Source organism: Pleionea sp. CnH1-48 (assembly GCF_024124665.1).
Taxonomy (GTDB): Bacteria; Pseudomonadota; Gammaproteobacteria; order Enterobacterales; family Kangiellaceae; genus JAMXSB01.
Window position 1 is genome coordinate 115,343 of record NZ_JAMXSB010000011.1, and the last position, 57,671, is coordinate 173,013.

The 57,671-nt window shown below is 44.2% G+C and carries 57 protein-coding genes (2 of these 57 running past the window's edge); 4 read left to right on the plus strand and 53 right to left on the minus strand.

Features of this window, described 5'->3' with window-relative positions; all coding sequences use genetic code 11:
* The 3 genes from NH399_RS17550 to NH399_RS25590 form a co-directional block, all read right to left on the minus strand.
* A protein-coding gene (locus tag NH399_RS17550; protein ID WP_253042408.1) for an ATP-binding protein crosses the window boundary here: on the minus strand, positions 1 to 1,021 show its beginning. Its footprint begins 1,838 nt before the window's first position; the window shows 1,021 of its 2,859 coding nt (coding positions 1–1,021); its start codon is at positions 1,019 to 1,021; its stop codon lies beyond the left edge, outside the window.
* Positions 1,011 to 2,261 (minus strand): P-loop NTPase fold protein, encoded by a 1,251-nt coding sequence (locus NH399_RS17555; RefSeq protein ID WP_253042410.1) that lies wholly within the window; start codon positions 2,259 to 2,261, stop codon positions 1,011 to 1,013. The genes NH399_RS17550 and NH399_RS17555 overlap by 11 nt, the downstream gene beginning before the upstream one ends.
* Positions 2,262 to 2,403: 142 nt before the next feature.
* The gene (locus tag NH399_RS25590) at positions 2,404 to 2,532 is read right to left on the minus strand and encodes a hypothetical protein (RefSeq protein ID WP_256489657.1); all 129 of its coding nucleotides are present in this window, start codon (positions 2,530 to 2,532) and stop codon (positions 2,404 to 2,406) included.
* A 12-nt stretch (positions 2,533 to 2,544) separates the two neighbouring features.
* Here NH399_RS25590 and NH399_RS25985 point away from each other — a divergent pair, with 12 nt between their 5' ends.
* Entirely contained in the window at positions 2,545 to 2,697 is a 153-nt protein-coding gene (locus NH399_RS25985) for a diguanylate cyclase domain-containing protein (protein ID WP_371876094.1), read from the plus strand.
* A gap of 8 nt (positions 2,698 to 2,705) precedes the next feature.
* Here the strand turns inward: NH399_RS25985 and NH399_RS17560 are convergent, their stop codons facing one another.
* From NH399_RS17560 to NH399_RS17805, 49 genes are all read right to left on the minus strand, one after another.
* Positions 2,706 to 3,110 carry a DUF1801 domain-containing protein gene (locus tag NH399_RS17560; protein WP_253042412.1) on the minus strand — a complete coding sequence of 135 codons (405 nt, stop codon included), beginning with the start codon at positions 3,108 to 3,110 and terminating at the stop codon, positions 2,706 to 2,708.
* Positions 3,111 to 3,176: 66 nt separating this feature from the next.
* Complete coding sequence (locus NH399_RS17565) at positions 3,177 to 4,325, minus strand: chemotaxis protein CheW (RefSeq protein WP_253042414.1); 1,149 nt, start codon at positions 4,323 to 4,325, stop codon at positions 3,177 to 3,179.
* A 9-nt stretch (positions 4,326 to 4,334) separates the two neighbouring features.
* Positions 4,335 to 5,123 carry a ParA family protein gene (locus tag NH399_RS17570; RefSeq protein ID WP_253042416.1) on the minus strand — a complete coding sequence of 263 codons (789 nt, stop codon included), beginning with the start codon at positions 5,121 to 5,123 and terminating at the stop codon, positions 4,335 to 4,337.
* Positions 5,124 to 5,344: 221 nt separating this feature from the next.
* Positions 5,345 to 6,301: a flagellar motor protein MotD gene (motD, locus tag NH399_RS17575; protein ID WP_253042418.1), complete on the minus strand. Its 957-nt coding sequence runs from the start codon at positions 6,299 to 6,301 to the stop codon at positions 5,345 to 5,347.
* A 24-nt stretch (positions 6,302 to 6,325) separates the two neighbouring features.
* Positions 6,326 to 7,081: a flagellar motor protein gene (locus tag NH399_RS17580; RefSeq protein ID WP_253042420.1), complete on the minus strand. Its 756-nt coding sequence runs from the start codon at positions 7,079 to 7,081 to the stop codon at positions 6,326 to 6,328.
* On the minus strand, positions 7,081 to 8,142 hold the full coding sequence (locus NH399_RS17585) for a chemotaxis-specific protein-glutamate methyltransferase CheB (protein WP_253042422.1): 1,062 nt from the start codon (positions 8,140 to 8,142) through the stop codon (positions 7,081 to 7,083). Before NH399_RS17585 ends, NH399_RS17580 begins: the two co-directional genes overlap by 1 nt.
* Before the next feature lie 154 nt (positions 8,143 to 8,296).
* Positions 8,297 to 10,429, minus strand: a complete 2,133-nt coding sequence (locus NH399_RS17590; protein ID WP_253042424.1) for a chemotaxis protein CheA — start codon at positions 10,427 to 10,429, stop codon at positions 8,297 to 8,299.
* A 12-nt stretch (positions 10,430 to 10,441) separates the two neighbouring features.
* Entirely contained in the window at positions 10,442 to 11,191 is a 750-nt protein-coding gene (locus NH399_RS17595; protein WP_253042426.1) for a protein phosphatase CheZ, read from the minus strand.
* Positions 11,192 to 11,207: 16 nt separating this feature from the next.
* Positions 11,208 to 11,600: a chemotaxis response regulator CheY gene (gene cheY, locus NH399_RS17600; protein WP_253042428.1), complete on the minus strand. Its 393-nt coding sequence runs from the start codon at positions 11,598 to 11,600 to the stop codon at positions 11,208 to 11,210.
* A 71-nt stretch (positions 11,601 to 11,671) separates the two neighbouring features.
* The gene (locus NH399_RS17605; RefSeq protein WP_305885101.1) at positions 11,672 to 12,397 is read right to left on the minus strand and encodes an RNA polymerase sigma factor FliA; all 726 of its coding nucleotides are present in this window, start codon (positions 12,395 to 12,397) and stop codon (positions 11,672 to 11,674) included.
* 362 nt (positions 12,398 to 12,759) lie between these two features.
* Entirely contained in the window at positions 12,760 to 13,572 is an 813-nt protein-coding gene (locus NH399_RS17610) for a MinD/ParA family protein (protein WP_253042583.1), read from the minus strand.
* A 50-nt stretch (positions 13,573 to 13,622) separates the two neighbouring features.
* The gene (gene flhF, locus NH399_RS17615; RefSeq protein WP_253042431.1) at positions 13,623 to 15,290 is read right to left on the minus strand and encodes a flagellar biosynthesis protein FlhF; all 1,668 of its coding nucleotides are present in this window, start codon (positions 15,288 to 15,290) and stop codon (positions 13,623 to 13,625) included.
* A 27-nt stretch (positions 15,291 to 15,317) separates the two neighbouring features.
* A complete protein-coding gene (flhA, locus tag NH399_RS17620; protein ID WP_253042433.1) occupies positions 15,318 to 17,408 on the minus strand; it encodes a flagellar biosynthesis protein FlhA in 2,091 nt (696 codons plus the stop codon).
* 11 nt (positions 17,409 to 17,419) lie between these two features.
* Positions 17,420 to 18,547: a flagellar biosynthesis protein FlhB gene (gene flhB, locus NH399_RS17625; protein ID WP_253042435.1), complete on the minus strand. Its 1,128-nt coding sequence runs from the start codon at positions 18,545 to 18,547 to the stop codon at positions 17,420 to 17,422.
* 1 nt (position 18,548) lies between these two features.
* Positions 18,549 to 19,334, minus strand: coding sequence for a flagellar biosynthetic protein FliR (gene fliR / locus NH399_RS17630; protein WP_253042437.1), 786 nt, complete (start codon positions 19,332 to 19,334; stop codon positions 18,549 to 18,551).
* Between the two features lies 1 nt (position 19,335).
* Positions 19,336 to 19,605 (minus strand): flagellar biosynthesis protein FliQ, encoded by a 270-nt coding sequence (gene fliQ, locus NH399_RS17635; protein ID WP_253042439.1) that lies wholly within the window; start codon positions 19,603 to 19,605, stop codon positions 19,336 to 19,338.
* Between the two features lie 39 nt (positions 19,606 to 19,644).
* Positions 19,645 to 20,397 (minus strand): flagellar type III secretion system pore protein FliP, encoded by a 753-nt coding sequence (gene fliP / locus NH399_RS17640; protein WP_253042441.1) that lies wholly within the window; start codon positions 20,395 to 20,397, stop codon positions 19,645 to 19,647.
* Between the two features lies 1 nt (position 20,398).
* Positions 20,399 to 20,809 carry a flagellar biosynthetic protein FliO gene (gene fliO / locus NH399_RS17645; protein WP_253042442.1) on the minus strand — a complete coding sequence of 137 codons (411 nt, stop codon included), beginning with the start codon at positions 20,807 to 20,809 and terminating at the stop codon, positions 20,399 to 20,401.
* Between the two features lie 6 nt (positions 20,810 to 20,815).
* Positions 20,816 to 21,220, minus strand: coding sequence for a flagellar motor switch protein FliN (gene fliN, locus NH399_RS17650; protein ID WP_253042444.1), 405 nt, complete (start codon positions 21,218 to 21,220; stop codon positions 20,816 to 20,818).
* Positions 21,213 to 22,220, minus strand: coding sequence for a flagellar motor switch protein FliM (gene fliM, locus NH399_RS17655; protein WP_253042446.1), 1,008 nt, complete (start codon positions 22,218 to 22,220; stop codon positions 21,213 to 21,215). Before fliM ends, fliN begins: the two co-directional genes overlap by 8 nt.
* Positions 22,221 to 22,227: 7 nt before the next feature.
* Complete coding sequence (locus NH399_RS17660) at positions 22,228 to 22,752, minus strand: flagellar basal body-associated FliL family protein (RefSeq protein ID WP_253042448.1); 525 nt, start codon at positions 22,750 to 22,752, stop codon at positions 22,228 to 22,230.
* A 229-nt stretch (positions 22,753 to 22,981) separates the two neighbouring features.
* Positions 22,982 to 24,187, minus strand: a complete 1,206-nt coding sequence (locus NH399_RS25990) for a flagellar hook-length control protein FliK (protein ID WP_253042450.1) — start codon at positions 24,185 to 24,187, stop codon at positions 22,982 to 22,984.
* A 70-nt stretch (positions 24,188 to 24,257) separates the two neighbouring features.
* A complete protein-coding gene (locus NH399_RS17670) occupies positions 24,258 to 24,575 on the minus strand; it encodes an Hpt domain-containing protein (protein ID WP_253042452.1) in 318 nt (105 codons plus the stop codon).
* Positions 24,576 to 24,602: 27 nt separating this feature from the next.
* Positions 24,603 to 26,291, minus strand: coding sequence for a fused response regulator/phosphatase (locus NH399_RS17675; RefSeq protein ID WP_253042453.1), 1,689 nt, complete (start codon positions 26,289 to 26,291; stop codon positions 24,603 to 24,605).
* 11 nt (positions 26,292 to 26,302) lie between these two features.
* Complete coding sequence (locus NH399_RS17680) at positions 26,303 to 26,602, minus strand: STAS domain-containing protein (RefSeq protein ID WP_253042455.1); 300 nt, start codon at positions 26,600 to 26,602, stop codon at positions 26,303 to 26,305.
* Between the two features lie 165 nt (positions 26,603 to 26,767).
* Entirely contained in the window at positions 26,768 to 27,802 is a 1,035-nt protein-coding gene (locus NH399_RS17685; RefSeq protein WP_253042457.1) for a chemotaxis response regulator protein-glutamate methylesterase, read from the minus strand.
* 24 nt (positions 27,803 to 27,826) lie between these two features.
* On the minus strand, positions 27,827 to 28,453 hold the full coding sequence (gene cheD / locus NH399_RS17690; protein ID WP_253042459.1) for a chemoreceptor glutamine deamidase CheD: 627 nt from the start codon (positions 28,451 to 28,453) through the stop codon (positions 27,827 to 27,829).
* Positions 28,454 to 28,456: 3 nt separating this feature from the next.
* On the minus strand, positions 28,457 to 29,281 hold the full coding sequence (locus tag NH399_RS17695) for a protein-glutamate O-methyltransferase CheR (RefSeq protein WP_253042461.1): 825 nt from the start codon (positions 29,279 to 29,281) through the stop codon (positions 28,457 to 28,459).
* Positions 29,282 to 32,599, minus strand: a complete 3,318-nt coding sequence (locus NH399_RS25760; RefSeq protein WP_305885099.1) for a methyl-accepting chemotaxis protein — start codon at positions 32,597 to 32,599, stop codon at positions 29,282 to 29,284.
* 53 nt (positions 32,600 to 32,652) lie between these two features.
* On the minus strand, positions 32,653 to 33,123 hold the full coding sequence (locus NH399_RS17710) for a chemotaxis protein CheW (protein ID WP_253042463.1): 471 nt from the start codon (positions 33,121 to 33,123) through the stop codon (positions 32,653 to 32,655).
* Positions 33,120 to 33,677, minus strand: a complete 558-nt coding sequence (locus NH399_RS17715) for a chemotaxis protein CheW (RefSeq protein ID WP_253042465.1) — start codon at positions 33,675 to 33,677, stop codon at positions 33,120 to 33,122. Before NH399_RS17715 ends, NH399_RS17710 begins: the two co-directional genes overlap by 4 nt.
* On the minus strand, positions 33,674 to 35,830 hold the full coding sequence (locus tag NH399_RS17720; protein WP_253042467.1) for a chemotaxis protein CheA: 2,157 nt from the start codon (positions 35,828 to 35,830) through the stop codon (positions 33,674 to 33,676). The genes NH399_RS17715 and NH399_RS17720 overlap by 4 nt, the downstream gene beginning before the upstream one ends.
* A 30-nt stretch (positions 35,831 to 35,860) precedes the next feature.
* Entirely contained in the window at positions 35,861 to 36,223 is a 363-nt protein-coding gene (locus NH399_RS17725; RefSeq protein WP_253042469.1) for a response regulator, read from the minus strand.
* Positions 36,220 to 36,522 carry an STAS domain-containing protein gene (locus tag NH399_RS17730; RefSeq protein WP_253042471.1) on the minus strand — a complete coding sequence of 101 codons (303 nt, stop codon included), beginning with the start codon at positions 36,520 to 36,522 and terminating at the stop codon, positions 36,220 to 36,222. The genes NH399_RS17725 and NH399_RS17730 overlap by 4 nt, the downstream gene beginning before the upstream one ends.
* Positions 36,523 to 36,798: 276 nt before the next feature.
* Positions 36,799 to 37,245, minus strand: coding sequence for a flagellar export protein FliJ (gene fliJ / locus NH399_RS17735; RefSeq protein WP_253042473.1), 447 nt, complete (start codon positions 37,243 to 37,245; stop codon positions 36,799 to 36,801).
* Positions 37,242 to 38,606, minus strand: coding sequence for a flagellar protein export ATPase FliI (gene fliI, locus NH399_RS17740; RefSeq protein WP_253042475.1), 1,365 nt, complete (start codon positions 38,604 to 38,606; stop codon positions 37,242 to 37,244). The genes fliJ and fliI overlap by 4 nt, the downstream gene beginning before the upstream one ends.
* Entirely contained in the window at positions 38,593 to 39,375 is a 783-nt protein-coding gene (locus tag NH399_RS17745) for a flagellar assembly protein FliH (protein WP_253042477.1), read from the minus strand. The genes fliI and NH399_RS17745 overlap by 14 nt, the downstream gene beginning before the upstream one ends.
* A gap of 22 nt (positions 39,376 to 39,397) precedes the next feature.
* Positions 39,398 to 40,429, minus strand: coding sequence for a flagellar motor switch protein FliG (gene fliG, locus NH399_RS17750; protein ID WP_253042479.1), 1,032 nt, complete (start codon positions 40,427 to 40,429; stop codon positions 39,398 to 39,400).
* Positions 40,422 to 42,098 (minus strand): flagellar basal-body MS-ring/collar protein FliF, encoded by a 1,677-nt coding sequence (gene fliF / locus NH399_RS17755; protein ID WP_253042481.1) that lies wholly within the window; start codon positions 42,096 to 42,098, stop codon positions 40,422 to 40,424. Before fliF ends, fliG begins: the two co-directional genes overlap by 8 nt.
* Positions 42,099 to 42,111: 13 nt before the next feature.
* Complete coding sequence (gene fliE, locus NH399_RS17760) at positions 42,112 to 42,435, minus strand: flagellar hook-basal body complex protein FliE (RefSeq protein WP_253042483.1); 324 nt, start codon at positions 42,433 to 42,435, stop codon at positions 42,112 to 42,114.
* 29 nt (positions 42,436 to 42,464) lie between these two features.
* Positions 42,465 to 43,799, minus strand: coding sequence for a sigma-54 dependent transcriptional regulator (locus tag NH399_RS17765; RefSeq protein WP_253042485.1), 1,335 nt, complete (start codon positions 43,797 to 43,799; stop codon positions 42,465 to 42,467).
* 20 nt (positions 43,800 to 43,819) lie between these two features.
* Positions 43,820 to 45,034, minus strand: coding sequence for a PAS domain-containing sensor histidine kinase (locus NH399_RS17770; protein WP_253042487.1), 1,215 nt, complete (start codon positions 45,032 to 45,034; stop codon positions 43,820 to 43,822).
* A gap of 286 nt (positions 45,035 to 45,320) precedes the next feature.
* Positions 45,321 to 46,772 (minus strand): sigma 54-interacting transcriptional regulator, encoded by a 1,452-nt coding sequence (locus NH399_RS17775; protein ID WP_253042488.1) that lies wholly within the window; start codon positions 46,770 to 46,772, stop codon positions 45,321 to 45,323.
* A gap of 563 nt (positions 46,773 to 47,335) precedes the next feature.
* Positions 47,336 to 48,217, minus strand: a complete 882-nt coding sequence (locus NH399_RS17780) for a GNAT family N-acetyltransferase (RefSeq protein WP_253042490.1) — start codon at positions 48,215 to 48,217, stop codon at positions 47,336 to 47,338.
* 15 nt (positions 48,218 to 48,232) lie between these two features.
* Positions 48,233 to 49,159 (minus strand): hypothetical protein, encoded by a 927-nt coding sequence (locus NH399_RS17785; RefSeq protein ID WP_253042492.1) that lies wholly within the window; start codon positions 49,157 to 49,159, stop codon positions 48,233 to 48,235.
* The gene (locus tag NH399_RS17790; protein ID WP_253042494.1) at positions 49,156 to 49,623 is read right to left on the minus strand and encodes a GNAT family N-acetyltransferase; all 468 of its coding nucleotides are present in this window, start codon (positions 49,621 to 49,623) and stop codon (positions 49,156 to 49,158) included. Before NH399_RS17790 ends, NH399_RS17785 begins: the two co-directional genes overlap by 4 nt.
* Entirely contained in the window at positions 49,616 to 50,248 is a 633-nt protein-coding gene (locus NH399_RS17795; protein ID WP_253042496.1) for a bifunctional 2-polyprenyl-6-hydroxyphenol methylase/3-demethylubiquinol 3-O-methyltransferase UbiG, read from the minus strand. Before NH399_RS17795 ends, NH399_RS17790 begins: the two co-directional genes overlap by 8 nt.
* The gene (locus tag NH399_RS17800; protein ID WP_253042498.1) at positions 50,248 to 51,225 is read right to left on the minus strand and encodes a GNAT family N-acetyltransferase; all 978 of its coding nucleotides are present in this window, start codon (positions 51,223 to 51,225) and stop codon (positions 50,248 to 50,250) included. Before NH399_RS17800 ends, NH399_RS17795 begins: the two co-directional genes overlap by 1 nt.
* Positions 51,195 to 52,646 carry an MBL fold metallo-hydrolase gene (locus tag NH399_RS17805; protein WP_253042500.1) on the minus strand — a complete coding sequence of 484 codons (1,452 nt, stop codon included), beginning with the start codon at positions 52,644 to 52,646 and terminating at the stop codon, positions 51,195 to 51,197. Before NH399_RS17805 ends, NH399_RS17800 begins: the two co-directional genes overlap by 31 nt.
* 951 nt (positions 52,647 to 53,597) lie before the next feature.
* On the opposite strand from NH399_RS17805, the gene pgi reads away from it, so the two are divergent.
* Genes pgi through rfbA form a run of 3 tightly spaced genes read left to right on the plus strand, consistent with a single transcriptional unit; the run spans position 53,598 to position 57,179 of the window.
* Positions 53,598 to 55,271 carry a glucose-6-phosphate isomerase gene (gene pgi / locus NH399_RS17810; protein WP_253042502.1) on the plus strand — a complete coding sequence of 558 codons (1,674 nt, stop codon included), beginning with the start codon at positions 53,598 to 53,600 and terminating at the stop codon, positions 55,269 to 55,271.
* Positions 55,249 to 56,310 carry a dTDP-glucose 4,6-dehydratase gene (gene rfbB, locus NH399_RS17815; RefSeq protein ID WP_253042504.1) on the plus strand — a complete coding sequence of 354 codons (1,062 nt, stop codon included), beginning with the start codon at positions 55,249 to 55,251 and terminating at the stop codon, positions 56,308 to 56,310. Before pgi ends, rfbB begins: the two co-directional genes overlap by 23 nt.
* On the plus strand, positions 56,307 to 57,179 hold the full coding sequence (gene rfbA, locus NH399_RS17820) for a glucose-1-phosphate thymidylyltransferase RfbA (RefSeq protein ID WP_253042506.1): 873 nt from the start codon (positions 56,307 to 56,309) through the stop codon (positions 57,177 to 57,179). The genes rfbB and rfbA overlap by 4 nt, the downstream gene beginning before the upstream one ends.
* A 28-nt stretch (positions 57,180 to 57,207) precedes the next feature.
* Here the strand turns inward: rfbA and NH399_RS17825 are convergent, their stop codons facing one another.
* Positions 57,208 to 57,671, minus strand: partial view of a class I SAM-dependent methyltransferase gene (locus NH399_RS17825; RefSeq protein ID WP_253042508.1) — the final stretch only. 700 nt of this gene lie beyond the right edge of the window; only the last 464 of its 1,164 coding nucleotides appear in the window; its start codon lies beyond the right edge, outside the window — the gene reads right to left on this strand; it ends in the stop codon at positions 57,208 to 57,210.

Here is a 57,671-nt window from a genome sequence, read left to right on the forward strand (position 1 = left end):
CAACATTTTGAATCACTATGTCTTGTGTTAGTCGCTGACCCGCCAAAACAGATTGCAGAGCTTGCTCCAACTCATTAGAAGATACAGCCCCGGTATGCTCAACCATCATACGAATATCACTAAGCATGGCCTGAAAATACTCAAGGGACTCGCCTTCTTCTTTGCGACTTTCAAAGTCTTCGGCATTAATATAAGAATTTGAGCAAAACCAGACTTGCTGCTCAACACTTTGATAAACCGCACGATCAAAACTCAATGCTATACAGGCCTTCTGCAACACACAGCTAGATTGCAAAATATGCTGATGTGCAAATGCGTGAGACGCTGTTACATTCACCTCGTCCATTAAATGTCTATGCAGCTCATATTCAAACTGTTTATCATAAACCGCAATCATATGATGGCAACATGCTGATATTGCACTCTGATAATGTTGGCAATCTTCGATATCTTCCTGTTTAAAACTTTCGCTCTCATCTCTTCGTAAGGCCAACACAGCATTAGGTAAGTGCTCCCCTGCGGCAGAAGCCGATTTATCTTTAATATAAAAAGGTAAAAAAAACGCACTTTTTTCGGTATCTCCGTTCGACCGGCATTTCCAATCAGTGGCCTTTGACGCTTTAATACGAATCTTGTCTCCCTGCTGTGAAAGAAACTCAAAGCATCCGCTTTTGTCACTAAAGTCGTCACCCATCAGCCACTGGTTATTTCTTAATACCCACTCACAAATACCTTTGTCTTTAAAAATGGGTCGATATTGCTTATTCCAGCAAGGAGGAAAAGGTTGCTTGGCTACAGCCTTACTCTCAGGAACACAAATACCTTCACAACGATTATTGCTGCAATAGAGCTCCATGAGAGACTCGGTTCCCTCAATCACCGTGGCCATATAAACCGCCAAATCACTCAACCCTAACTTTCGACATATATCTTGAGCCAGAGTATCTAATGATTCTTCTGGCTCATGAATCGCTAAAACTTTGGTAAGCAACTCTTCAAAACTAAGTTCGCTATAGTCCATATCGAGCAATTTCCTTTTCGGCTTCGCTTAAGCGTTTAATAGCTGCTTTAATATCGTTAGCCATGTGTTGACGGAAGAATTCCTTAAATCCTTTTTGTGCCATCAAATCATTCACTTCATCATCATCGCTCACTTCGCCTTTTTCTATATTGTCACTCATCTTGCTCCAGAAAGAGAATGGCTTTCTTAACAACAGACGGCGCAATGTTGGCCAGCGTTCTGTAGCAGCCATCCATAAATAAATTGAAGATTGAACTGGCGGTGCCAGCTCCTGTCCATTAAAAAAACGATTAAACAAACATATTTTATTCAAACAGCGCTTTATCAAACGGGGATTACGGAACGATTTATCCAATAATTGCTCAATGACAGCTTCTTTCATCTCATATAAATGATCAGTGTCATCAAGCTTCATATCTCCCATTTTTTTGTGAACAAACTGACTCAAGCTTTCGTCGCTCATTGTCGGTATCTTGAAAACGAAGGGAAACAGCTTCTCCATATATCGGTTCGCTTCATAGCTGTTTAAACTGGAGAATTTATTCGCCACCATTTCGGTGACCGTAATTTGATCCATAGCCACCACAAATCGAACTCTATTAGGCTTTATCTGCGACAAACCGTTGACCAAAATACGAATACTATCCAGCAACACCAATGAAGACTCGGGACTGCATCGGTCCAAATCATCAATAAGAATAATAATATCTCTATCTGGAAAAATACCTGTAATCAGTTCAATGAACGAAGACACCAACTTATCAGTGATACTGGCAGTTGGCTCGAAGTCAGTAATCTCCTTTGCTGTCTCATACTCTTTCACCAATTTATCAAGTGTTAATCCTTTACATAGAGTTTGAGCCCCTTCGCCTAAAAAAACAGGCAAGGCTCTCATACCAATGGCCGTGGTAGCAGCCAGAGTCACTCGAAAAAGATTTCGAAGTTTACTCTCCTGCTTTTTTTCAATCTGTCGACTTTCCCATAAACAGCGAATCAAACAAGATAGTAAGCTGTCCTCCTGTTCATACTTCCAAGCATGAAACTGAAGAACATGATGACTGGGAGTTAATCGAGTCTGAAAATGATGCAGTACTGAGGATTTACCACTACCCCAGTCTCCACTTAACAATACTGGGCTTGAGGGAGGAATCAAAGGAATAGTTTGCACCATTTTGCCAACAAAGTTCTCTAGTTCAGACTCTAGAGAGTCTTCGGCAATGGCTTCGGATAATAATTGCATATACGATTCCTTATGTAGATACAACACTCCATATTCATATTTTATACAGCAGTTTACCTCCATTCTCAACTCTCATAACGAGATGAAGCAATGATAACTTCTTCATACTAAAAAGAAATCTAAAAACGAGTTTTTTAATTTCCTAATTCCACTCACCTCTCTTAACAATTGCCACCACTTCGAAAAATCCATCGTCCAGATGGTGTACATTGCCGAATGACAACAAGCACCGCTGAAACTCGTATTCATTGACTTCAATAACTTTAAACATGTTAATGATAGTATCGGCCACGATGCAGGTAATCTGGTATTGGTAGATTGCGGCAAAGCACTGAAAAAATGTTTGAGGACATCGGACTTGAGTTGTCGCTTAGGCGGTGGCGAATGTGTGAAAGTCCACCTCTTCTATGAAAATAAGCTAATTATCATGAACTGAAGTTTTGGCTAGTTGCCCAACAAAGGCAAATGCTTAATGCGATGATATCGCAACGCCATCGAGATACAGTGTTTCAACTCTGAATCCGGTAAAGGCTCATCCAGACGTAGCAAAATAGCTCGATTTCCTTCAAAGCGAAAGGTATCGGGATAAAGCTGACGAAAAGTTTCGACGAGTAATGATTTGCAATTAAAATATACGCCACAATACTCTGGCCTTTTCTCTTTCCAGTCCATTCTTATGGGGCTGCCACTCTTAACAACAAAGCTGGGTTCGCCCCATTTCAAGGAAACGTCAACGTTACCTAGCTCCTCTTCTTTCGCAACGTCATAAATGAGGTCTTTAACTCGACTCAGTCGAATATAGGCAGGCTCGGGATAACCAGAAATTTTACGCTCGACTTCCTGTTGCATAAGCACTTCCATCTAAATAATTATTTTCGACACAAATAGAAAAGTATACCTAAAAAGACTAAACAGTTATTTTATCTTACGACTCACACCACTACGGTATAATAAATTAATCAAAGAGTCGACCTCAAGTAATGCACACATAAACTGCACTACCATACCAGCAAACCATTCTTTCTGTGTCCCTTTTTGCGCCCAACGGATGTCATCATGAGTCAAGGTTTTTGCATCACGAACCTGAGTGCAAGCCAGAGCCCAGCGGGTATCATCAAGCAAGATGGCATAGTCGTAGTTTAATTGATCTTCAATCTGAGCATATTTCTCGGGCATAATTAAACGCGCGGTATCCACCAGCATGATGTTACCTTGCTCTGATGGAATCAACCCCATAAACCAATCAGGCGAGCCAAACAATGGTGTGATGTCTTCATCAGAATAGGCATGTATACCACCTAGTTTTTGCAAAGGCACGGCGAGAGGTAATTTACCCACTTCAAACACTAAGGTTTGGAAGCGGTCTCCCAGAATGTTGCGACTCAATTGCACAATACGATGCTCAGAATCATGCTCAGTCGCGACATCGACTTTAGCATCTTCCTCTTTCGCTTCTTCGACGGTGGGTTCTGCAATATCAGGCTTGGGTTGAACTTCTACAGGAGTTTCAACAGGCGCTTCTGTTTTTTCAACCACTTTAGCTTGTGGTTTTAACGGGATACGAGCCAACAATTGCTCAACATCTTTAAGCTTGTCGGCCAACTCAACCGATTCGTTGTTAGCTTCTGGAGGAGTGGCTTCTTTTTCTTTAGCGCAAAGTCCATGATCATAAGCATCCACCAGACGTTCCATTGTTTTTCGCGCTTTTTCTTTCTCTGCTAAAGAGTGCTCCGGCTTCATATTTCGTTGAAGTAAAACACCCTCACTAGATACTGGCTCTTTTGCCGAACTGGTTTTGATTTCTGGTATCGAAGGCTTAACGACTTCTTCAACTGTAGGCTTGTTTTCTACCAGGCTTAGTGGTGGCGGCATATGTTCTTTTTGCTCTTTTACATCAGGTTCAGGCAGTGGTGTCTTAGGCTCAACCATAGCAGCAGGACTTGCCGTCTCTGTTGTCGATGTCTCTAATGATTCGCTGGCAGAGGTTGCATCTTCAACAAACATATCGCTGATAAAATCTTGCAAGATATCACTTTGCGGCTTGGGATCTTTAATAGAGCGCATTACAATGTCCTAAGCCACTTTTTCGGCAACAGAATGGTTCATTAAGTCTTTCAACAATTTTCGGTAGGCTTCAACACCATGTGATTCCGAAAATAAAATATGGGGTGGCGTATGAGCCTGACTCGCATCACGAAACTTAGTATCCACAGGAATCACCCGAGGCCACAGCTGGCCTTCATAATCGTCACGTAGCTTGCGTAAACTTTTTACAGAGGCTTTGGTACGACGATCAAACATGGTCGGAACAATAACGTGATGTAAATTATGATGTTGAGCCTTAATCACCATATTCAGTGTTTGCATCATACGATCGAGTCCCTTGATAGCAAGAAACTCTGTTTGAACGGGAATCACCAGCTGCTCACAAGCCGCCAGAGCATTAATCAACAACACACCCAAAATAGGTGGGCAATCCAGCAAAACATAATCATATTCGTCTGCTAAAGCTTGAGTCAGTTGTTTAATAATAAGCCCCATGCCTGGGCGTTGAGAAAAACGCTTGTCGAGCGTTGCTAATGCCAGTGAAGAAGAAATCAAGGATAGGTTTTCGAACTCAGTCGGCTGAATTAACTTACTAGGAATGTCTGCACGCGTTTTTGGCGCTTCTTCAAACACGTTATACAAAGTGTAATCAAAGGCGTCGCAATCGTAGCCCAGATAACTGGTAAGGGAAGCATGAGGATCACAGTCGATTAACAGAACCCGTTGCTTTTTTTCAGCTAATAATCCGCCCAAGGTGACAACGGACGTTGTCTTACCTACACCACCTTTTTGATTTGCAACTGTCCAGATCTTCAATACAACACCTTCAACTAACTATAACGATTATGATGCTATCACTCTAACGGACTCAATGGTTATAAAAGATAGCAATATTAAAACTGAGTTTTAAAACGAAAATACGCTGGTCGCTTTGCTTTGATCATCGGCGCGAGAGATGACAACTTTAGTATTTATAACAACTTTAATAACGTCAGAACTTTGACACTTACTTCAACTAAGCCCTGGCGAGGGCTGTTTTATGGCTTTTTATCTTTATCGTCAGGCTTCGATTTACCACGAATTAATAAACCGCCACTGGGCAACCGTGTGATTTCATACTCTTGATCAGTCGCTTCTTCACTCTTAGTGGGTGCCGGTTTATTGTCACTTTTTGTTGTCGATGATTTTTGCTGCACCTGCGGTGCAGTATCAGAAGCTTTTTCGGTCTCTTTAAGTTTATACCGTGAGATAGCAACCGTCACGCGACGATTTTTGGCCCTACCCTTTGCCGATCCGTTCGTGGCAATGGGGTTGTGCTCGCCATAAGCCTCGACTGACATACGGGATGGTCCTACACCACTTTTTTGCAATTTGCGTACCACGGCAGCGGCTCTGGCGGCCGACAACTCCCAGTTAGACTGAAACCTTTGCGTATCGATAGGAATATTATCTGTATGCCCACGAACACTGATTCGTTGTTGATGCTTGGTGAGTTGAGTGGCAATTTCTTTTAACAAGACATTGGCTGATGGCCCTAAGGTTTCACTGCCGCTATTAAAGAGAAGTGCACTGCGCAAATCGATCTCTAACCAGTCTCGAGTTTTTCGAATAGTCACCAAATCTTTTGCGATCAAATCCTCCAGGCTGCCCTGTAAATTGCGCTCAATGGCCTCAAATTTTTTTGCGCTGATGTAGTTTTCGTCATTCGATACTTTTTCGACATCTTCAGCAGCGCCAGGTGGATCAAGACTGTCGCCGCTCACTGGCTGTTCAGTACGATTAATTTCGCCTTCCTGAATTGGTTGCAGACTACTTTCGGGAACATCAAAAGCTGACAACATAGATTGAGAGAGAATACGATACTTACCTTCATTAACCTGAGAAATAGAATACATCACAACAAAAAAGGCAAACAGCAGCGTCATAAAGTCGGCATAAGACACCAACCAGCGGTCGAGATTTTCTTCTTGCTCTGTAGAACGTTTTCGTAACATAAGTCAGGACCTCGCCTAACCGGGTCAAACCTTCCCTTTATCGGGTACAAAGCCTCGTAACCGGGATTCTATGACTTTAGGGTTTTCGCCCTCTGATATTAAGACAATACCTTCGATCATCATTTCTCGATGCAGGCTTTGTGTCTGTACAATAGATTTGAGTTTGTTGGCAATAGGCAGAAATAATAAGTTGGCCGATGCGACGCCATAAATGGTTGCCACAAAAGCGGTTGCGATCCCCGTTCCCAATAACGCAGGCTCAGACAAATTGCCCATCACTTGAATTAAGCCTAACACTGCACCAACAATACCTAAGGTTGGCGCATAACCGCCAAGTGCTTCAAATACTTTTGCCGCTTTCACGCCCTCTCTTTCGCGTACATCAAGTTCAATCATTAACGTTTCACGAATACGCTCTGGCTCGCCACCATCGACTAGAAGAGAGAGACCTTTGTTATCAAAAATATTGCGTTCAGAGTCGAGAATATTTTCTAAACCTAATAGCCCCTGCTTGCGTGCAATCAAACTCCATTGAGTGATTTTTTCGATGGCACTGATGGGATTGCTTTGGGGAGGAAAGATCATCCAGGGCATCATACGAATAGCTAACATTAAGGTCGATAAAGGTGTTTGAACAAAAACGGCTCCTAAGGTACCGCCAATAACAATGACAAACGCAGGTCCATTGGCTAACGACTCTATCGATCCTCCTTCCAGTACCTGCCCGCCCAGTATGGCAAATACTGCAAATAAAAGTCCGATCAGCGTTAAGGCATCCATTAAGTCACTCTTATGATCTTGTCAGCCATATCACCGAGGCGTACTTCTTCTGTTGCATGACCGGCTCGCATCACCGACATCGGCATACCATACACCACGCAACTTTCCTCATCCTGAGTCCATACGGTTGCGCCTTGCTGGCGCAGTATGCGCGAGCCTTCTCGTCCATCGGCTCCCATTCCGGTTAACACAATAGCCAAAACATTTTTGGCAAACACCTTGGAAGCCGAAACATAAGTGACATCGACACAGGGGGCATACTGCAAACGCCCATCGGTCTCACGCACACGAATACGAGCACTGGCCGCCGAGCCTTCGATGTACATCTGTTTACCACCGGGGGCAATATAAACGGTCCCGGCTTTCAGTGGCATCGAGTCTTCTGCTTCCACAACTGATAGCTGACACAATCCGTCCATGCGTTGAGCAAATGCGCCAGTAAAAGTACCGGGCATGTGTTGAGTGATGGTAACTGGCACGGGCAAAGAGCCCGGCAAACGAGTTAATATCTTTTGCAGAGCCACCGGTCCTCCGGTAGAAGCACCAATAGCAATCAATTTTACGTTAAGTTTTTGTCCAGCAATCGAGGGTTTGGGGCTGGGCGTTCCAGGCCGAATGGGTGCAACTGAAGGCGCAGCACGAGGTGCCGAAGCAGGCTTAACTGGCGAACGAACAATGGCGCGAATTTTATCTTTTAAAGCCCCTACCAATTGGCCATTGCCTTGCGACACGGCTTCGTAACTTTTTAGCATAAAATCGGCAGCGCCAGCGTCTAAAGCATCCAGCGTCAACTTTGCACCTTCAAAAGTTAACGACGACAGCATAAGAGTGGGTGTGGGACGAACCTTCATTATCTCTTTTAATGCCGTGATTCCATCCATAACAGGCATCTCGACATCCATAGTGATCACATCAGGTTGTAAACTTTGAACTTTCTGAATTGCATCGCGGCCGTTGTGAGCCACTCCAATGATTTTTATTTCTGGATCGGCACTCAGTATCTGTGCCACTCGTCGACAGAAGAAGTTTGAATCGTCAACTATCAGAACTCTTATTGTCACGCAATTACCTCAATCCCTGAACAGGACACCAACACAATGCTCAGCATCACTGACACTGACTTTTGCACACTAAGAGCAACCCATAGCTTGCTCAGCCATAATACTTGGAGAGTAGGATAATCGAGCTTCCAGGCAATGCCGAAATTAAGTGTTATTAGGTTCTTCGCGCATAACACTTAAGCAAACTGGGAATATCGAGTATTAATGCAATACCGCCATCACTGGTGATGGTAGCACCTGCCATTCCGGGTGTTCCCTGCAAGGACTCACCCAAAGGTTTAATCACTACTTCTTCTTGCCCTATCAAGGCATCCACCACAAAACCTACTTTTTGTGTACCCACTTGCACAATCACCACATGACCTTCGTCTTTTTTCTCGTGGGATTGCTTATCATGAGACAAGAGCCATTTTTCTAAATAAAACAGTGGTAATGCTTTTTCTCGTACGATCACAGTCTCTTGCCCATCAACAACACGAGTGCTGGTAAGATCGAGGTGGAAAATTTCGTTCACACTGGCTAATGGCAAAGCAAAAACCTGCTCTCCAACCGTCACCATTAAGGTAGGCAGTATCGCCAGAGTTAACGGCACTTTAATAAGAATCGTGGTGCCCACACCTAGCTGAGAATCAATGGTCAAAGTTCCATTAAGCTGAGTAATTTTGGTTTTCACTACGTCCATTCCGACGCCTCGGCCAGAGACATCAGAGATTTCTTCTTTAGTAGAGAAACCTGCCATAAAGATCAGATTAAAGCATTCGGTATCACTGAGTCGGTCGGCCTGATCTCTATCCATCAGACCTTTCTCAATTGCTTTTTCGCGCAGCGCATCGGGATTCATTCCCTTACCATCATCTTCAATAGACAATAGAATATGATCGCCTTCTTGCGCTGCCGATAGAATAACTTTACCAGTACGAGCCTTTCCTGCAGCAACGCGATCTTCTGGGCTTTCTACACCATGGTCCACAGAGTTACGTACCAAGTGAACCAGAGGATCTGCCAATGCTTCTACCAGGTTTTTATCCAGGTCGGTTTCTTCACCCACCAGTTGCAGAGAAATTTCTTTCTTCAAACTTCGAGCCAAATCTCTAACCACTCGAGGAAAACGACCAAAGACTTTTTTGATCGGCTGCATGCGAGTTTTCATTACTGCGCCTTGCAAATCTGATGTCACAACATCAAGAGTGGCAACGGCTTTATTTAAGCTTTCGTCCTGATAACTTTGCCCTAACATCTTAAGACGGTTACGAGCCAGAACCAGCTCTCCAACCATGTTCATAATGTCATCCAGTCGCGACGTATCCACGCGCACCGTAGACTCAGTTTGAGCCGGAGCTGCTTTGGGTGCCGCTTTAGGCGCTGCTGGTTTTGCCGCTGGTTTGGGTTCGGGCTTGGGTTCGGGCTTGGGCTCTGGTTTGGGTGGTGGTGGCGGTTCGGCTGCCTTTTCTGGTTCTGGTGGCGGTGGTGCTGCTGGCGTAGGGGCAGGAGTTTCTGCCGCTCCGCCACCACCACTATGAATTTGATCCAGTAACGCTTCAAACTCATCATCAGTAATCTCGTCACCGGGCTTTTTGCTCTCTCCGGCCGCTGCTGCAGGAGCAGCATCATCCGTTTTCTTGCTGTGCAACTCATCTAACAAAGCTTCAAATTCATCATCGGTAATTTCATTGTCGCCTCCTCCTGCCGCAGCAGCGGGGGCTGGCTCGGGAGGTGGCGCAGCTGCTGCACCACCTCCACCACCATGAATTTCATCGAGTAGTGCTTCAAATTCATCGTCAGAAATATCGTCTCCGCCACCACTGGCTGCGGGTTCTGCAGCGGGAGGTGGTGCGGGTGCAGGAGTCGGTTCTGGCGCAGGAGCAGGTGCAGCTTCAACGGGCGCAGGGGCCGCGCCTTCGGCAGCAGCAAAAACTTCCAGTCGTTGCAGAAAATCGGCCGGAGCAGGTGTGGGCATTTCGCCCGATTTCACTTCATCGAACATGGCATTAACATAGTCCAGTGCTTGCAATACCGCGTCCATCAGTTCGGGATCTGCCGAACGATTACCATTACGCAAGTTATCAAAAATATTTTCGGTTACATGACATACTTCAACAAGCGCAGTTAAGTTCAGGAAACCCGCTCCCCCTTTAACGGTATGGAAGCCACGAAAAATGGCGTTCAATAGATCCATATCGTCGGGATCATTTTCCAGAGAAATTAATTGTTCGGACAGCTGTTCTAATAGCTCATTTGCTTCGATTAAGAAGTCCTGCAATATTTCTTCATCGGCATCGATTGCCATTCAAGAGCTCCTCTAAAAGCCTAAACTGGAAAGCAAATCATCCACATCGTCCTGACTGGCCAGAACGTCGTTTCTTTTTTCTAGATTAACAATAGGACCTTCTGCGCCATGGTGTTCTTGTTCTTCAACTTGCGCTTGCTTGAAGTTTTCCATATTGCCAAACATCTTTATCAACGTTATTAGATTCTCTTCAACGTCATGTACCATGGTGATCACTTTTTGAATCACTTGCCCGGTTAAATCCTGATAACCCTGGGCCATGAGTACATCCGTCAGAGAGGCATGGAGCTGCCCAGCATCTGCATCGACACTTTTTAAGAATTCCTCTACACGACCAGCTAATTCTCTAAACTCGCCGGGTTTTAATTCGCGACGATGCAAACGACTCCAATCACTTAATAGTTCAGATGCATTTTGCTTAATCCCATCAGCCAACGGAATGCACTGCTCAACGGAGTCCATGGTTTTGTCTGCAGCGTTTTTGGTAGTATCAATAACGTATTGCAAACGATCTTTTGCATCAGGTATATCTTGTGCTGCAATATCTGTAATGCGGTTGTCCATCTGAAAGCTACTGATCGCTTCATGTAGCTGGCGAGTCAATTTACCGACTTCAGTAAACAAACTAGCGTCATGACTCCCACCCGACAGCTTGTCTATGGAGGTGCGCGCATTTTGCATGTCCCCCGACTCTAGCTGCTCTAATAACTGGCGTGCCTGTTGAAGGATTTCTTCATTGACGCTTTCTTCATTATTTGTCATAGCGGGTCCCAGTTGTTTATGCACCACCTTCAAGACGTTCAAAAATCTTATCGATTTTCTCTTTCAGGGTTCCAGCGGTGAAAGGCTTAACAATATACCCATTAACGCCAGCCTGAGCGGCCTCTACGATTTGTTCTCGCTTAGCTTCAGCGGTCACCATCAACACAGGTAAATCCTTAAGGTTTGGATCTGCCCGCACGTTCTTCAGCAAATCAATTCCCTGCATTCCAGGCATATTCCAGTCGGTTACCAGAAAATCAAAGTCACCAGCCTGCAACATTGGTAATGCGGTGTTGCCATCGTCCGCTTCGGCGGTATTAGTAAATCCCAGATCACGCAGTAGATTCTTAACAATTCGACGCATGGTCGAAAAATCATCAACTACCAAGATCTTCATATTTTTGTCCAACTCGAACCTCCCCTAATTAGAGCTTAATTATCTTTGCCTGTTCGGTTATACATAAAGTTAGTCAAAATTATCTATTTACGCCAATCTGTTAAACGAGATTGTAAACGTAGCATAGCCTGACTGTTGATCTGACTAACACGAGACTCACTTACCCCTAAAACTTCACCAATTTCTTTAAGATTCAGCTCATCGTTATAGTACAAAGCCAGTACTAATCGCTCACGTTCTGGCAAGCTGGCAATGGATGAAGCCAGGCAATCGCGAAAGTTCTCAGTTTGCAATCCATCATAAGGTGAAGCAGCGGCAGCACTGAGTCCTTCGGCAAAATAATCTTCTGTGACTCCTAATTCTTCAAAATCGAGCATGTGGCCACTGTTCGCTTCCATCAACATGGTGCGATAGGACTCAAGATCGACTTCGAGCTCTGCGGCGACTTCACTATCTCGAGCATCGCGCCCGGTGTCTTGTTCTATCTTTGCAATCGCCTGAGCGATACTCCTTGCATTACGATGGACCGAACGTGGAACCCAATCGCCACGACGAATTTCATCGATCATCGAGCCACGGATGCGAATACCCGCAAAGGTTTCGAAACTGGCCCCTTTTGAAGCATCAAAACTGGAACTGGCTTCTAGTAGCCCGAGCATGCCAGCTTGCATTAAGTCTTCTAACTGAACGCTCGAGGGAAGGCGAGAAAGCAAATGGTGGGCGATACGCTTAACAAGAGAAGCGTAACGAACGGTGATGTCTTCTTGAGATCCAATTTTTTTATAAGTGTCTATCCCACTCACGGACAGCAACTCCTAGTGTTTTGAACCCATTAACGCATACCTTGCGAGCTGATTGGTTAAAGAAAGTGGCTGCTGTTCATATTGATAAACAGACCACCTGAAAACCAACTCTACTACGCGGGGTATGATCCTCAACAAACGATTTGATGGCTTAAATTATTACTTTGATTCTATCCCAAGCGCAATTGGGTATAAACCACCACAAGGCCTCTTTGTCTTTGCTATGCACAAGTGGCATCAAAACAAACAGTCCTTCAATTATTATCATGTATTCATGTTGTTTTTTATCGCTACCTTTCTTTACTATTAATATTAGCAAACAGATTGCCAACTGGCGTACCGATTGATACGAATTAACAGGCAATCACTTAACCAGACACCAAACGCTCCATAAAAAACTCGATATTACCGTTCGGTGTTGAAGGTACTGGCCATTGCTCCACCCGTTTTGCGACGGATTTAATGGCAATGGATGCAGGCGAGCGAGGAAAAAGCTCGACCAGCGCTTTTTGTTTTTTCACCGCTTTGCGCACATTTTCATCGAATGGAACAGAGCCTATATAATTAAGCCCAACGTCAAGAAAACGATCCGTCACTTTTAGCAACTTAGCAAAAATATCCCGCCCTTCTTGAGGAGATCGGACCATATTCGCCACAATATTAAATCGATTCATGCCATGATCCTGATTCATGACTTTCATCAGCGCATAGGCATCGGTTATCGATGTCGGCTCATCACACACCACCACCAAAACATCCTGTGAAGCCCGTGTAAAAGAAACCACGTTGTCAGTGATTCCAGCAGAGGTATCAATAATTAGGTAATCCAGTTGATGACCTATCTGGCTAAACGCACGAATAATCCCGGCATGCTCAACGGTACTTAGCTCAGACATCTGTTGCATACCCGATGATGCTGGAATAATTTGTAAACCATGAGGCCCCTCAACGACGATGTCTTCTAAATCACACTCACCTGCGAGCACATGAGACAGGTTACGAGTCACTTTAAGCCCAAGCATGATGTCAATATTGGCCAAACCGAGATCGGCATCGAGCATCATCGTTTTGTAGCCCTGTTGCGCCAGCGCCACTGCCATGTTGACCGATATATTGCTCTTTCCTACCCCTCCTTTACCTCCTGTCACTGCAATCACTTTTACCGGTTTTGTATTTACCATTGCTCTTAGTCCAGCTGCCTGATCGTCTATTTGAATACTTTGCCCATACATCAATGTGTTCCTGTTGCCAGAAGATCGATTGATCGAGTCTCGTCTTGTTTTTGTTGTTTTGCTAACCACATCATTTTTGACACTAGATGACGGCTGCGTGCAACGCGAATATCTTCAGGTACTCTTTGTCCATCGGTGGTATAAGCCAATGGCAAATCATGTTGTATTAAGGTAGAAATGGGTTCACCCAAACTCGTCGCTTCATCCAGCTTAGTCAACAAACAACCACTGATATGAAACTTAGAAAATAATTTGATCGATTCTTGTAAAACCCCAGTTTGGGCAGTCGCCGACAACACCAGATAATTACGAATAGGAAACTCTTCATGATTAAAACATGACATCTGTTGAGCCATTCGTTCGTCGTGATGGCTCATGCCTGCCGTATCAATGAGCACCAGACGTTTATCACGAAACGCATTCAGAGCTTCCTTCAGGGTGTCAGCATCTCGAGCCACTCGCACTGGCAAACGCAAAATACGGCCATAGGTTTTTAACTGTTCGTGAGCGGCGATACGATAACTGTCGGTAGAAATTAAACCAACAGACTGACTACCATTTTGTAACACATAACGGGCAGCTAACTTCGCTACCGATGTGGTTTTGCCTACACCAGAAGGCCCTACTAATGCCACCATACCTCCATGAGTTAAAATGTCATCGTCGGTAACAGTGAGCGTTTTGGATAACCAGTGCATGGCTTTTTTACAGGCGCGTTCAAAATCCGGTTCTTTGCCACACACTTCAGTAAGTTGCTTTATAAGCATAGCGCTTAAACCATGGGCTTTCATTTCGTTTGCCAATCGCGTTGTTAACGAAGATGACGTAGCCAGATGACTCTGATTCGGTTCACTTAATTGCTGCTCTAATAACTGACGCAACATAGCCAGTTCCTCACGCATGGCAGCAATAGCAGGCTCTTGATGTTGCGCGGGTTCTTGTTGCTGCGCAGGTTCTACTTTTGGCTCACTGTGGGCAGATTGCCTGGGGCGTGACACTTTCTTCTGCTGCTGGTTAAGCACTTTTTTAACGGCGGGGTGAGAGTCAGAAATATCTTCTATCACCGCCTGGCTCGTATCCGGCTTCATCATAGATTGGATAGAACGTCTTAAAGCAGGTTCAGGAGGTTTGGCCGCTGCACTCTCCTGTTGTTCCATTTGCAGGATCTCCTGCTGCAACGCAGACAGGCCAGCAGTCGCCAATGAATTAGGATTAAGAGCGTCATTAATAGAAGGCGCTTTAAAGCGTTCTTTTCTTGCCTTTGGCATTTCGGTAACGTCAGTAAAAGGATTTTGCTGGACAGCGATACGCGCGTGAGCACGAGATAAAATCGAGCGTTCTGTTTGTGCCAGTTCATCAGCGGATAAGCTCTCTAGCTGCTGGCGAAAACTAGGAGGCTCTGGATTGTTGGCTGGTTGTTGAGCCGGCATTGTTTTAGCTACGGCAGCAGGTTCTGCTACTTCCGGAGCCAGTTCTGGTGACCCTTCTTCTTCAGCAGGCTGTTCACGTTTGTGCAATAGGGTTTCATCATAATCCATTGCAGCAACCAGCTCGACACCACCTTTTACTTTGGTAGTCGATAAAATAGCAGCATCAGCACCCAGTTCTTCACTCACCAGGGTTAACGCAGTACGCATATCTTTGGCAACAACGCGTTTTATCTTCATAATTTATTGCTCGTCTCAGTAATGATGTTACTGTCCGACGGTTGCCACTACACGGATTTGCTTATTGTCAGGTATTTCCTGATAACTCAACACATGCAACCCTTGAACGCCAAAACGCGCAAACTTTGACAAACTGCTTCTGAGCCCTGGCGCCGTCAGCAAAATAGCAGGCTTACCAATTGACTCTTGTTTGTCAGCGGCTTCTTTTAACGACTGTTGCAGTTTCTCCGCCAGACCGGGCTCAATGTTCACGCCCTCATCGGCGCTGCCCTGTAATGACTGGTGCAATAACTGTTCCAAAGATGGATCTAAAGTAATAACGGGAAGCTCGGGCTCTAAGCCATTGATATGCTGAACAATTAATCGACTTAGCGCGATTCTTACTGCAGCCGTCAAAGCGGCGGGATCTTGACTCCTGGTAGAATACTCCGCCAAAGTTTCGGCGATGGTTCGCATATCTTTAATTGGCACCTGCTCTAACAACAGGTTTTGTAATACTTTAACCACAGCGCCCAGAGGCAATGCACCCGGTACCAGATTTTCGACTAGCTTAGGCGCTCCTTTGCTCAAACTCTTTAATAATTGTTCGACCTCTTCATGGCCTAACAATTCGTTCGCATGAGTTTGAATGAGTTGACTCAAATGAGTTGCCACTACGGTGCTCGCATCCACTACCGTGTATCCCATCGACTGCGCATTTTCTTTTTGCATTGACTCAATCCATAAGGCTTCCAGACCAAACGCAGGATCTTGAGTCTCCAGCCCTTCCACCTTGCCAAATACCTGGCCTGGATTAATCGCCATTTCTCGGTCGGGATAAATTTCTGCATCGCCAACCGCCACGCCCATCAAAGTGATTCGATAGGCATTAGGCGCTAACTCAAGATTGTCTCGAATATGAACGGCAGGAATTAAAAAGCCTAACTCTTGTGATAGTTTTTTTCGAACTCCCTTAATTCGCCCCATCAATTTTCCATCCTGAGAAGGATCCACAAGAGGGATCAAACGATACCCAACTTCTAAGCCAATAGGGTCCACTGGTGGCACATCTTCCCAGGTGAGCTCTTTAAGTTCAGGCTCTTTTGGCGCGGCAACTTCTTTCTGTTTTTGCGTCTCGACTTCTTCGGCCTGTTTCTTGCGATGATAAGTGATAGCAAACGCAGTTCCAGCAGATAACAGAGCCAGCGTTAAAAACGCAAAGTGAGGCATACCTGGAATCAATCCCATCACACCGAGAACCGCTGCCGCAATCCACAGTGTTTTGATGCGAGTGAATAACTCCATAACCATCTGCTCGCCCATATCGCGCGATGCATTTTGTCGCGTAACCATAATGGCAGCCGCAGTTGACAGTAATAACGAAGGAATTTGAGCAACGAGTCCATCACCAATGGTGAGTAACGCGTAGTACTGCATCGCAGTGCCAAAATCCAGATCGTGTTGCCCCATGCCGATTGCGATGCCACCCAGAATATTAATAAATAGAATCAGTAAACCAGCAACAGCATCACCACGCACAAATTTAGACGCACCATCCATTGCCCCATAAAAGTCGGCTTCCTGTGCCACTTCTGATCGACGTTCACGAGCTTCTTCTTGCGTTAATAGCCCAGCATTAAGATCGGCATCGATGGCCATTTGTTTGCCCGGCATTGCATCCAAAGTAAAACGCGCGCTGACTTCAGAAATACGTCCTGCACCCTTGGTAACCACTACAAAGTTGATAATAACCAGAATGGCAAACACAACCAGCCCCACCGCATAGTTACCGCCAACCACAACCGAACCAAATGACTCAATCACTTGTCCTGCTGCACCAGGGCCATTATGTCCATTAATTAATACGACACGAGTGGATGCCACGTTTAACGCCAGTCGCGTTAGAGTTGCCATCAATAAAACCGTTGGAAAAGCCGCAAATTCCAGAGGCCTCATGGTGTAAATCGAAGCCAGTAACACGACCAACGCTAAAGTAATATTAAAAGTAAATAATATATCCAGTAGAACGGGAGGCAATGGCAGCGTCATCATGGCGAGCAGCATGAGCAAAATAAAGGGCGTACCAAGCCCAGAAAAGCTCATTGACTTTAATCGTTCTTTAGAAAAAAACTCAACCATGGATCATTACCTTAATACTTCATCGATTCGGGGATGGGATACTCTCTAGCCTGAGTTGGCATGGGTCCCTGCCCCTTTTTATAGGCTTGCAACTGGAATACGTAAGCCAACACCTGAGCGACCGCTAAATACAACTCCGATGGAATTTCTTGATCCAGTTTGGTGGTATAAAACAGAGCACGGGCCAAAGGCGGTGCTTCTAAAATAGTGACATCGTGCGCTGAGGCCACTTTACGAATATTAAAGGCAACTTCATCGACACCACGCGCGACCACTATAGGAGCGGTTTGTCCTTGTTGATCGTACTTTAATGCCACCGAAAAGTGCTCTGGGTTCGTCACTACAACATCCGCTTCTGGAATCGCTTCCATCATGCGTCTATGTGTTAACTCACGCTGCATTTGTCGAATACGGCTTTTAACTTCGGGCTTACCTTCAGTTTCTTTATACTCGTCTTTCACTTCTTGTTTGGTCATTCGAAGTTGCTTGGCATGGTTCCAGATTTGAAACGGCACATCGATAAGCGCAATTAACACCAGTGATACCGAAACCATTAAAAAAGCAAAAAGAATGAGCTTTGTGGCCTCCATGGCTTCGGCTTCAATATTGGACTGCCCTAACTTTAAATAATCGTCAAAACTCGTATGCATCACCAACAAAGCGACTGTACCCACAATCAGCACTTTTCCAATCGCTTTTAATAGCTCCATCAAAGCATTCATACCAAACATTCTTTTAAAACCTGCCATGGGGGACAAGCGACTGCCTTTAGGCATTACAGCTTGCGCACTCAACGAAACCCCACCCATTAAAACCGAACCCATCACCCCTGTGAAAAACAACAATAGAAAGAAAGGGGCAAAGGTTGTCATGGCCATGCGCAAACTTTCAGCAAAGGTGGCTAACATATAACGTTCGTCAAAAATTTGTTCGCGCTCTAACTCAAATGACATATCAGTGATAACAGTAAATGCTTTGCTATCAGTAAAGGTCGTTAACATCAAGGCGAGCGCCGCTGCCATCAAAATCAGAGCTGTATTGAGTTCTTTTGATCGGGGAACCTGACCTTTCTCTTTGGCCTTCTCCCGTTTTCGGGGTGTGGCCTCTTCGGAACGTTCACCTGCGTCATTCTCGGCCATCTCAACACTCCACTAATAGAAGTTGGCAGATCAGGCTTTGGCCACTCTCTATCTGAGCGATAAAGTGTGGAATAAAACTGCGCAGTATCAACCACACAATCATCAAACCAGCGATCATGGTGACAGGAAAACCAATAACAAACAGATTGATTTGCGGTGCTGCTCGAGTCATAACACCAAAAGAAAGATTAACGACCAGCAGGGCTACAACAGCAGATAGCACCATCATAAATGCGGTTGTAAAAATACTTTGAGCCCAGTAAATCATCTTATCAATTCCGGCAAAAAATACGACCGACTCAGAAATAGGCAAAGACTCAAAACTGAGTACGATCACTTGAATCATCTGCAAGTGACCATCCAGAGAGAGAAAGATCAAAGTCGCCATCATTACCAACAATTGTCCAAGAGCAGGCACACTCACACCACTCGAAGGATCAACCAAGGAGGCAAAACCTAAACCGGTTTGCATGGCAATCACCTGTCCGGCAACGACAAAGGTTTCAAAAACAAGACGCGTCACAAAACCAATGGCCAAGCCAATCACTGTTTGCATCATCACCTGAATCGACATGGCCAACGAAAATACTTCATCGACAGCCACATCTGGAACCGACACTACTGGCACCGTAATAATAGTGAGAGCAATGGCAGTAAATAATCGAATGCGGATAGGTACGTTACGAGTTCCCAAAATCACCATGGATGATGTCATGCCAGCAATACGCGCAAACACTAGCGCGTGCTCAGCTATCCATTGGTTGATGATGGCAAGTTCGATGGTCATATTAACCAATCAACTCCGGTATCTGATGAATCAACTCAATGGTGAACTCTGTCAACATGCTGATAAACCAGTGACCCAATATGGCAATGGTTAACAAGGTAACTAACAATCTGGGTAAAAATGATAAGGTTTGCTCGTTGATACTGGTAGCCGCCTGAAACACAGCAACCAGAAGCCCTACCAGAAGGCCAGGTAATACTATGGTTCCTACCAAAGAGATGATAAGAAACAAAGCACTTCTAAAGACGTCAACGACAACTTCTGGAGTCATGACATTCTCCTACTCGATGTCTTTTCTCAACCAAAGCAGCTAACCAAAGCTGCCAGCCAGGGTTCCGATCACCAGCACCCAACCATCCACCAAAACGAATAACATAATTTTGAATGGCAAAGAGATAATCAGTGGTGACAACATCATCATACCCATGGCCATTAAAATACTTGAAATCACCAGGTCAACGATAAGAAAGGGAATAAATAAAAGAAATCCAATCTGAAAAGCGGTTTTTAATTCGCTGGTTATAAACGCCGGAGCAATAATCGTTAATGGCAGCTCGTTATACTGTTCTTTGGCACTGGTAACGCCTGCAATTTCCATAAACATGACGAGATCGTTTTCGCGGATTTGTGCCAGCATAAATCGTTTAAAAGGCTCAACCGCAATATCCATCGCCTGCTTGGATGTAATTTGCTCTTGAATATAAGGCTGAATCGCGGTGTCGTTTACCTCATTAATTACCGGCGACATAATGAAAAATGTTAGAAACAAAGTGAGGCCAATCAGGATCTGATTTGAAGGCGTCTGCTGCATACCCAGTGCCTGCCTTAAGATGGCAAAAACAACTGAGATTCGAATAAAGCTGGTCATCATAATGACGATGGCTGGCAAAAACGTTAGCATCGTCATTAACATAACGATTTGTAACGTCACTGAGTACTCTTGAGAGCCATCCTGTGCCGTCACAACTTTTACTGCGGGTAACAAAACCTGCGCATCCACCGAGGTGCTCATCAACACCATCAGTAGCACTAAGCTGCCGACTTTTAATCCAGAACGTATCATGCTAGCGACTTCCCAATACTTGAGTTAACTGTTGGGCAAATGCAGATTGATTAAGTGGAGTTTCGTGTTTCTCTTCAATTGTAATGCCGTCACCTTCCAAAGAGGATAACAACGAAATATTTTGTGCAGTAACCCCCAACAACAGTTGTTGCTCAGCGATTTGAACAACGACAATCCTTTCTTTCGTGCCTAAGCTATGACTTGCAATTACTTTAATAGGACTCTGGTTAGCTAATACAGGAAAGTTCAAGCGCTTAATGATCCAGGCACAAGCAAAAATAATTCCTAGCACCAGTAACAAAGCAAAAAAAACAGTAACAACCGATGCCGCCGTATCCGGTGTCGCAGATTTTTCTATCGCTGTAACACCGGGTTTTACTATACTGGCTGCACTCAAACTTAAATATTGCATGATAACCTACTTTAACTTTTTAATTCGCTCACTAGGGCTCATCACATCGGTGAGTCGGATGCCATACTTTTCGTTAACCACAACCACCTCGCCGTGGGCAATCAAAGTACCATTCACCATTACATCCAATGGCTCACCAGCTAATCGGTCAAGCTCCACCACCGATCCCTGATTCAATTGCAATAGATTTCGAATAGCAATCTGCGTACGTCCGACTTCCATCGACAAGGTCACAGGGATGTCTAGAATAACGTCGAGTTTTTCTTGTTGAACGGGATCGGGTTGTTCATCGCCATTAAAACTGGTTAGTGGTGCAGATTCAGACTCGACTTCAGCATCGGCCTCGTCTTGCTCTGCCATGGCCTCGGCCCATGCATCATCGACGTCATCTACATCATTCTCATCACTCATTCATTTCATCCTCTAACGTGGGTCCAGTAATATGATCTCTCGATATTTCTTCAACAATTTTTAATGCCATGCTGTCATTCAACTGACCATATTGAGCGCGAAAAGTGGGCAATCCTCCCACATCAACAATCACTTTATCTGGTAATTCAACAGGGATAATGTCACCTTCTTTTAGATCCATAATTTCTTTGAGCTGCAAATCTTTTTCTACCAGAATGCTCTTCATCTCTACTTCAGCACTCATGATTTCTTCGCGCATGGCATCTATCCAGCGTTCGTCAACGTCGTCTCTATCACTCTGGATACCGGCGTCTAACTTTTCTCGAATAGGTTCCAACATAGAATACGGCATGGTCACATGAAAGTTTCCGCCGCCACCATCAAGCTCAATATGAAAACTACAGACAACCACAACTTCTGATGGACTTACGATGGTTGCCAGTGCGGGATTAACTTCTGAGTCTAAGTATTCAAAATCGACTTTCATAACTGGAGACCAGGCTTCTTTTAAATCAATAAAAGACTGCTCCAGTAGGATTTGAATAATACGACGTTCTGTCGGTGTAAATTCACGACCCTCGATCTTGGCATGAAAGCGTCCATCACCACCAAAAAAGTTATCCACTAAGATAAACACCAGCTTAGCTTCCAGAGTGAACAAAGCTGTTCCCCTTAATGGGCGGATACGAACCATGTTCAAACTGGTTGGAACGAATAAGCTATGAACATATTCACCAAACTTGATCATCTGAATGCCGTTGATGGATATATCAGCACTGCGACGCATTAAATTAAATAAGCTGATGCGCATGTGACGAGCAAATCGTTCGTTGATCATTTCCAGTGTGGGCATGCGCCCACGAACAATACGATCTTGCGACGTAAAGTCGTAGGTGACGGCTTCTCCCGGGGGGGCATCGCTATCTTCAACATCGATGTCGCCATCATCTACACCATGAAGGAGCGCATCGATCTCATCTTGGCTTAATAAATCAGTCACGGTATCCCTATTGCATTACAAAACTGACAAATAAAACTTTCTCGACATACTCTTTTCCTTCGAGTTGCTTCATGGCGTCTCTAACAACCTGCAACGAATCTTCCTGCAATTTATGCCGACCATCTGGTTTAATAAGTTCGTCCGCCTGTGCGCGACTTACCAAACTCAATAAATCATTCTTTAAGCGTGGCATATGTTTTTTAACTGCTTCTTCACCGGATGCACCACGCACCATAAAGCTCATTTTGATTTGCACCAGGCGCTCTTTTCGCTTGCCTTTTATCGGTGAGATAATGGCTTCGGGAACCCCGACATAAATGGGAGGCTCTTTCGATGCAGCGGCTTCTTCTTCCGCATCATCTTCACTGGCCTCAGCAGTCTCACTGGTTTCTTCTTCTCCACCCATTAAGAAAAACGCTGCACCACCGCCACCACCAAGTACCAACAAAATAGCAATGATAATGATAAGCTTGCCTTTACCTTTTTTACCGCCCTCTTCTTCCAATTCAAGATCTTGTTTATCGTCGGCCATCACCTGTCCCCAAGTGTCAAATAAATGGAATCCACCTAGTAAGTTTAGCAACTATCAAGCCAACTGATATTTCTTGTAAAATACATTAATTATCAATAGGTTATACGCATTACTTGAGAGACAAATAATTGACACTCTGATCCTTGAGTCGCTCTAGTGAGCTAGTGACGGTATTTTGTCGCTAACAAAGTATCCTTACTTTGTTAGCATCGGTTATGTGTTTAGTCGTTTATGCAAACAGACTGAGGCCATTGTAATGAGTATTAGAACCAGTGACTGCATTGTTTGTGTTTTCGGTTGTTGACTGGCTCTCTTGTTCGGCTCCTTGAGACAATTGTGCTTCTTGGCTGTCTTTATCGCCTTCTTGCTGCTGGCTGCTTACATCCAGATTACCCAGCTCGATTCCACTCTCGCTCAAAGAATCACGTAACCGATCCAGATTTTGCTCGATGAGGTCACGGGTTTGGCTATGGTGTACCTGAACAGCAATTTGAGTCACGCCATTTTGTTGAACGATTTTAACATTCAGCGGACCCAACTCCGGTGGATCAAGCTCAATCTGAGCGGTCTCTAAACCCGATTGCTTCATCCAGTTAATTTTTTGTGAAAAGTCGCCTTGCCAGTTTCGAGAATAAAGATCCAGTGGCGTTGTCGAAACCGGTTTTGCCGCCTGAACACTTTCATCTTGAGCTACTTTTAAAGACTGTTCGGGCAAAGCCGTAACATTTTCAATCACCGGAGCGGTGGGAGTTTTTGCCATCGGCTCACTATTTTGCATCAATATATTCTCTTTGCCAAAAAGCATCGAAGAGGCAAAAGATTTTTCGGCTAACTCTCCTTTTATAGGATTGAAGTTAAAATCAATCCCATCATCAAAAAACGCACCACTCTCTTCTGTGTTGGCCCAGTGTCCTGCCAGTTTGGATTTTTCGGCATCCTGCATCAATGGCATGATTTTATCTGCCGCACTCACTTGAGTTCCAATATCCGCTGGCTGTGATAGGGAATTAAGGGTTTGCTGGGTAGCGGTCTGAAAATTAAATAAGATAGGAGTGGACTTTGCGTCCAGTTGCAAGGTTCCTTGTTGAATATTCTCTGTAACCGATGTCGACATCAAGGTCGCAGAGTACTTTGCTGTCTCGGCATTTGCCCAGACTGCGGCTGTCGGTGCGATAGCGACCTCCCAGTCTTGAGGCAACATCTCACCGACTCCGGGAATATCTTTGCCTTCTACAAGATTAAGAGACCACAAAGGGTCAATAGAAACGCCCTCTTCAGGATTCTCCTGTGTGGACACGGAGTTAACGATTTGTTCGTTTAATTGCTGCGAAAACTCGCTATCAGAGGCGTTTGAGTCGCTATTTAGCTGGGTAGAAACTTTTTCTTGAGGGAGCTGTTCAAAATTAGACGCATCAAGTAGCAGTGGCTGTGTCACTTGCATTCTCCTTCGTTACGGACTTTACGAGAATGAAGCAATAAGGATGCCAGTGAATAACTGAATCAGCTTAGACTGACTTCAATATGGTCACCGCTTCTTCAAATAACTGCTTAATGGTGACTAACTGTTCTTCTGCTCCAGATAGGTCGCCGCCACGAGCAGACTGTTCCATCGCCTGGCATAATTGGGTAAGTTCGACAGCACCTAGGTTAGCGCTGGCGCCTTTAATACTATGAATGCTATTGGCCACCTGTTGGGCATCCTGGTTAGACAGGTGTTTTTCGACATCGATAAGCACTTTACGATTGTCGACATCATAGGCCTCAACGAGTATTCCAAAGTCATCGCCTAACAATTCTTTTAGTTCTAATATTTTCTCTTTCATAGTCTTTTCCTATCGCATCAAACCCCGTTATTTTCCGGTCGACCAGGAAAACACGACTTTAATCGTTGCTCCATTATTTTCAAACTCGACAGAATCTGCCAGTCGATAAAGCAACGGAAAGCCTCTTCCGCTATAACCTTTACTTTCAGCTTTCTTTAATGCTTTTTTATAGTCAAATCCTTCACCGCTGTCAGATACTTGAATTTCCAGGCGTCCTCCATTGTCGGAGGGACTGTGCTTAACATCGACTTTAACAAACCCTTCTTCAAGCTCTTCAAGTCGCAGCTGGCGCAATCGGTAATACTCTGCGAAACCTTCTGCCGAACTCTTCAATGATGACTTCAGCTTAAGCACACCATGCTCCAAAGCATTAGAATAAAGCTCCGTAAGTATGGTAAGCACCTGAGTACGAAACATCTGCAAATGGCCAATTTCCATTAATGGTTGTGACAATACCGGCAATGGATTAAAGTTGCGCAAAGAGTTTGGCCCCAGCTCTAACGAAAAACGACTGTCAGATGGACCCGAAGATAGCTCTCCCGTTAAGTTCTGCTCATCTTCTGGCCCTTTGTAATCGGTACTATAATGCACTTCGATATAAGTAATATCATCGCCCTGCTCAGGCTCTGTTTGAAACTCGTCGACATCTCTTAATAAGCAACCAAAAGCATCATCATCATTAATACCGCGCTTTAAGGCTTCCAGTAAACGCTCTTGACCAAACATTTCACCTTCTGAGTTTTCTGCTTCCGTAACACCATCGGTATAAGCAAACAAACGATCATCTTCTTGAAAGGAATAGATGCTAAAAGAGACATTAAGATTTTCGTTACCAACGATGCCTAAGGGTAAGTGGCTCGAAGGCAGCTCAATAAACTCGCCACTGGCTCGATTCATCAAATAAGCTTCTGGCAAACCAGCATTCCACACTTGAATATTATGTTCTTCAAAATCGATATGCGCGGCTAACGCACAACAGAAAAAACCCGTTGGCAGTACCGCATGCAAACGTCGATTTAACTCCTGAATAATCTCAACAAGCGCAAATCCTTTTAAGGTCATGCCAAAGAAAATATCACTCGTCGGCATAGCGCCAATAGCCGCAGGTAAACCATGTCCAGTAAAGTCACCCAGAAAAACATGAACACCGCCAAAAGGTCGTCGAGCGACTAATAAAATATCACCATTAAAAATAGACATTGGCGATGCGGTATACCGAATGTAAGGTTGATGCAGTTCGCCAGTATGCGCAATCTTATCAAAAATACGCTTAGCGACTTCTTGTTCCTGCAACATGTGATCAGTGTGAAACTGGATCTCGTCTCGTTGTTTTTCTATAGTGCGATATAGGTTATTGGTTCGTTCGAAAGCGCGTAACTTAGCCTCCAAAAAAACTTTATTAAAAGGTTTAGTAAAGAAGTCATCACCACCCACCTCCATGCAACGAACCAGATCAGCTTGCTCGGTAAGAGAAGTAATGAAAATAATAGGAACATAATGATTGGTCGTTAGCGCCTTAATTTTTTCGGCGGCCTGATAGCCATCCATTTCGGGCATGATGGCATCCAGAAAAACCAGATCAGGCGACTGTGAAACAAAGACTTCCATCGCAGTGACACCATTATCAGCCTCAAGCACTTCATGGCCACTGGCTTCTACGATTTTTTTTAAGATAAGTCGATCAGTAAAGTTATCTTCTGCTATCAGTATCTTCATTCAATAATGACTTAGTTAATAGTAAATAGCTGTTCAAAATTAGAAATTGCCAATATCTTTTTTATTTCGGTATTGCAATTTCTTAAGCTAATGGTTCCGTTAGTACCACCGGCATAATCTCTTAACAACAACAACATACCTAGCGCAGAGGAATCCAAATAGGTCGTTTCGGTCATATCAATGACATAAGTAGAAGGCTTTGGTGCAACCCCCTCATAAATATTACGAAAATCCTGATGAGCACTAAAGTCAAACTTTCCCGAAATTTTTATCGTCAACTCAGAATTCGATAAGCTTGATGTAATTCCCATAAGCGTCTCCTAACACTCCTAAACATCGCACGATGGCTACCCATAAAATCAAAACCACCCCACAAATTATAGACTCAGAATAATATTTTGGGGGCGACTCTATTATTTAAGCACTGCTTGTTGCATATATACACTGTTTATTTGCAAACACACCAACAAATCTCACTAACGAGATATTGCTCGAATAATTCCTGCGGGTACCTTACTTAAAGGCAGTACTTTCATTGCTGCATTCATTGCCACAGCGGCACCCGGCATGCCCCAGACCACACTGGATGCTTCATCTTGTGCAATCGTAAACCCACCACTATTGCGAATATCCAACATGCCAGCAGCACCATCAGCGCCCATTCCGGTAAGCAAAGCGCAAACGACTTTTTTACCACAAGTGTCTGCTAACGACTGAAACAAAACATCCACGGCTGGACGATGTCGATTCACTTTCTCAGAGGTTAACAAGCTACCCATTAACCGTCCGCTCTGACGCCTTACAAAAAGATGTTTATCACCAGGTGCCAAATAAGCACATCCCGGCTCCAACTCCATCGGCGATGTCACTTCAAACACATTGATATCGCTTTCAGAATCCAAACGTTTAGCAAAGGAGGTAGAGAATGCAGCAGGAATGTGTTGTGTCATAACAATGGGTGGTAACCCAACAGGCAAAGCTTTGAGCACCTGCTTGATGGCTTCGGTTCCACCTGTTGAAGCACCAATGGCAATGACCTCATAGAGATCGTTAGTTGATACCGGCGTTGCGGTTGCTATTTTTTGAGGTTGCATTGCAGCCCGCACATTAGAACGAGCAGCACCTTTAACTTTTTCGATAATGTCATCGGCATAGTCAGCCAATGAGTTTTTAATATCAGCAGACGGTTTACAAATATAATCAAAGGCGCCTAGCTCCAGTGCTTTTAAGGTGACATCCGCTCCTGCCGCAGTTAAGGTGGATATCATCACAACAGGCATTGGTCGAAGGCGCATCAAATTCCGAAGAAAAGTGATTCCATCCATCTTTGGCATTTCAACATCCAAAGTAATCACGTCGGGATTATAACGTTTTATTTTTTCTCGGGCTTCAATGGGATCTTCTGCAGTGGCAATCACCTCAATTTCAGGGTCACCATCAAGAATTTCTTTTAATAACAGACGAATCAAAGCGGAGTCATCAACGATTAACACGCGCGTTTTTGTTTTCATTAGATTAGGTAAACCCCGCTCATGTTAATCAAACAGCTCCACCGACCCGGTTGACTCCTGGGCCGAAATATTATTCATGTAATCATCTTCTCGTCTCACAATAGTATCGTTATGCATATTGCGTAATCGTTTTACTTTAACCACCCCAGTTAAAGGGTCATAAACCACTTTTCTTGGCAGGTTGCCCCCCATATCTTCTGATATTACTTTTAGCGCTTCTGAGGTTGTATATTGAGTAATAAACTTAATGTTTTTTTCGCCTACATCACTCATGCGTTTAATAACGTTAGCACCACCAAAAAGCTTCACCTCCAAATACCGACGTTCACCACCATGAGTGATGATGTTATTGATCAAATACTCCATAGCAAAATTGCCGTAGCGAGCGGAGGCACTGACTAGAGAATCTGCCTGAGAACTCGAAGGCAACATAAAATGATTCATGCCCCCCACACCATTAACTGTGTCACGAATACAAGCCGCAATACAAGAACCTAACACGGTAACAATCATCTCTTCCTGATTGGTAACATACCATTCACCAGGTTTAATTTTTGCGGCCACCTTTTTGTTCGAAGGGTCATAGTAACGAGAGACGTTCTCGAAACCTTCAATACAGGGAGGCAGATTCTTTTTACTTCGCGAAAACATCCTCTACACCTTACAGAAAATTGTTTTGCCTTTTGACTCAAACTTAGCTCCCATCTCTCCAATTGACTCGGAGTGACCAAGCATCAAGTAGCCGCCGGGTGTTAACTTGTCATAGAATCGACGAATAAGCTTTTGTTGTGTCTCCTTGTTAAAGTAAATCAGCACATTGCGGCAAAATATCACATCGAACGCTCCCTTCATGGGCCACGGCTTCATAAGGTTAAGATGTTTAAAATGAATCGCTGAGCGTATTCTACTTTTCACTTGGTACAAATCCGCTTGCTTTCCTCGATTAAACCCCATACTGATCACACTAGAAGGCAACTTATCTACCTTCTCACACTCATAAACACCGGTACGAGCTTTATCCAAAACGTTGGTATCAAGATCCGTTGCTAAAATCTTAATATCCCAGTTTTTGCGACCCGCAATCAAAGACGATAAAGTCATTGAAATACTATAGGGCTCTTCTCCAGTGCTGCACCCAGCAGACCAAACTCGAATACGCTGATCATGCTTATGCTTTGCGACCAACTCATCAATCACCGTATTCTTTAAATAGTCAAAGTGATGTTCTTCACGAAAAAAATAGGTCAGGTTAGTCGTTATCGCATTGATAAAGTTAACCATCTCATCTTCTGCAGACTCCAGACTTTGTAAGTACTCTTTAACCGTACTGAGTTTTAACTCTCTTAACCGACGGGCAAGCCGCCCATAAACCATATCGAATTTATGTTCGGCCAGATTAATACCCGCCTGATTGAAGATCAAACTCCTTACTTGGTCAAAGTCTGTCTTAGTAAAGATAAACTCTTTTGCTACGGCCAATTAAAACTCTTCCCATTCGTCGTCGTCATCAGCCATCATGGCGCCCGAAGATGGCTGGTTAGAGCCAACAAGCTTACCGCCTCTCACAGGGCTTCGAACACTGGCTCGAGAAGTACCTTCGCCTCCCGTATTAAAGAAGCGCATTAGCTCAAGTAAATTACCCGCTTGCTCATCCAAAGATTCGGCGGATGCTGCCGCTTGCTCAACCAAAGCTGCGTTTTGTTGTGTCATTTCATCCATCTGGTTAACGGCTTCGTTAACCTGCTGAATACCGGATGCCTGCTCCTGACTGGCGTTATCAATGTCTTTGACAATGCCAGAGACTTCGTTCACGGATTTCACAATACTGGTCAGCATCTCACCGGACTCACCTACCAAACGAGTACCATCAGATACTTTGCCGACACTGTCCTGAATAAGCTCTTTGATTTCTTTTGCAGCATCAGCACTGCGCTGGGCCAGATTACGTACTTCAGAGGCAACCACGGCAAAACCTCGACCTTGTTCACCCGCTCTTGCGGCTTCCACCGAAGCATTTAAGGCCAATAGATTGGTCTGGAAGGCAATTTCATCAATAACCCCAATGATGTCAGAAATTTTCTTCGATGACGCTTCGATTTCGCTCATGGCCGTGACCGCATCACCAACAACCTCTCCACCTTTCTGCGCCAAATCTTTGGCTTGATCAGAAACTTCATTCGCTGACTTTGCATTATCTGCGTTTTCTTTTACAGTACTGGTAAACTCATCCATACTGGAGGCCGTTTCTTCAAGGCTGGAAGCTTGTTCTTCTGTACGCTGGCTTAAATCAGAGTTTCCTTGAGCAATTTCTTTGGCAGAACTAGAAACATGACTGGCTGACTCGATGATTTCCATCACCATCGACTTGAGCTGCTCCATCGAAGAGTTCATTGCAACTTTTAAATCTTCGAAATCTGGATCGACTTCTTCGCTAATGGTTTTATCAACATCACCCGTCGATAGCGACAATAGAGCTTCTCTCAATAGCGAAATAGAACGTTTTCTGGCCGTTACATCGGTAGCAAATTTAACCACCTTAAATGGATTTCCATTTAAATCCAGTATTGGGTTATAAGACGCTTGAATCCAGATTTCTTTTCCGCCTTTGCCAATACGCTTATATTCACCCACCTGGAACTCTCCACGACCCAGCATTTCCCAGAATTGAGTGTACTCAGGGCTGGTGCGCATCTCCGGCTCAACAAACATACTATGATGCTGCCCCTTGATCTCGGCAAGAGAGTAGCCCATGGCCCCCAGGAAGTTTTCGTTAGCGTCTTGAATGTATCCTTTCATATCAAACTCGATGACAGCAGTCGATTTACCTACTGCCTCGATTTGACCAGAATAGTCAGCATTTCTTACTTTTTCTGCGGTGACTTCTGTTGCGTACTTCACCACTTTAAAAGGCTTGCCAAACATATCTAAAATAGGATTGTAAGAAGCTTGAATCCAAATTTCTTTTCCGCTTTTTGTAATGCGTTTGTACTCACCAGACTCATAATCCCCTTGGTTCAACCGCTTCCAGAACTGTGAGTATTCCGCAGAATTTTTAAGTTCTTCTGGAGCAAAGATGCTGTGATGCTTCCCTTGAATTTCTTCCAGATCATATCCAGTAGTTTTAAGGAAGTTTTCATTGGCTTCAATAATAGTGCCATCCATTTCAAACTCAATAACGGCATAAGACTTACCAATGGCGTCAATCTGGCCAGAGAAGTTGGCAAAATCAGGATCAGACATTAAATCTTCCCACTGGACACAGGTACCCAGCCTATTACCGTCTTCGTCTTTTAGCGCAAAGGCAGTTAACCTAAAGCGAATATCACCGACATTAATTTCAGATTTATAGGGTAAACGACTCTCATCTTCTAATATTGCTCTTTGGTGCGCCGGATTTTTGTGGAAAATATCGATATTCTTTCCAACTAAATCGTCAACACTAAAGCCCGGGAAGACACCTCGCAATTGGTTTTCTCGAACTTTTAACAAGTCTCTTACCGCAGGGTTTAGTGAAACGATGTTCAGGTCATTGTCTGCCATCATCAGTGAGACTTGAGCAAACTCAACGGCGGAAGCCAGACGACCCACTTCGGTCATCCTTTCCAATAAAACATCCTGCATATTTTCGAAAGCTCGAAATAGGTCCGCAAACTCATCTTTACCCTCTGAGTCGATATGATTATCTAACTTACCTTCGGATATGTTTTTACATAGAGCTCCTGCATTGCCTAGCGTGGTCACAGTATTACGAACGATAAAGGCACCTAGAAATATTGCCAATATCGTCGCAATGGAAACGGAGACAATTTCTGCATTACGTTCGGCTTCTAGCTCTGAAACTCGATCATTAAGCACATCCATTAGTGCTTGTGTCAACACATCTAGATCTTTATAAATGATATTAATTGACTGAGTTGTTCTATCAAAAAACTCTTTTGAGTCATAACTTAAAGTATCTACAAAAATGATATTATCTTCGACCAAGCCAATGGCCTCATCAATCGCCGATTTGACCTTGTCAAAATCTCCGCTTAGCCGACTACGCAAGCCTTCTCCCTGTTTATCGCTGTAGTCAAAAATTTTACTCTCGTTATACTCAAATGTTTTTTTCAAATCTTTAGCATTGGCTTTTAAAGTCACCAATGTAATTTCTCTATCTTTACTCAAGGTTCCCGTCGCAAGAGCGGCGGTACCGTTCGCTCTTATCTTTCCTATCGCATTGCCTAACTTAGGAAAAGTCTTGGTGATCAAAAGAGCCATGTACTTTGCATCACCATCGGGGTCAAAGGATAGCTTTGATTTTCCAGCCACATTGGAGGCAGTTTCTAATAGCTGTTCAATTAATAAGTTATGTCTTTGAATACCTTCGTTGGCTGAAATTCGGGCGCTGTCGGAATCAAGTTTTCCCCAAGTTGATTTCAACTTCTCGACGTTATTATAAATATCTGATTTTCCACCTGACTTTTGTTGGCCAAGCGCAGGGCTTTCATTGAGAGCTCTTAACAAATTAGAAAAGTTCTTTGATGTTTTGTCTGCTGTATTGTCCAAGGCTGATCGAAGATTCTGATTGCCATTAGCAAACCCCGCCTGAGCACCACGATGCTCTGCCGTTGTCTTGATGACATTATAAATAGCTTGAGCAACTTTAACGCCCTCAAGCTCATCCTCACTGTCATGAATGGATTTATTCAAAGAACCCACCAGCAAGACAATAACAAAGAATAAAGGTATCAGCAGAAGCACAAACACTGCACCTAACTTATAGGACATTTTAATATTTTTTAACCAACTCAGCATCTCCGCCTCCAGCCATACTACGATAGCATTTAGTTAGATAGTCTCAATTACCATTAAGTTAACGATGACAGCTCGTCGAAATCAAACGCCTTATTAATATCAACAACTGTCACTAATTTATCAGATACCGTTGCAACCCCTTTTAAATACTTGGACTCAATGGTCCCAGCAATACTTCCGCAAGGTTGAATACTGCTCTCATCCAGGTCATAAACCTCTGACACGGCATCAACTACAACACCAATCACTTTTTCACTTCCGCCATCATCCACTTTAATAACGATGACAACCGTCGTTTTTAAATACTCAACTTCGGTGACACCAAAGCGAATGCGCATATCCATAATAGGAATCACTACACCACGAAGATTAACAACGCCCTTCACATAGTTTGGAGCGTCCGGCAATGGTTTGGCTCTTTCCCACCCTCGAATTTCCTGAACCGCAAGAATGTTGATGCAGTATTCTTCTTCACCAATAAAAAACGATAAATACTGTTGTTTATTACTGGTTGACTGAATCATGAGACGGACTCCTCGGAGCGCTCTTCAGCTCCATAATGTTTTCTGATATCCGATAAAGCCAACAGTCCTTCTACATCCAAAATAACAACGACACCATCATCAACATTACACAACCCCATCACAAAGCTGGCATCAATACTGCCGCTCATATCAGGTGCATCTTTTATCTCACTTTCGTCGATATTTAATACATCGGATACGGCATCAACCACCACACCCATCACTCGGCTAATGCCCGCTTCTTCCACACTCAGAACAATAACGACGGTTGTCTCGTTGTACTCTTGAAACTCCATATTAAAGCGCTGACGAAGATCAATAATAGGGACAATGTTGCCACGTATATTAATGACACCTTTCACATATTCTGGAGCATTAGGTAACATGGTAGGTGTTTGCCAGCCACGAATCTCGTTGACAGACAAAATATCAATGCAATAGGTTTCACCCTGTAGTGAAACGGTGAGAAACTGCTTACCGATGGTTTCATTAATATCGTGGTAAGTGTCGTCCTCACCAATATAAGGAATGGTATCACTTGCTACATCATTCATGCTGCGTAGGCCTTTTTGCTTTTCTTGGTAAGGTTGACACGCTTAATCATCCCCCCGATATCAAGAATCAAAGCGACTCGACCATCTCCGAGTATCGTAGCGCCAGAAATACCATCGATTGAAATAAAGTTGGTATCAAGGCTTTTGATAACCACTTGTTGTTGAGCCAGCAACTCATCGACCATCAAGCCAACTTTGACGCCCTCTGCTTCTACAACAACCACCGTTGCATCATCATAAGATTTAAACTCAGCATCGATGCAAAATTCTTCACAAATTTTTACGATGGGAACATGATCTTCACGCAGTCGATAGACTTCGGTATTACCTACAATCTTGGTAATTTCTTGATTCTTTAACTGTAAGGACTCAACAATAGAAATCAAAGGCACGATGAAAATCTGATCGCCAACACGGATGACCTGACCATCCAGTATGGCTAGGGTTAGTGGTAACCGTATACTAAAGGTACTGCCGTGACCCGGTGTTGAGGAAACTTCAACACTGCCACCAAGAGAATTAATATTACGTTTAACCACATCCATACCAACACCACGACCAGAAACGTCAGAAATAGTGTCAGCGGTAGAAAACCCTGGCTCAAAAATTAAATTATTAATTTGCTCGACGGTAAGCTCACTTTTCTCATCAATAACACCCCGTTCAATGGCTTTTTCTTTTACTTTTTCAGCATTGATACCGGCACCATCATCAGTAATCTCTATAACGATATTGCCCCCTTGATGATAAGCATTAAGTATGACCTTCCCGACTCTGGGCTTGCCTGCCTGTTCTCGTTTATCAGGAGACTCAATGCCGTGATCCATGGAGTTGCGCACTAGGTGCACCATCGGATCGCCAATCTGCTCCATCACGGTTTTGTCAAGTTCGGTACCTTCTCCAATCAGTTCAAGTTCAACTTCTTTATCCAGTTTTTTAGCTAAATCTCTGACCATTCTTGGAAATCGATTAAAAACAAAACTGATCGGTAACATACGAATACGCATAACGCTTTCTTGTAGCTCACGAGTGTTTTGTTCTAACTGAATCAATCCTTCTTTAAGGCGTTCCAGTTTTTCCAGATTAAAATCATCTCCCATCTGACCTAACATAGACTGGGTAATAACAAGCTCACCCACCAGATTAATTAGACTGTCTACTTTATCGATACCCACTCGAATGGAACTGGAGCCCGTCGACGCCACTTTCGCAGGTTTTTTATCTGCAGCTGCGGTATCTTTGACTTCTTTTTTGGGTGCTACCTGAAGTTGACGATTATCAGCAGCAGGAGCTGCTTCTGGAGTTGCAGCAGGTGAACCTGGAGCCGTAGCTTCTACCGCAGCCGCAGGTGCAACTTCATCCACCGCCACAGAAGCCTTGGTGCCAAGTCGCTCCTCAGCAGCCGACAATGGTAGGTGCTCGTAACCAAGTTCGCTCTCGTCTTTTACCCACTCAAACACTTCTTCAATTTGCAACAGGTCAACGTCGGCATTTAAAATAATGCTCCAGCTTAGGTAGCAAAGTTCTTCTTCAATCTCTTCTAGAGAAGGGAGTTTTTGGTGATGACAAACAACGGTAATTTCGCCAAGCAATGATAGCTCTTTGAACATTCGACTGGGTTCATTACCCGTTCTTAAGATATGTGACTCAGGAGCAAACTGAATCAGCCAGCTCATGCTCTCATCATCAGTAGCCTCAACAACATTACTGCTAGCGGAGCTTTCTGCTACAGCAGCACTTTCTCCATTGCCTTCGCCAGCACCTTCTTCACTCACCATCGCTTCAAGTGCATCTGAAATTTCTTTATAAAGAGACTCAGGCACAGGCTCGTGGGCCTGCAGTAACTGCAGCATGTCTTTTAATACGTCAACGGATTGCAGCAATAGATCAACCGCTTCGACGGTAACCTCTCGCTCTCCATTGCGCATTTCATCCAGCAAAGTTTCCAGGATGTGCGTAAAGCTGGAAACTTCTTCAAACTTAAAGGTTGCACTACCGCCTTTAATCGAATGTGCGGCTCGAAAGATAGAGTTGATTGTTTCGTTATCCGTTTCGCCAGGTGATAAACCCAGCAAACCTTGCTCCATGATTTCAAGTCCTTCGAAGCTTTCTTCAAAAAAAACCTGATGGAACTGACTTAAATCAATGCTCATAGATGAGTTCCCACTGGTACTAACAACCGATCAACGCAAGACTTTTTGGACAGTAGAAATTAATTGCTCTGGGTTAAAAGGCTTTACTATCCAACCAGTTGCTCCGGCTTTTTTTCCTGCCATTTTCTTATCGGCAGTCGACTCGGTTGTCAGCATCAAGATAGGAGTAAATTTGTAGGCGGGTAATTGGCGTAGTTGGGTAACCAGCTCAATACCATCCATCACTGGCATATTGACATCCGAAATAACCACATCGTACTTATTCGCCTGTGCAAGCCCCAGTGCCTGTTTACCATCAGCAGCTTCATCCACATCATAACTTGCACTTTTCAATGTAAAAGCAACCATTTGGCGCATAGAGCTTGAATCATCAACGGCCAATATTTTTGTCATCTGAGCTCTCCATAAAAAGACTGTAATTCTAAACTTTCTAACATACCCAAAATCTGAACACCTCTGAGTAACTCTTCCGAGGGCTTTTGCCAGGAAATATCGATATCTTTTTGTCTAGCTTCTCGGATAAAAGAGAACAGCAGCTGGACTCCTGCTGAATCGGTACGTTCAACCTTGCCACCATTGATGACAAAACTTTCAGGATTTTTTTCCAGCGCTTTCACCAATCGCTCTTTAAGAGCATTGGCATGTTGGATATCCAGATGAGAGCCACAACTAACAGATACTTTGTTCCCCATGAGAATCTCGACTTGAATATAAAGACTTAATTTATTTTCGTAGTAATTTATATAGCAGATAATTTAAACTTTGCGCCCTTTTGGACTAAAAAATATTTTTTAAATTCATATCATTAGTGGTAATTATTGAGAGCCTGAGTTCGATAACTCATTTGGAGATTAACACTCAAAATGCCTTCCGCAAATAGCTCTCAACGGATAATAAATAGATGAAGATGTGACGAGCGTTTGTCACTCTTTGGAGACTGTTTTTGTCGTATTCAAAGAAGGTAACACCTAGGACTTATTATGCCGACTAGAACTGTTAAACGTATCTTCGGCGGCTCGAGATTCTTTAATGTCTGATTCTTTTATCTCTGCTGTGCGAACCTTTTGTTGGTAACGATTGACGGCTTCGGCACGGCTGTTTTGTTTTTGCCAGAGCTTTCTTTTTTCTGCCATCTCTTTTTGCAACTTATTAAGCTGATGTTTTTGTTGTTCTATCGCATTATCGAGTTGCCCTAAAAAATGCTTATAATGCTGCAGTTGCGCACCGGACATTCCTTTACCTGCACGAAAATGAAACTCTGCCAGATAATCGGCACGATAACGCACTAACTCACTGAGACGATGCTCAGCATTTTGGCAAGATTGATTCGCTTTGCCCAGGGCATCAGCAGCGCCCTGCTCTTTTTGCTTGGCCAGGCGCTTTACCGGCTCAATGCGTTGCGATCTTGGTTTCATGAGTTAATCACTCCAGGTAACGCGGCGGTGGTTGACTGAAGGAGCTCGGTCAGTTTCAACAAATTGTTCTGGCGTTCGGCTTTTTCATCAATGTCTTGCTGCAAAAATTCACGAATAGCGGGCATCAGCTGAATCGCTTCATCAATGTCTTGATCACTGCCTTGCTCATAAGCACCAATGCTGATCAAATCTCGATTGCGCTGATAGGTGGAATAAATGCGTTTGAACTGTCGGATCATGAGCTGCTGTTCTTTATGGGTGATCTGCGTGATAGCACGACTCACCGACTGCTCAATATCGATAGCGGGATAATGCCCCTCATCAGCGAGACTACGTGATAACACAACATGTCCGTCCAGAATCGCGCGAGCAGCATCAACAATAGGATCTTGCTGATCGTCGCCTTCTGCCAGCACGGTGTAAAAGGCCGTGATAGACCCACCTTCTTTTTCGGCGTTGCCCGCTCTTTCGACCAACTGGGGCAACTTGGCAAATACCGAGGGTGGATAGCCTTTAGTAGCGGGAGGCTCTCCGACCGCCAAAGCGATTTCTCGTTGTGCCTGACAGAATCGCGTTAACGAATCCATCAGCAATAAAACGTTTTGTCCTTTATCGCGAAACGACTCGGCAATCGCCGTGGCCACCTGTGCTCCTTGTAATCGCATCAAAGGAGGATTATCTGCGGGTACAGCAACAACCACCGAACGCTCGCGCCCTTCAATGCCAAGAATGTTTTCGATAAATTCTTTTACCTCTCGTCCTCGCTCTCCGATGAGTCCCACTACGATCACATCGGCTTCGGTAAAGCGGGTCATCATACCCAGCAAGACCGACTTACCCACGCCGCTTCCGGCCAGTAATCCCATGCGCTGACCTCGACCAACCGTCAATAATGAGTCAATGGCCGCAACGCCCACGTCCAATGGCGAATCAATGGGATGACGTAACAGAGGATTAATCGGTTGTCCTTGCAACGGATAGCTTTCGTCAGCCTCTAGTGGGCCAAGTCCATCAATAGGTTGTCCCAAACCATCCAGTACTCGTCCCAGCAAGCCATTACCCACTTTAATATTGGCCGATGCGCCTAAAGGCGTTACCTTGGCCCCCGGGCCAAAACCTTCAACTTCGCTGGTAGACATCAAGTAAATTTTATCGTGAGCGAATCCAACCACTTCTGCCGTCGCCTGATGACCATTGCGCGAGGTAATAATGCAACGTTCACCGATATTAACCTGGCACCCGATGGCTTCCATTGTCATCCCTACCATGCGCGTTAACTTTCCGTCCACCACAGGATCAGGCGCAGAACTCAACTTCTGTTGATAGTGTTTGAGCGATTGAGCAAAATCAGTTTGATGCATCGTCTTCACGCTGGCGTTGTTCGCCAAAAATATGACCAAAAATATCGGCGATGCGTTTCTCTATGGTTGCATCAATACTGGAGGCTGTTGTTTTGACCTGGCAACCTCCTCGAGTGACGGTGGGATCGTCCAACACTTTCCAGTGATGTTCGCCTCCTCCATCCAGATGAAATAATTTGTTAACCAGTTGCACATCGTCTGGATGCAGATGAACGCGAATATCTTGCGAGCGCTCAGGTAACATCGACAGAGCTTCGCGAATGACGGCAACAATTTGTTCTGGGGCTTGTTGTATCTCTCGACGAATAAGCTGATGGGTTATGGCGCAGGTGAGATCTTTTAAGGCTTCTTCTACGGCCTCTTGTTGTTCTATCAAAGGATCCTGAAGGTGAGTCATTAATTGCTCGAAACGCTGTTTCCATTGAGCCACTTCGGCTTCGGCCGCTTGCAAACCTTGTTGCAGTCCGTCTTCTTTCCCTTTTTCTAAACCTTCGTCATAGGCTGCTTGACGGATCTGTTCAATCTCTTCTGCTGTTGGTGGAGCATCGATTAATTCTTCAACGATAGGTTCAACTTCTATTTCAGCTTCTTTTTCTTGCCCCAGCTGATTAAAACTCATCCGAGTTAAATTGGCGGCAGTCTCGCCTTTTATAACAACCGATTCATTTTTTTTGTTCTTTGTTTTGGCAGGACTTGCAGAACCCTCTGTCGCTTGACCAGAGGCTTCTTGCTCAGCCATTAAAGCATCAATATCGAATTGCTCTGCCATTACTTACAACCTTATACCGTCACTAAATCATTTCTTCGCCGACACCACCCAGAACAATCTCACCGGCATCCGCCATACGTCGGGCAACAGTAAGAATTTCTTTTTGTGCGGTTTCAACTTCACTGACTTTAACAGGGCCCATCGCATCAAGATCGTCACGCAATAGCTCTGCTGCTCGTTTAGACATATTGGCCAGAATTTTATCTTTAATACCTTCATCAGCCCCTTTCAATGCCATGAGTAAAGTATCGGTCGATATTTCTCTGAGCAGCGCTTGAATGCCGCGATCATCAACATCAGATAAGTTATCGAATACAAACATCAAGTCTTGAATTTGCTGTCCGAGATCTTCATCAACTTCTTTAATGTTTTCCATTAGCTGGCTTTCGACGCTGGTATCCAGGAAGTTCATTATGTCTGCAATCTTACGTACACCACCAATCTGAGCAGCTTTAGACGTTGTACTACCAGAGAATTGTTTTTCCATAATGGTATTCAGTTCTTGTAATGCAGCGGGCTGAATACTTTCTAGTGCCGAGATTCTGAGCGCCAGATCAACCCGAACATTATCAGCAAACTGTCCCAGAATTTCGGCCGACTGATCAGGGTCTAAATAGGACAATACAATGGATTGGATTTGCGGATGTTCATAACGAATAATGTCGGCCACAGCACGAGGGTCCATCCACTTTAAGGTATCCAGCCCTTTGGTGTTAGCGCCCAATAAAATACGGTCAATCAATGCATCGGCCTTATCGTCGCCGAGTGCTGATTTTAAGGTACGACGAATATATTCTTCGGTACCAATCCCGATGCCCGTTTGACCTTCCACTTGCTGCAAAAAGATATCTAACACATCTTCTACGTCGTCTTTTTCGACATTATTTAATGATGCCATCGACAAGCCAATGCGTTGAACTTCTTTCGGCCCCATGTGCTTGAGCACTTCGGCGGCGTTTTCTTCTCCCATCGACAGCAGTAAGATGGCCGCTTTGTCGGTGCCCGAAAAGCTCTTTCTCTCTCCGTCAGCAGGTTTATTTTCGTCATCACTCATCTTCGTCTACCCAACTTTTTATCAGCTGTGCAACCATGGTCGGATCTTGAGCCACTACGGCTTTCGCCTGCTCAATTTTGCGTGAACCTTCCAAACTGGGGCCTGGCAATTGCAGGCTTTCTTCACCGCCACCGGTCAACGACAATTGTTCATCGGCCATCACATCAATATCGTCCAGACTCTCTTCTGGCTCTGCTGTTGGAATCACCTCGGGTGCTGTCGTCAAGTTACGCATGACGGGCTTTAAAACACCAAAGATGAGCAATAAACCTAACAGTAAAGCAGTAATAGGCTTCCACAACGCCTGAAACAAGGGTTGTTCGTAAAATTGCAGCGGCGCTACTTCTATCGGCTCAGGACGCACGAAAGGAAAACTCTCAACTTCGACCCGATCACCTCTTCCTACATTATAGCCAATAACCCCCTGTATCAGACGGGTGATGTTATTAATAATGGCCTGTTCGCGAGGAATGCGTTGAGTGGGGTCTGTCGGGCTATCGACAAAATCAACACCTACCGAAACAGACACTTTTCGTACCACGCCTATCTGGTTGCGAGTGTGACTGATGGTAGTGTCGAGATCATAGTTGCGCTCTGATTCCAGACGACGATTTTGGCTACCATTACCTTCTGTTGAATTAGTGTTATCACTGGTTAAGGTTTCAGGGATCGTTGAGGCCGCAGGAGGCTGATTCGATAAAGCACCGGGTATGCCCGTTGCTCGTCCGGCGTTGCTGGTATCTTCTAAGGTGCGTTCGCTGCGTACCGCTGGAACTTCTGGATTAAACAACTGCTGTGTTTGCTCGGTTTTAGAGAAGTCCATATCCACATTAACCTGCACCGTATAGTTACCTTCTCCCAAAATAGGCAACAGTATCTGGTCGATTTTCTCTTGTAATTCCTGTTGGCGTTCACGTTGCATTTTAAGTTCGCGTGTTGTTTCACGCTCTTCTTTGCTGCGACTGCCAGAATGTAACAAACGTCCGAACTGATCGGTAATGGTTACTTTCTCAGGCTCCAGATTAGCGACACTGCCGGTGACCAGATCAACGATTGCCCGAATTTGCTCATCTTCTAATGTACGACGGCTAAATAGATTAAGTAAGACAGACGCACTGGGCTTGCGTTTGTTTTTAAGAAAAGCGGACTCTTTGGGGATGGCTAGATGAACTTTTGCAGAACGCACACCACGAAACTCTTCAATTGTGCGCGCTAATTTTAGTTCGGCACTGCGTTGTAAACGTGCGGTTTCTAAACGTTGCGAAACGCCAAAGCCGGATTCTTTGTTGAGTAAAGAGTCACTACGATCAGGATTAATTTCGAGTCCCTGCATCGAAATTTCGAGTTGCACCTTTTGAAAGTCTTCACTACGAATTGAAATAATGCCTCTTTCATCCAAACGGTGAGGAATATTTTGCGCCTTCAACATGTTGACGATTTCTACGGTGGTTGCCGCATCCGTCAAGGCCAGGGGTGTCATTTCTTCTTCCGTTCCCCACAACACTATGAAAACACCTAACGCAACACTGGCGGCAATACCAATCATTAATCCCAGCTGTTTAAACAAGCTGAGATTAGTCATGCCAGGTAATAAGGTTCGCGGCGTTTTAGAGTCTTCTCCGCTATCGTCTACACTGGCCAGGTCTGTTGACGCTGTTGCTTCTGCCACCGTCTATCCTCACTTATATTGGCATGTTCATGATGTCTTGATAGGCAGACACCACACGATTTCTTACTTGAACAACGGCGTCAAAAGCGACACCTGATTTTTGCGACGCAATCATGGCTTTTACCAGACTGACACCACCGTCTCCGGCTTCTATTTGGCGCGCTGCCTGACTGGATTCTTTCTGCAGTTCATTAACCTGATTAATGGCTTTTGACAACGCCTGAGTAAAATCGCCACCAGACTCAACTTTGCCAGTCGGTTGCGCTGGACTTTGCTGTGCCACATCAGACAAACGACGCATGTGGGCTAGAATTTGTTCGGGAGTAATTTGATTCATAATAATGACCTCAATCGATTGTCATAACTCTATGCGGGTATGTCGTAACCCATTTCTCTCATGCGTGCTAACTTGTAACGCAATGTTCTGGGGCTGATGCCAAGCTCATCGGCTACGTCTTTTTTTCTGCCCGTACGTTTTAGTGCATCAATAATTAATTGATACTCGTGATGACGTACACCATCACCTAAAGATGCTTGTGCAGATTCAGATTCTTCTTTTTCAACACTGGTTTGATGGGTTGTTTCAAACATTAAGTGTTCGGGTAACAAAGTGTCATCGTTACATAAAATCAAACACCGCTGCATCACATTATCCAGCTCGCGAACATTGCCAGGCCAGCTATAAGAAATCAGTTTAGAACGTGCAGCAACTGACAACTCAGGCATCTTGCGTCCGTTCTGTTTGGCATATTTATTTAATAGCATTTCGGCAATGGGAATAATGTCACCGGAACGCTCAGCAAGCCCCAAACAACGTAAAGGAAAAACGTTGAGTCGGTAATAAAGATCTTCACGAAAACGCTTTTGTTGTACTTCCTGCATCAGGTCACGATTGGTGGTAGCAATAATACGCACATCCAGTTCTATCGACTTTCTAGCACCCAGACGTTCAACTTCGCGCTCCTGAATAACTCGTAACAGTTTTGCCTGGAGGGCCAGATCCATTTCTGAAATTTCGTCTAACAATAAAGTGCCGTTTTGTGCTTGCTCAAACTTTCCTGGGCAGCTTTGATGAGCTCCAGTATAAGCACCTTTCTCGTAACCAAACAAAGTGGCTTCAAGCATATTTTCAGGGATAGCCGCACAGTTGATAGCAATAAAAGGATGTTCACTGCGCTGTGACTGTTGATGAATGTAGCGCGCCATCACTTCTTTACCCGCTCCACTGGGTCCATTTAATAGAACGGTTGAATCGGTTTGAGCAATTTTTTCTGCCAACCCATAAAGAGACTGACTTTGCTCATCACAAATAACAGGCTGATCGCAAGCGGTGTCTTGATGAGACTGATATTGCTCGATGACTTTTAATAATGAAGTGGGTTCAAAAGGCTTTTGCAAAAACTCATTGGCACCTTCTTGCATGGCTGCAACCGCTGTATCAATAGTGCCGTACGCCGTCATTAAAATAAAAGGCGTACGTTGATTTTTATTGCGCACATATTTTAATAAGTCACGTCCGTTTTTTTCTCCAAGATGGATATCGCTGACCACCATATCAGGTTCTGACTTCCCCCAGCAGGCGATAGCCGACTCAACACATTCAGCAGAGACAACATCATAACCAGAAACTTCCAGAGTATCCGAGAGCGCCTCACGTAAACCGTTGTCATCTTCGACGACTAACACTTTTGCTTTATTCATAATACAACAACCTCTCTCGTTTACTCGGCAGATAACGCTTGAATGCAAGGCAAGGTTACAGTAAACCGAGTGCCCTTATTGGCTTCTGAATCTACATCGACCTTGCCATCATGGGCGATAACAACCCCTTGTAATACGGGCAGTCCCAAACCAGTGCCACCGGACTTGGTCGTAAAAAAAGGCTCAAAGATCTGTGCTTTGACGGATTCAGAAATACCGATGCCATTATCTTCAACTTGAATCGTCAGCCAGTCATTAGCTACCGAAAATCGAACAACCACCTTCGCTTTTTCGGCCAGAACCTCGGTTGCCTGACAAGCATTATCGATTAAATTCATAACCGCACTTTTCACGGACTCTTCATTTACAAAAATTCGATAGTGACTGGTAACATCTAGCTCGACATCTACATCAACATTCATCTGTTTGACATGTTGAATGATACTTTCTACAAACTTTTCGACATCACACCAAGATTTTTGTAAACCTCCACTGCGAGCAAACTGCAACATGTCACTCACATGCTGCTCCAGGTGGTGCAAACAGCCTAATAAGCGTTGGCCAAATTTTTGACGAGTTGTGTTGGTTAAATCTTCACGACTTAAATTTGCGCCATATAAGAGTGCCGAAGACAAAGGCGTGCGAATTTGATGAGCCAGTGAGGCCATCATCTTTCCAATGCTGGATAAACGCTTGTCCTGATTGAGCTTGTCTTGCAGTTTGCGGGTTTCTGTTAGATCGGTGATAACAACCAACTGACCAGGCTCATAATCCAATGCTCGAGTTTCAATACGAACCCGGCGTCCGTCTTTTAATGAAATCTCATGCCCATCATCCGAGCGAGGCGAAAAGGCCCGCTGAATGATGTTCATCCATTTTTCCCCCAATAATGGACGGCCTAATAAATCCACAGCCACCGCATTGCAATCTTGTACACATCCCTGTTCATCAAGCACCACCACACCAGCGGGTAAGATAGACAATAGACTGGAAAGCTTTTGCGCCAACCTTTCTTTTTCTTGCAACTGCAGTTGTTTGTTGCGAACTTCGCTGGCTAGTCGATCAGCCAGGTTTTCTACCTGTCCTTCCAGGGACTGATAAGAATGCACAAAAGATTCTGATAATCGATTAAAATGCGCGAAGGCATCCTGCATCTGCTCCAGATCCAAACGTTGGCTGTCGATCTTAGGAAGACCTTCATTATGTTCACTGATTATCGAAGACTGTGCTGACATTGGTTTGACTCTCCTCACCAGAACCCGTCAAAAAAATCGCAAATACTGACTCTGGTAAGAATTAACGCAAACATTATGCCACTATCGCATTTCTTTTTGTTTTCATTAAGTTAGAGAGGGAGGTAAAAAGCATCGTCAAATTTACGACGTTTTATTAAGGTAGTTTAGTGAGTATTCAGTGATTAATAAGAATGAACTAAAACAATAAACATACGTACAACTTAATCTAAAGCTGGGGTTATTTTCTTTTTAGCCATCAATGATGGAGAACACAAAAGGTCTTTGTTTAATTTAGCATGGCCTTATACTTCTTCATTTTTTCAACCAGTGTCGTACGGCGCATACCTAAACGCTGTGCCGCTTTGGCAACGACACCCGAACTCTCGTCCAGCGCTTGTCGTATGTAATCCACTTCTAGTTTTGCCATAAACTCTTTGAGATTCAGCCCCTCTTTGGGCAAATTAAACGACTCAACAGTCGTTGCCGACACCTCTTCGGTTTCATCAGGCTGAGACTCGTTGGCTTCAATATGTTGAACCAGAGCGGGCGACTCATAAGCTTGAATACCATCACCATACTGATATTTTTCTGGCAGGTCGTTAATATCCACCACCCCATAGGGAAACAGAATACATAAACGCTCTACCAGATTAGCCAGCTCTCGAACATTACCCGCCCAATCGTGTCGCATTAATGAAGCAATGGCACCCGCACTAAGACGCACCGACCCTCGGTCGTGCTTCTCGAGACGAGTAATGAGCTCATTAATAAGCAATGGAACATCGTCTTGTCGCTCTCTTAACGCTGGCATCTCGATGGGGAAGACATTAAGTCGATAAAATAGATCTTCACGGAAATTTCCTGCGGCCACTTCTTTATCCAGATTGCGATGAGTCGCAGCGATAATACGAACATCGGCCTCAATGGTGCGGTTGCTGCCCACACGCTCAAAACATTTTTCTTGCAACACACGCAGCAGCTTTACCTGCATAGCCAGAGGCATATCGCCTATTTCGTCCAAAAACAGCGTGCCGCCTTGTGCCAGCTCAAAACGCCCCTGCCGCGCACTGAGTGCGCCAGTAAAAGCTCCCTTTTCGTGACCGAAGAGTTCGCTTTCTAACAAATCTCCAGGAATCGCCCCGCAATTAACAGGAACAAAAGGTTTATCGGAACGTTCGGAAAGATAATGAATATTGCGAGCCGCGACTTCTTTTCCGGTACCCGACTCACCAAGAATTAATACATTCGCTTCGGTGTTCGCCACCTGCTCGATCAATTTTCTCACATCTTGAATCGCCTGACTGCTACCTATCATGCTACGAAACAGTTCCAGCGGCTTTTGACCATCTTCCATCACATGCCGATTGCCACGGCACTCCTGGCAGGCATGCAACACTTCCAATAACGAATTATAGCGAGGTGGATTTTCAATTCGTCCAACAATCTGGGTCTGAAGGTCGTTGGGCAGATCACCGGAATAGCTGATATCACCGGTAAGCAGTATAGGCAGAGTTTTTGATACCGCCTGAATCTCGCTGATCAGCTCAGACAGTGAAGAATAATGCTGGTGAGTACCAATGGCTATCGCCAGCAGATGCTCGGGTTGTTGGCAGGCTTGCTGCCAGTTCTCAGAGGTAGCAGAGAGGCATTCCTCGCCAATGAATTCTAAAATCACTTGAATATCATGAAGGTGATCGTGATCATCATCGATCAATAATATTTTTAGCTCTGACAGCACATAACACCCCGATTCCAATGCTAAAAAAAGGTATTGTTCTTATTGTTAAATGTCAGTAGCACATCTACAGCTTAGAGCTCCTTTAGCTGTCTCGTCGCTTTATCAGAGTTTACTGACCGTCCCATCTAATAAATAGGCTGATAATGTTTTTCTGTCAATTTTTTGGCAATAAAAAGACGCTCTTTAAATTGCAGAAACTAACTCACTGAAACATTGTATTTTTTGGGCTTTATTACCCACAACCTTGTCGTGTCTAAATATACCCGTCGCCTTTCAAGGTGCAGTGGTGTTGGCTGCGCGCACTCACCCCAATCACTTAGTCTGTCTAAGCTCAGGGGATTCGCTTGCTGGCCGCCTACCTGCACTTTGAAATACTTTGGGTATATCACACAGCGATGATCAACTTTTAAACACCACTAAGGTCATTTACTTATCGAAGATCAACAATAGTCCATACTTGGTTATAAGAAAAACATTTAAAAGAATAAATACTTATTAATAAACTCAATAAAACATTCTAGTTTTATCCTACATCTTCATAACAATAACAAGGCTGCACAAAATTAAGCACGATAAGCGGGAAAATAACTTGTCGATGGTGAGGATGATAGTTGGTGATAGTGAGTGAGATTATGAATTCGCCCACCTAAATAAGCTATTCGTTCTGCATTGCACCAGCCTTTTTTAAAACGCCCCAGTCCATCATTAGCATTTTCTTTCACACCACTGCTTCCTCCCAGGTCAAGAAATTGGATGCTTTGCTTTTGGTAATAGTCAATGGCCGCACTAAATAAAGCGTAAGAGGAGTTTTCTTTGTAGCCCTGATCTGCGTGAGCCCCTAAATGATAATAAATACGTTCATCGATTTTAGTAAACAGCAGCATGCCAACAATATGCTTTTGTACTCTGGCGACAAAGACATCACACAAAAGAAGCTGTTGCTTCAATGCGCCATCAGAAAAGTCCGCAACACCAACGATAGAGTGTCGCAACTTTAATTGGCGATAAAGCTCGAGCCAGGCGGTAGATACAGCTTCCGGCAGGTCGCTACCAACAGCATGCAGTTCGACCGTTATGTTTTTCTGAGCTTTGCTAACATTACGGCGATGATGACGCGCCAAAACCATAGGCTGCTCAAAGTCGATGACGTAGTGACGTTTAAAAGGAATAAAGCTGTGATTAAAAATTTGCTGGGCTTCTTTATCAGAAGGTTGCTTAAGAGGGTCCACAACTGCGACAAAACTGACAAGATCTTCAGGAGCATCATTTACATCGGCCACCATAGCAGACCAGTTACGGCAACAGAGCAATGGATAAGGAGCGCTCCAGTCTACAAAATGGGAGCTATCAATAGCGCGTTCAATTACATAAGTGCTGGCATTGGGCAGCGCCACCGGCTGGCCAATGTGCGCTAAAGTTTGTGCATATTGATGACCTTGATACATCTTATGCTCGTCGCTCTATTCCACCAGCTCTGCTATACCAAAACCACTTTTACCGAATCCATTGCCGTTATAAAACATCAGATAACGGCCATCGACTTTTAGTAACGCAGGGTAAGCGGTCATTTGCGAATCCCAACCTTGTTCCGAAGGCCCCAGGTCAGGTGGATCAGGTAAGCGCTCCCATTGCATTCCGTCTTGAGAAGTCGCCTGCCCTATGGCATAAGCGTTTTGTCCTTCGCGAAAGCCTCGACTACCACGATGACAGTAATACATGGTCAAACCCTGATCAGTTTCTATGATCCAGGGTCTGGCAAGTGCTTCTTCTGGATAGTCTGGCTGCAAACAACTGTGATTAGGTCGTTGCCAAAGTGTGCCGCAAGAGGATTGAGCCAATTTGATGTCATAGAGCATTTCTGGCGTGTCATTTATATCCACCCATCCAGTGCCAGAGGTGTAATACATACGCCATTCTTGTTGATAGTGATGGACAAAAGGCGAAGTAAATAAAAAACACTCATGAGGTGTTCGATCAACAACGGGCCCTGGATACAAACGCTTAAAGGTTTCTGAGGCATGATCATACTCGGCAACACCTATCGCATAGCTTAATGGCACCGTCACCTTGGGCGTAATGCCAACAAAATACATTAACCAGCGGCCATTGACTTCAACCATGCAACTGGGTGCGACCCCTCTATCATCAAACCCACCACAGGGTCCGAGATCAAGTGCAGGCTTTTGTGAAATACCTAAGACTTTATCGGGTTGCTGTCGATCCAGATCAACAAACCCTATGCGACTCATATTCTGTGCATTTCTTGTCATAATAAACACACGAATACGATCATCCATTAAAAATGGTGTCGGTAACTGAGCATGAGAAACCATCCAGTTATTTTCGTTTTCAACGCTGTAGATACACCCCAGTTTATTCCATTTCACAATTGCCACCCCATCTGCCAAAAGTCGACTTGATACCAGTGCTTACGTAAATAAGCTTCTTCTTCAAGTCCGATATGTTCATAAAACCGTTTGCTGTTTTTATCGGGAACGGTCAGTTTAATTTTATGTGCTCCTAACTCGCGATACTCTTCGGCCGCACGAAGCATCAGTTGCTTGCCGATACTTCGTCCACGAGCCGACTTATCAACGACTAGCCAAATCACAGTGGCGACGCCACTCTCATGAGGAGTCCCCAAAAGCGCACCCAAAACCTGCCCTTGTTCATGATAGACCAGAGATACCTGTTGTTTTTGGTGAACCCAGTGCGTAAGCTTGTCTTGATCCCAGCTCTGTATGTAATCTTTTCTTGCCGTTTCATTAAGCGCGCCAAGATCTTGTTGAATCATCTCTACCAATAATTTGTGAACATCCTTAATATGATGCAGAGAAAAAGTCTCAACCATGATTAGCCTCTTTATAAACGTAAACGGTATATTCGTACAATCCGTAATCCTGACGCATTATAAAATGCGGTGATATATTTTTTCTCAACCAAAAGCCTAGCTCATCACAAGACACATGAAACAGGTCGGGACGACACCAGTCCACCTGATTGCTCATAACGTTAAAAGCGACGCCTTGTCTTGATGCTTTAAAACAGGCAGAGATCATGGCTTTAGCAAACTGCATCATATCGTCATAAGACAAAGACAACTTCTCAGTTAACACGCCATTCATAACGCATACATCCACACTGTTATCGGCCAAAGGTTGTTGCAAAATATCTTGCTGCCAAAATAACGACTCATCCCATCGCTGGTGGGCAGCGGCGATCATTTTCTCAGAGATATCCAGCCCTCGGTACTGCCAGCCCTGCGCTGGCTCATACTGTTTAACAAAGTCATAAAACAAACCAGCTCCGCAACCAACATCCAACAAACTTCCAGGCTTAAAATATTGAAGTAAATCAGCCATAACCTGAAAGCGCACATTTAAACTCTCTTCGCTTGGCCAGTCCATCCCTTTTGCTGATGCGCCATGACGTTGTAAACATTCTTCATAATGTTGGGCCAGTACTCGATAATCCATTAACTTGAACCCGAATAATAAGGAGGGAAAAATTGAGAGGGTTTGGCCTTAGAACAGAGCTTATCAAATACGGGTTGATTATGAACTTGCTTCAATACATTGCAACGCACTTCTGTGCCTCCCATGCTCTTTTTAAAACGGGCTAATCCATCGTCTTCGCTGATGCCTCCACCGAGGTTTAATGACACTATGCCCCTCTTTGCCAACTCACACATGCCATGCCACAATAATCCACGGCTATGTGTTTTGCCTTCTTCAGAAAAGCTCGCAACAAAATAGTCCGCCCTGTTATTGGCAACGATAAATACATTGGCCGCCACAAGTTTGTTATTTTCCCAGATGCAGAACACCCAGGTGGTATCCAATTCGATAAGACGCTTTAACGACTCTAATATATGAAAGTATATATGGCCTGCCTGCTTCTGCTCTAAATTATGGCGATATAGTTGCAGCAGTTCAGGTAATGCTTTGCGCTTATTATCACAAACCAATAGGTTCATCTGTTCCCACTTGCGCACCTCGTAACGAGAAGTTTTACTTAACTGAGCAAACATCTCATCAACTTTCGAGCTAAGAGTGACTTTATAAATAGTGCGATAGTGATCGCTGGCTTCATTAAAAGGCTCACTCTCTGGCCCCTGTACCAGATAACTGCAAACCGAGTTTTGTTCAATCGCATAATCATTGAATTGCGATAATGCGTTATCCAATCCATAACCACACAGGCCAGACCAACCATAAGGAGAGTACCAATCTTTATGGCCCTGATAAGAACGTTCTAAAACAGGACAAACCCAATATGATTGGTCATCCGAGTATTTAATTAAGGCAATATCAGAATACAAAGCAGAGAGATAATCTGGGCAAAATCCCGGTCCGGTTGTGAGCGGATGCAAAGCTTGAAGCCAGCGTTGTCGTTCGCTGGCCAAAATCCATTCTATATGACTTAGTGACGATTGAGCCACGGCAACTGCCATTCGTTTGGTTGAGTAAACACACCATGTTCAGGTCGCAATCGTTTCGATAGTTGAGGATGCAATACCGAGTCAACTAAGGCCTGACTATTGCGGTTATTGAGGTCAATGTGTGTCTCAAACCAGAACCAGAAGTGAGCGATCTCAAGACGAAAAGGAACATGTTGATTGTTTTCGGCAGCCCACTGCAAATTATTCATCAGCATTTTGCCTTCAACCACGGCTGCCCAGATAAATTCATTAATATATAAGGTCTGATCAACCTCATCAGAATCATCCCATAGAAAACGGACGCCCTCTTCAACACTACTATCAATCACAAAGTTAAAGTGTTTTTGATTCCACTCAACAACGAACCTGACTCTCACATCAAACACAATATCTTCCTGATAGATCCATTGCTGCAGATAAGCGATATGTGTTCGTGTTCTTTGCTCCAGATCATCAAGAGAGCTGCTGTCGATCCACTGTTCCAGTTGGCTAATCTTAGATTGATAATGTGCTTTCACTTCCTTTATATGATCAAGGTAGTGACTCCAATCAATAGGAGGATGATTTTTTGTAATGCCAGACTCTGGCGTCCACTCATCCGATGGATACATTAAAACTAATTCAACCCCGCCCCCACGTTCGTGAGTTTCAACATACTCTTTAAATTCTAACGGCGTCGCTCGGTTAGACCAGTTACAGTGCCACATGCGATCACTTAGCCAGGCGAAGTCACCCGCAAAAGGCGCGATACGTTTTATATCAAGATACTCCAACACATTGCGTTGCTGTATCCAACTGGTGCGACGTTCTTTTACTGCGGCTTTCATTTCTTCAATCGGCATTCGGTAACAACCAGGGAACATGGAAACCCCGGCGTATTGAATAAAAGCAATGTCTATTTGACCAAACTGTTTATCGACCTGTTCATAAAGTGCTTTATCAGAAGGACAATCATTCATATTAAGCAGCTTATAATTGTCTTGCTCGAGTACGAAGCCAGAGTTTTCCCAATCCCACCACTTGGTCTCGCAAGCAGGTAACAAAGTAAATACACTGCCTTCGCCCAGATCCAGCGACTGCCAGGGCTTTATCTTTTTGATATTATAGAAGCCCATCTCGCGCAGTGTGCGCTCCATGGTTTGTGCTCTGAGTCCTGGCTTACAGGTATACTCCGCCAACAGAATGCAGGTGTCTCTTGGGATCAAATCAATCGATGGTATATGGAAATGATCTTCATGTGGGTGAGAAAAGTACACATAGTCCAGTTGCCTATAAACCTCTTCGGGAGGCATGACTGCCGCAGGAAATTTCCAGGTAGTAAAATTATAAACGGGTTCATTAAGAATCCATGGATCGCATACCAAACTGCCAAACTTGCCTTCTATTCTTAGACAAGCATGCGAAACAAAGGTGACCTTTAGCGATTCGCTCATTACCGCATCCCTCATTGAGTTCAATTGAATGTGTCACTTTTTACCGCTAAGAGGAAAAGCTTTTCCTCACTCTGTTCTTTTGGCCACGTATTTATCGTTAGAGTTTATTTGTGACTTTATCACCACAATTTGCCATCGACGGCCACAAGCGGCAAGCCTTATCCGCAAATTAATCTCGGGCGAAAAAAAGGGGCTATTGCTAGCCCCCTACCGTACGACGATTTTGAAGGAACTTCCTGCGAATTTCTCAGGTTACACAGGAATATACCCTCTCGAAGAGTCAAATCATACGAATGTTCTCAGCAAACGTATGATCATTCACTTCGTGTGAGCCAAACATAACTGTTCTCAGCAATTACGGACTCGATTTTACTTCGCGAAAGTAATTACCACCTCAAAGGTTCAGGAGATCTACAAATCTTTTTCCCCTTTTTCGGTAGCAATCAATACACAGCAATCACTGTGCCAACTTTCAAAACTGATAAAGCTGAACTTCTTTAACCAGGCAAAAAAATCGCTTTGAGATAAAAATTTAAAAATATTCTCACATTGCGCCCCTTATTGGCCGATAACCCTATATAAGGAAGCAATAAAGTGACCGACTTGATGATTCGCTTTACAAGATCGTACTCACACAATATCGCACAGTACTTACGTCAAAAAGCTGGCGCTTGACCCGTGGTATAAGTTTTGCTTCACTCTTAATTAACGTCAAAAAACCGATTACTGCTTGCAAATCAAAGTTATACCCAAAGTATTTCAAGGTGCAGGTAGGCGGCCAGTAAGCGAGTCCCTTGAGCTTAGATATCCTAAGTGATTGGGGGGAGTGCGCGCAGCCAACACCGCTGCACCTTGAAAGGCGACGGGTATATAAGTAATCGGACAAATCTTGATGTCTGACGCAACTGGCTTAAAAGCGTTCAAGAAACTAAACGCTTGAGGAAATTTATAATGAAGGTCGATATCCGCAATGAATCATCACTTCTTATATGGAAACATTTACGCCATGCCAGCCAAGAAATAAAACGCGAGACACTACACCAGCTTTTTCAAAAAACACCCAAGCGTGCAGATATCTTTCATATTCGTCATCAAAACTTGTTACTAGATTACTCAAAGCAGAAAGTTAACTTGAACGTTATGCAGCGACTGTCACAGTTAGCAAAGAACAGCCGAGTCATCAGTGCATTCGACAACATGATGAGCGGCGCTGTTGTGAATCAAAGTGAAGGACGTTCTGCACTGCATACGGCTCTGAGGCTTCCGCAAGGTCAAAAGCTCGTAGTAAAGGGTGAAGATATCACACAAAAAGTTCATACGACTCTGCATGCGATGGAATTGATCGTCCATAAGCTCCATGCAGGCTATTGGCGAGGATGTACAGGCGAACCTATTACCGACGTAGTTAACATTGGTGTCGGTGGTTCTGATCTTGGCCCCTTCTTCGCCTGTCAGGCATTGCATGAGTTTGTCCCAGAGAACGCTCAGCATTTGCAGGTTCACTTTGTATCCAGCATGGATGGCATCCATATAGACCGTCTGTTGAAAAAACTCAATCCCGCTACAACCTTGTTTATTGTTGCTTCAAAATCCTTTAAAACTCCCGATACACTCGGCAATGCCAAGATTGCCAAAGCCTGGTTACACTCTCTTGATAGTGAATATCATGAACGTATGAAGCATCATTTTATTGGCGTGTCTTCTAGTGCTGAACGAATGACAGAGTTTGGAATCCAACATCAGCTGCCAGTTTTTGATTGGGTTGGTGGTCGTTTTTCACTTTGGTCTGCCATTGGGTTGCCCATCGCAATAAAGCTTGGGATGAAACATTTTCGTGAGCTGCTTGCAGGCGCTCACGCCATTGACCAACATGTTATCAATGCGCCCATTGCTAACAATATTCCTTTAACAATGGGCTTGATTGCTGTGTGGAACGCTTCGTTTTTAGATATACACGCGCACACGATTTTGCCCTACGATGAACGCATGCGACATCTTCCCGGTTATCTTTCGCAACTAGAAATGGAAAGTAACGGCAAAGCGGTAACCCATGACGGGCAAATAGTTGCCAGTCAAACCAGTCCTATTGTTTGGGGAAATGTTGGAGCTAATGCCCAACATGCTTATTTTCAGCTGTTGCATCAAGGCACTCACTACGTTTCTAGCGATTTTATAGCGCCCATTAGTCGTTATGAAAACGCCACAGATATCACCGAGCAACAACGCGCTTTGCAAGAGCAAGAGAAGTTGATGCTCGCAAACTGTATTACTCAGAGTCGCTTACTGGCTTTTGGCGACCAAATAAAGGATGGAGACTCGACACCCCACTTAAAATATCGCGGCGACCAACCTTCTTCAACTTTGCTTATGGATCGTTTAACGCCCTACAACTTAGGTTCTCTACTAGCAATCTACGAGCATAAAGTATTTGTTATGGCCACGCTGTGGAATATCAATCCTTTTGATCAATGGGGTGTTGAAATGGGCAAGCGCATGGCTCAGTCAATGCTGGCAGACATTCAGAATCCACAAGACAGCCAGCAGTCTCACTATGATAGTTCATCCGCTTTATTACTGAATGCAGTAAAAAAACAAAATCATTATGGATCATCCAATCAATCATAAAAAAATACTGATCACAGGTGGGTGCGGCTTTATTGGCTCAAACCTGGTGCGTTATCTACTCGCTCACTACCCCGACGTTCATATTATCAATTTGGACAAATTAACCTACGCAGGAGCATTTAATGTTCAGCTTGATGCACTTAGACATGAGCGTTATCGTCATTGTCAGGTGGATATTTGCGATGCACCTTCTTTAACTCAAATAGTTCAGGAGTTTCAACCTGATTGTGTCATGCATTTGGCTGCGGAGAGTCATGTAGATCGCTCTATTGACGGGGCAAGTCCTTTTATCACCACCAATATTGTCGGTACTTTTCAGCTTCTGGAAGTGATGAGAGACTATTGGCAAACATTAGACACCAACCAACAACAAAGTTTTCGCTTTCTTCATGTTAGCACCGACGAAGTTTACGGTGATGCCGAAAATATCAGTAATGCTTTTACCGAGGCCACAGCCTACAAACCCAGCTCTCCTTATTCGGCCAGCAAAGGGGCATCCGATCATCTGGTGTATGCCTGGTATAGAACTTATGACTTGCCAGTGGTCATTACTCACTGCTCTAACAACTATGGTCCGTTTCAGCATCCTGAAAAACTATTGCCCAAATTAATATCTAACGCGACACAGACCTTACCATTGACTATCTATGGCAATGGTCAACAAATAAGAGATTGGCTGTATGTTGATGATCACGTAACTGCACTACTCACCGTCCTAACTCACGGAAAAATTGGAGAGCACTATAATATCGGTGCAGATGAATGTATTACCAATCTCGAAATGGCTCACCTGATTTGTCAGCTGCTGGAAGAAAAAATGCCCCTCGCTCAAGGCCAACGCCAGCCGTTTAGAGATTTGATCACTCATGTTAAGGACCGACCTGGCCATGATCTTTGCTATGCAATCAATAGCCAGAAGCTTCGTCAACTGGGCTGGAAAGCTCATTACTCTCTAAAACAAGGTTTAACACAAACCATAGATTGGTACCTTCAACAACAGAGCAAGATAACCTCCATACTCAAAGAGGAACATCAATGAAAGGAATAATACTCGCAGGTGGTTCTGGAACGCGACTGCATCCGATAACAAAAGGCATCAATAAACATCTTTTGCCTTTGTATGATAAGCCTATGATTTATTATCCGTTGTCTATTCTTATGCTCGCTGGTATTCGAGACATTCTAATCATCACCTCCCCCGAGTCCTATGAAGAATTTCACCGTTTACTGGACGATGGACATCAACTGGGCATTCAATTGCAATACGCCACTCAACCTAAGCCTGAAGGATTAGCGCAAGCTTTCACCATTGGGGAAGACTTTATCGGCAACGACAGTGTAAGTTTGGTATTAGGTGACAACCTGTTTTTTGGTCAAGGCTTCAGCCCTTTGCTACACAATGTCTGTCAAGAAAATGAAGGCGCCACCGTTTTCGCTTATCCAGTTAACACGCCAGAAAACTTTGGTGTGGTTACCTTTGATGAGCATTTCAATGCCGTATCCATAGAAGAAAAACCTCAAAACCCCACATCAAACTATGCAGTCACCGGACTCTACTTTTACGACAATCAAGTAGTGGACTTTGCCAAAGAAGTGAAACCATCGGCTCGAGGCGAATTAGAAATTACCAGTATTAATCAAATGTATCTGGAACACCAACGACTGAAAGTGAAGTTACTAGGTCGTGGCTTTGCCTGGCTGGATGCAGGAACTCATGATAGCTTGATGGAAGCTGGTCAGTTTATCCAAACACTAGAAAAAAGGCAGGGACTAAAAGTTGCCTGTCTGGAAGAGATAGCCTGGCGTAATCAATGGCTGAGTGACCAACAACTGGAACAGCAGGCAGATGCGTTACAAGCGAGCTCTTATGGACAATACTTGAAAAAGATACTCAACGAGTCTCGTTAAAGCTTTTTATTTCCAAAAAAAATAAAGCCTAAAGTGACTTTCGAATAAATAAGGTATCACTCGCCGAAAAAGCCACTTCAAAATTCATCGACGCCAAGAGTTCATCTCCTGCTCTCTGTGGACCATCACCAAATGCCCAGACATAATCGTCCAAGAGTATCCATCCTCCGGGCATAACATAAGGAGCCCAGGTTTCGATATCCAAACACACCTGATCGTAACGATGGTTGCCATCAATATGGAGTAACGCAATATGGCCAGAAACAGAAACCGGCTCTAACTGTTCACTGCGTAAATATCCGTTATCAATGGCCTGTCGATAAACATCAACGGCATCTTTTGAAATGTCTCGAATATAACCAATATTATTTAGCAAAGAGACACTGGCAATAAACCCCCAGTAAACTTTTTCGAAATCAATCACGTCATCATCTTGAGAAAACTCATCGTTGAGAATTTCGGCCTGCGCTCCTTGAGTTTCTATCTTGGCAT

Bases quoted from the DNA above. Each gene is read 5' to 3' on its own strand.
- NH399_RS17555 (WP_253042410.1), bottom strand. From the start codon at position 2,261: ATGCAATTATTATCCGAAGCCATTGCCGAAGACTCTCTAGAGTCTGAA.
- NH399_RS25590 (WP_256489657.1), bottom strand. From the start codon at position 2,532: ATGTTTAAAGTTATTGAAGTCAATGAATACGAGTTTCAGCGGTGCTTG.
- NH399_RS17560 (WP_253042412.1), bottom strand. From the start codon at position 3,110: ATGCAACAGGAAGTCGAGCGTAAAATTTCTGGTTATCCCGAGCCTGCC.
- NH399_RS17565 (WP_253042414.1), bottom strand. From the start codon at position 4,325: ATGCGCTCTATTAAAGATCCCAAGCCGCAAAGTGATATCTTGCAAGAT.
- motD (WP_253042418.1), bottom strand. From the start codon at position 6,301: ATGTTACGAAAACGTTCTACAGAGCAAGAAGAAAATCTCGACCGCTGG.
- NH399_RS17580 (WP_253042420.1), bottom strand. From the start codon at position 7,081: ATGGATGCCTTAACGCTGATCGGACTTTTATTTGCAGTATTTGCCATA.
- NH399_RS17590 (WP_253042424.1), bottom strand. From the start codon at position 10,429: ATGGCAATCGATGCCGATGAAGAAATATTGCAGGACTTCTTAATCGAA.
- NH399_RS17595 (WP_253042426.1), bottom strand. From the start codon at position 11,191: ATGACAAATAATGAAGAAAGCGTCAATGAAGAAATCCTTCAACAGGCA.
- NH399_RS17610 (WP_253042583.1), bottom strand. From the start codon at position 13,572: ATGGTAAATACAAAACCGGTAAAAGTGATTGCAGTGACAGGAGGTAAA.
- flhF (WP_253042431.1), bottom strand. From the start codon at position 15,290: ATGAAGATAAAACGCGTTGTTGCCAAAGATATGCGTACTGCGTTAACC.
- flhA (WP_253042433.1), bottom strand. From the start codon at position 17,408: ATGGTTGAGTTTTTTTCTAAAGAACGATTAAAGTCAATGAGCTTTTCT.
- flhB (WP_253042435.1), bottom strand. From the start codon at position 18,547: ATGGCCGAGAATGACGCAGGTGAACGTTCCGAAGAGGCCACACCCCGA.
- fliR (WP_253042437.1), bottom strand. From the start codon at position 19,334: ATGACCATCGAACTTGCCATCATCAACCAATGGATAGCTGAGCACGCG.
- fliQ (WP_253042439.1), bottom strand. From the start codon at position 19,605: ATGACTCCAGAAGTTGTCGTTGACGTCTTTAGAAGTGCTTTGTTTCTT.
- fliP (WP_253042441.1), bottom strand. From the start codon at position 20,397: ATGATACGTTCTGGATTAAAAGTCGGCAGCTTAGTGCTACTGATGGTG.
- fliO (WP_253042442.1), bottom strand. From the start codon at position 20,809: ATGCAATATTTAAGTTTGAGTGCAGCCAGTATAGTAAAACCCGGTGTT.
- fliN (WP_253042444.1), bottom strand. From the start codon at position 21,220: ATGAGTGATGAGAATGATGTAGATGACGTCGATGATGCATGGGCCGAG.
- NH399_RS17660 (WP_253042448.1), bottom strand. From the start codon at position 22,752: ATGGCCGACGATAAACAAGATCTTGAATTGGAAGAAGAGGGCGGTAAA.
- NH399_RS17670 (WP_253042452.1), bottom strand. From the start codon at position 24,575: ATGAAAGAGAAAATATTAGAACTAAAAGAATTGTTAGGCGATGACTTT.
- NH399_RS17675 (WP_253042453.1), bottom strand. From the start codon at position 26,291: ATGAAGATACTGATAGCAGAAGATAACTTTACTGATCGACTTATCTTA.
- NH399_RS17680 (WP_253042455.1), bottom strand. From the start codon at position 26,602: ATGGGAATTACATCAAGCTTATCGAATTCTGAGTTGACGATAAAAATT.
- NH399_RS17685 (WP_253042457.1), bottom strand. From the start codon at position 27,802: ATGAAAACAAAAACGCGCGTGTTAATCGTTGATGACTCCGCTTTGATT.
- cheD (WP_253042459.1), bottom strand. From the start codon at position 28,453: ATGTTTTCGCGAAGTAAAAAGAATCTGCCTCCCTGTATTGAAGGTTTC.
- NH399_RS25760 (WP_305885099.1), bottom strand. From the start codon at position 32,599: ATGCTGAGTTGGTTAAAAAATATTAAAATGTCCTATAAGTTAGGTGCA.
- NH399_RS17710 (WP_253042463.1), bottom strand. From the start codon at position 33,123: ATGATTCAGTCAACCAGTAATAAACAACAGTATTTATCGTTTTTTATT.
- NH399_RS17715 (WP_253042465.1), bottom strand. From the start codon at position 33,677: ATGAATGATGTAGCAAGTGATACCATTCCTTATATTGGTGAGGACGAC.
- NH399_RS17720 (WP_253042467.1), bottom strand. From the start codon at position 35,830: ATGAGCATTGATTTAAGTCAGTTCCATCAGGTTTTTTTTGAAGAAAGC.
- NH399_RS17725 (WP_253042469.1), bottom strand. From the start codon at position 36,223: ATGACAAAAATATTGGCCGTTGATGATTCAAGCTCTATGCGCCAAATG.
- NH399_RS17730 (WP_253042471.1), bottom strand. From the start codon at position 36,522: ATGGGGAACAAAGTATCTGTTAGTTGTGGCTCTCATCTGGATATCCAA.
- fliJ (WP_253042473.1), bottom strand. From the start codon at position 37,245: ATGAAACCAAGATCGCAACGCATTGAGCCGGTAAAGCGCCTGGCCAAG.
- fliI (WP_253042475.1), bottom strand. From the start codon at position 38,606: ATGCATCAAACTGATTTTGCTCAATCGCTCAAACACTATCAACAGAAG.
- NH399_RS17745 (WP_253042477.1), bottom strand. From the start codon at position 39,375: ATGGCAGAGCAATTCGATATTGATGCTTTAATGGCTGAGCAAGAAGCC.
- fliG (WP_253042479.1), bottom strand. From the start codon at position 40,429: ATGAGTGATGACGAAAATAAACCTGCTGACGGAGAGAGAAAGAGCTTT.
- fliE (WP_253042483.1), bottom strand. From the start codon at position 42,435: ATGAATCAAATTACTCCCGAACAAATTCTAGCCCACATGCGTCGTTTG.
- NH399_RS17765 (WP_253042485.1), bottom strand. From the start codon at position 43,799: ATGAATAAAGCAAAAGTGTTAGTCGTCGAAGATGACAACGGTTTACGT.
- NH399_RS17770 (WP_253042487.1), bottom strand. From the start codon at position 45,034: ATGTCAGCACAGTCTTCGATAATCAGTGAACATAATGAAGGTCTTCCT.
- NH399_RS17780 (WP_253042490.1), bottom strand. From the start codon at position 48,217: ATGTATCAAGGTCATCAATATGCACAAACTTTAGCGCACATTGGCCAG.
- NH399_RS17790 (WP_253042494.1), bottom strand. From the start codon at position 49,623: ATGGTTGAGACTTTTTCTCTGCATCATATTAAGGATGTTCACAAATTA.
- NH399_RS17795 (WP_253042496.1), bottom strand. From the start codon at position 50,248: ATGGATTATCGAGTACTGGCCCAACATTATGAAGAATGTTTACAACGT.
- NH399_RS17800 (WP_253042498.1), bottom strand. From the start codon at position 51,225: ATGGCAGTTGCCGTGGCTCAATCGTCACTAAGTCATATAGAATGGATT.
- NH399_RS17805 (WP_253042500.1), bottom strand. From the start codon at position 52,646: ATGAGCGAATCGCTAAAGGTCACCTTTGTTTCGCATGCTTGTCTAAGA.
- pgi (WP_253042502.1), top strand. From the start codon at position 53,598: ATGAAGGTCGATATCCGCAATGAATCATCACTTCTTATATGGAAACAT.
- rfbB (WP_253042504.1), top strand. From the start codon at position 55,249: ATGGATCATCCAATCAATCATAAAAAAATACTGATCACAGGTGGGTGC.
- rfbA (WP_253042506.1), top strand. From the start codon at position 56,307: ATGAAAGGAATAATACTCGCAGGTGGTTCTGGAACGCGACTGCATCCG.